The sequence below is a fragment of the Mucilaginibacter galii genome (genome assembly GCF_014635825.1).
GTDB lineage: Bacteria > Bacteroidota > Bacteroidia > Sphingobacteriales > Sphingobacteriaceae > Mucilaginibacter > Mucilaginibacter galii.
This window is the reverse complement of record NZ_BMDO01000015.1, coordinates 57,672-105,312: the sequence shown is the minus strand read 5'-3', so window position 1 is coordinate 105,312 and position 47,641 is coordinate 57,672. Positions and strand designations below refer to the sequence as shown.

The following is a 47,641-nucleotide window of genomic DNA, read 5'->3' as shown; positions in this document are numbered from 1 at the left end:
ATCAATAACCACTTTTAATAACTAACTTTGAAAACGCTTTTACAGCTCTCGCTGCTATCGTTCGCCAGCTAATCGCCTGGTCACTTTGCCACGGAATTAGGTGGTCAACATCCCCGGAATATCAAAAGAGTAATCTGTAAGATCAATTTGAGGCTTTTGCCCATTGTAGCCGGGGCGGAAAAATTTAGAAATATCAATAATTGATGGATAGTTAGATATGGACGGAAATCCAGAATTCCCGATAGTCAAATTAGGGTACTCTTTAAAAGAATCTGGCAAAAAAGAATTTTTAACTACTGGCTGAATAAGGGGCAATATTTTTTTCACCAGCTTCGAAAGCTCTTTAAAAAATTCAGGATCTCGATACATACTCAAATATAAAAATGAAACACTATTTTTACTATATATAACTAACATAATGGGCTATGAGCGGGCAATCAACTTAGCATACGATGAGGTTGCTGATGAAATATTGAATGCGGAAAATATTTTTCGTTCTGCAAAGGATTCATTTGAAATAAGGAGGCAATACCATACCGGAGAAATTAAGCTAAGTTGTGTTGAATGCAGACAAACTTTAGGGGTCTCAACAAGCAAATATGACCGGCTTTTCTTTAAGCATCATCCTAATGCTGATTACTGTATCTTGAAAGATGAGAGTCTCACTCCTTATGAGATGTTTCAGCTCGATGAACTTCATAAGTTTAGGGAAAGTGATCGACACAAGTTTTTAAAAAGCAAGATCGCTCAATTATTAAAAGATGAAGACGGCGTCGATCCAGCAAGCGTCATTGCTGACAAGAAATTTTTCTTTTCTGGCAAGGAAAAAAGACGACCTGATGTGTATGCTATTTTCAGAAACCGACAACTCGTCTTTGAGATACAGCTATCCAACCTTCCATTAAAGTACATCTTAGACCGATATAATTTTTATAAGGATAAAGGCATGTATCTAATATGGATCTTGGACGACTTTGATGTACAATCCCAGACGCAAATGGTTAGGGATGTTAAATACCTCAATTCATACCACAACTTCTTCAATCTTGATGAAAATGCAAAAGCGTTTGGGTTAAGTTGTACCTATAAAAAACCAGTTATTAATTCAAAGGAACAGATTGTGACACCTTGGATAAAGGAAACCGTGAGGCTACAATGCTTGCGTTTCGACCCCGAAACAGTACAAGCTTACTACTTTGATTTTGAGCTGGAAAAGCGTTTACAGGAACAACGCCTCAGGGAGATTATCGCTGAGCGAAAGGCATCAGAGGAAAAGCAGCGAGAACTTGAACTTCAACAAGAAAGCGAGTTCAAAGCCAATCACATTATAAAAGAGATAGCTCGTTACAAACGTTTGGGATGGTCATATCATGATTTTGATGAAAAGTTTGATGATATGGATGAATATGATCTTGATAACTTAAATCGGCTATTGGGGTTCAATGAGAAGTGTAAAGATGGTAAGCCACTTTTTAACTATTACTTCGCGACGCTAAAAAAGGGAGAACACAATTTCGGAAGCTTTTTAATGAATGAAAAAAGGATTGAAGTAAATGTTGATCTGATTGATAATGGAGGAAATACAATATTTCATGACCTGATAAGAAATGACAATCTTATCTACAAATACGGGCTTATAAAAGGGCTACTAAAACGTGGATATCAACTTCAGCCCGAAGATTTTAAGCTTTATAATGAAAGAGGTAGAAATACTCCTTTGGAAACTGAAGCTGAATTACTACTCTTTGAATTTGCTTGTAAAGTAAAGCAGCCTTATCTTATTGACACATTATATTACCATGACAGGGTGTTTTTTACTATTGCCAGTGCGAAGGAAGGCAAAATGATCAATTTCCGTTTAAAGGGTTTCAAAAATTTAGCCATAAATGCAATATCGAACTATCAAAAACACTGGGTTTATCTTGAACTCGCTTTTAAGCATTACGGGGTGTGGAACGAGATCATAAATAACGACACTAAGGATACCTTTAAAAAAAAATTAGCAAATTTTTATGGAAGCATGCCCGTTCAAGATCATAGTATTGACAAGGCAGTAAAAATCTTATTTCCTGAACTTTTTAGGTGAATGCAAAAGTTTGCTTTCCCAATTGATTATCCGAATAAATCTCTAATCACACTCAAATCTTAAGCAAATCAAAATTTATCACAAAGCTTTGTGATAAAACTTTGAAGATGAATTTATTGCAATGAATGGAAAGAGATAATTAGCTGAAAATGTGTAATGAAATTGTTTTTCGAGAAAAGGCTTTGTATCTACCTAGATCAATTCGCTGTCAGTAATTTAGTCGACGGAGCAGAATACTGGTGTGACTTAAAGGAAGTGATACTTGACGGCGTGAGCCGAGGGAGAATAATATGTCCTATACCATTCGAACACTTGCTTGAAACCTCTGCCCGAACTCCTGACAAAGCGCTCGCTAATCATGATTTCATGAAGGTAGTATCAGATGGGTATTTTTTTAAAACGGAAGCTTTAATCACTGCTCAACTTCTTATTTCCAAAATAAGAAAGAATAACCTTACTTTCAATACATTTTTAACAAATAAGATAAAGAAAACATTTTCGTACATAGACTCTATTCAGGTATTTAAAGAACGTAGCGAACAGTTTAAGTTAATGGTAGATGAAGGAACGGCCGGATCGAATTCTTTTAAAGAGCTACTTCGTGAGCAAAAGCTCGACGAAAAACAATACCAGGCGATGCTTAATGCACACATATCATTATCTACTTATGAACTTCGTGGCAGGCTGAAGGAGTTGATCGAAAAAAAAGGCATTGTTATCAGGGGGTGTTAACTTTCAGTCAAAGACTGTAGCGCATTGGGTTGATTATTTGCTAGATGCAATGATGAAGATCAACAAGATGAAGATTGATGAAGCAAAAGCTGTCCTTGCACACCTTGACAGGCATGGCTATGACGAAATATCTACTTTGAATGTTCGGTCTACATTGACCGCATATAGTGCAGTTATGCAGAAAAAAGAGACCGTTAATGATCAAATTGATATTATGCGGATTAGTAAAGGTATCCAGATTTCAGATATAATGTTCTTAGACAAAGAACGAAAATTTGAGTTAAATAGAACTAAACTTGCGGATAAATATCAAGTAAAGCTATTTTCTGGGACTAAAAAAGACGTTATAGATTGTGTAACCTTTCTCGCTGATTTCGTTGGAAAAGGAGCATAATGGTTTTATAAATTGTTGCTATTGAATGGTGAAATTCAATGGAAATATGTGTTAAACTTGCGAATACTTTCAGTGAAAAAATGCATAAGCTTTGTTATGAAATTCCAAAGTGGTATATTTACATATACCAAGTTTTAAACTTAAGCTACCTAAAATTGATGTTATGAATTCTACAGATATCGAAGTTACACTTAAAAATGAGAAATATCTGGTTACCGTTAAAAACCTGCGTTCCAGAAATTTTAGCAAAAACTTGCCTTTCCTGATCTTATCAGAGCAATTGCCGGAAGGACAGGTTTATCGTGAATTTCCAGACGGTCGTATAGAACTTCAGGAAGTGTCAGCGAGGGGGGCCAAATACCAATCTAAGGTTATCCAAGTTCTCAAGGCTAATGAGGCTGACCGTGTTCGCGAAGAATATGGATTACTCTAAACCAACGCTATTAGTTATTTCTGGTCCTAACGGTGCTGGTAAATCAACTCATATCCAATCCATGCTTCCTGAGGTATTCACTGGTATTAGGTCTTTCGACCGTGATCAAGCGAGATCTGAATTCGAGGCAGAGTTAAACGCTGAGCAGTTTCCAAAGGCATCTATTGCAAGGCGAGCGACAGAAATGATGGAGGCTAAACTCGTTGCAGAAATGAAACGAGCCATTGCAAAAAAAGAGCATTTCGTTTTGGAGACCCCTTTATCGCATGGGGATTATTGGAGGTATTTGGACTTGTTTGAAAATAACGGATACAATATCCAATTAAATTATTTATGCTTAGATAAGGTCAGTGATTGCGTGGCACGCGTAGGACAACGGGTTTTGGAAGGCGGACATTATGTTGCGCCCGATACGATAAAAGGAGTCTACGAGAAAAATCTGGCTCATATTAATGATTATCGGAGAACTTTCAAGATAATTGAGTTATACGACGGCATGAAGATACCAACTCTTCTGGCACATTTGGAAGATGATCAAGTTGATATAGCAACAGATGAGGCTCTGAAAAAGAAGTGGCTAAAAAATGGTCTACCCGACATCGCTTCAAAAATTACAGTTTTCAAAAATTCGCAAAAGCCTACGGTTAAGAAATCTCCTCGGAAGCGTTTGGGTATTTAGATCAATACATAAGATTCCTACTTCTTTTGATATCTGACGTAAATATTTAAGATCTAAGATTTTTGCATTAGCTTTTAAGCAAGAATTTCTTCCATTTGCTGACGATTACCAACTGTTTGTCAGTATAGCTAATAGTCATTATTATAGGTCTCCTCTCGTCCGAAAGCGGAGTATGGAGTGCGCGTATGAGCAAGAAATCATTTTCCAAGGGTACGTTAATCAATGCTTAAGAGTTAAAAATTGTTACTTTAGGCAAGAAATGCTATCTTTATATAGTACAAAAACAGCATAATTTTAGGGTGAAATATTGCCCGTTAGTTAGCGCTCGGTGAGTAAGGTATTATGTCAGCATAACTATACTGATGGTCAGTAGTTTACGCGAAAAATAAATCATTTTCGTGTCTCCTCCGGCTCCACCTAAAGCAGTATCAAAAAGCACTAAAACCCCTCATACGCTACGCATGGGGGTTTTTTGTTTTAGTTTGGTGCCGTTTGCTGACGGTTGATTGCCCATTTTTGCTTCTATTAACGTCGAGGTTAATCGTTCGAGTCCTGAATGCAGAAAATTTAACCTTCTGTCTACTTATTGGGTTGCATTGATAAAGAACTGTAACAAAGTTGTTTTACTGTTATTTAATCGTTTTAAAAGATTAGGTTTACTATTCACCTCAATCTTAAATCAAATTATCATGCCAACCCCATTTAGTGATCTTACTGGAAGCCCTTATGATAACGCCGCCTTAGGCGCCAATTTAGCTAAACAAACGGTCGACTTCGTTATATCAATTAGCGCTGGTGTTATTACAGCCAAACCGACTGTAGGCTCCGGGTTAAGTGTATATACCGGGACGGACGCTTTTACAGTTATTCAGTCAGCTATAACCGCCTTATCGGTAGGAAAAGGGGGAAGTATTTTTATTAGCAATGGGCAATACTTTTTAACTAATGAATTAACCATCACAGGATGGGATACGAGCCGACCGACCAGCAGCCAACTGGTTATTCAAGGTAATGGTAGTTCAACTGTAATCATTCAAAATACGAGCGGCAAGAATGGCATTGTGGTTAAGAATCAAGTTTCCATCGTTTTTAGAGACTTTTCCATGTATACCGGCTCCGGCGCCAAATCAGGCATACTATTAGATGATTCCGGCTCCGTATCAGAAGTTTCTGTATGGGGTGGAACTATTGATAATATCTTTATTCAATCGAATTCAACATCTCAGCCAGCATTTTACGCTAAAAACTTTTTCGACCTGGAGGTACCCCATCTTACAGCACTAAATGATAGCAATCATGGTATAATTTTAGAGAATACCAGTTTAACGGTAAATTATGGCAATAGCAATTTTGGTTTCGTTAGAACGACTGCTAAATTAACAACTCCTTACGCTGGTCTGTATATTAAAAGCTCGAATTCTAACGGAAGCAAATCGATTAACTTATGTACTTTCCAAAACTACGAATGTAGTATAGCTTATCGCGGTATTTGGTCTACATCAATGTGGCAAATGACCTTCGTACTTGTAGATATAGAGGGCTTACCCCAACCGATATACCTAGATGGGTCTACAACGCTAGGATTCAGTCGCTGGAATAATTTTCTGAGCGGTTATTTACTTCCTCAGGGGGCAGGCGCCGTAGGTATAACAACCACTCTTTATACAGGGGGCAACAAATTTTCATTGTACGTTGAGGATGATAATGCCATTCCACCATTTATTGATGGTCAGATGTATGCACCAGTGAACAGCTTTGACATTACTTGCGGGGGCTTAGGTGTTCCTGATATTACAATTGCAACGCCTTTGACTACACCTGTTTTAATTAAAACTACACCAGGCACAGTCATCAATAATTTACCTTCTGGCACTACGGTGGCTACAAAACCACCAGGCGACAGTACAGCATCGCCTGCAAGCACTAATTTTGTAACCTCAGCAATTTCTGTAAGTGTTACAAAGCGTATAGCTTCCTGGGAGGCGCAGGGAAACAACACTGCAATAAACCAATTAGGTCTTGGATTAAATATCCAGGGTACAGCTACATTACGAAATGTAGCGCTTACTAATTCGTATACCCGGTTACGGAGACTTGGATTTATAGGTGGATCAGGGGTTAATTCACCAGGAGGGCTAATAGGCAACGGGCAATTTAATCAAGTAGAAGGATTTTCGGTCAGACTGGTTTTCTCCATACAACAATACAACTCAGGGCATAGCTATGTTGCCGGCATAGGTAATTCGTATACCTCATCAGTACAGCCATCCACTTTGGTCCAAAGTCTAAAAATGTACGCCGATGTAGGTGATACCAACTTTAAAATTATGGGAGCTGGCAATACATTAGGAGCTGCAATTAACCTGGGAGCAAATTTTCCAAGCAATACCTCTGCTACTGACGTGTATGATGTAACGTTTACTTTACTAGCCGGCGGCACAACTGCTACTTATCTTGTTAAAAGGATAGGCACAGCCTTTATCGCATCCGGAAATATTGTAACCGTTCCTAACTCCTTTAATCTACTTGCCACTTGGTGCGTAGCCAGTAATCATGCTTCAGGAATCTCAACTTCATTAGATATTGCAAGAGTATCCGTGACAACCGATAACTAAATACTAATTTTGAGTTAGCCTTTCTTTTTCCTGTATTTAAAATACTTTAAGTAACCTTTTAATTGTTCCTAATATTACTAAATCAGCTGTAATTGTTCACAACAAACATTGATGGAAATCTTATGATTAATTACTATTTTTATTCAAAGATTTAGAGTCAAAATGTTTTCATTGTGTGATTCATAAAGTGTTTAAAAATAGTTTTATATAATTTACAAATAATGAATACGTTGTGAACTGAGTTCATAACCGTTACAAAGGCTTATAATTTGGTAAAGGTTGACGCTGTTTTTAATATATCTCGCTATAAAACTTGTTCCTTTCGATAAGAAACGCTATATTAAACATACATATATAGCGTAATCTAAGGGTTAACTAATGGCCATTAGTTAGCATTCTTCAAGTAGGCATTAGGGCAACATACTAATAGTCAGCATTTTACGGAAATTTAATTCTATTTTTCGTTTCTCCTCCTGCTCCAATAAGGCAGTATAAAAAAGGACTAAAATGCCTCATACGCAACGTATGAGGCATTTTAGTCCTTTTAGTTTGGTGTCGTTTGCTCACCATTTAGTACTCATTTTAGTGAGCATTTCGATTTAACGTAGAATGCAGAGCACCTATTTGTGTGGTCATTTTTCATAATACAGGTTAAAGTTCAATGAATTGACATCGTCAAAGTGTACCGGATCCGGGTAACTAGTTTTTGATTTCCCACTTCTCAATTGCTTTATACAGCGTGCTATAGGCGGGGCAGCTTTTTTATAATTTCCAGATATCCATATCAATTGGTTGAGTTATTATACCTGTTTCGGTATAGATGCAAAAGGTGTTCTATTTCTGCACGGCTAACGGCGTATGACGTTAACTTTAAATCTTCGTTACCTTTTGGAAGATGATAAAATAAAAAATCTGATTGTGCGCTGGGATCAATTGAACGCTGAACAATTCTTTCGTTATGAATATCAGACCAGGCGCTAAATCCTTTGTAAACCGTCTAAATACCTTCTTCGATAATAATAAGTGTTGGCATTCGGATGAACCTATCACGTATAAAAGTGAACATCGTATGTAATAAAGTTGCGATCACTACACCAGCTAAAATTTGAGCCCAAAAACGTACGTCTACGGGTGCGTACAGCATAACAAGTATGCCTAAAAAACACGTGATAATTGGAGAATAAGGTTAAAAATATAGCCTAGGAAATGCCAATAATGGTTTCGGCTGGCAAACGGGCGTTGTCGGCAAAACTAACAGGGCTATGGAATTTTTGTTGTAGCTGCGCCCATTCCAGTCGCTCCGCCCTGTTTGTAATTAATATTCTACCGATGATCAGGTTTCCCTCAAAGTAAAGTGGCTTAAGTCAGGCTATTTTACGTAATTCTTGCACATCGCTGCAATGGGCAAATGCCCGTAGCTTCCATTTTGTAAGTCTTTGGCTCCAAAACCAAAATGGCAGGACAATCCCCATTAGAAATAAAACCAGGCTGGCTAAACCAAGGATAAGCAGCGGCTGCGCTGATTCATTCGTATAATTACGAACTACCAGATGAAGTAAAGCTAAAGGTGCAATTAAGGCTAACAGTCGGCCCCACATGAGCAGTCTTGGCAATAAGGTGTCTTTACGCCCCTGTTTGATCGTCTCCTTTAAGCAGCTGTTTTTATTTACGAAATAAAGCCGACATAGTTTTTATATTTCCTGTACAAACATTTTTACCTCATAAGTGACAACATTAAGAAAATGCCGTTTTGGCCGTTAGTTTATTCATCCTGCTATACGGTATAAATTCTTTATAGAAAACCGCCGAGAGTGAAGTATGAAATGAGCGAATTTGGCAAAACACTGATTGCGGTATTGAAAGCGTTGCATGACTGGGAGACCCAGATGGAATAACCGGCCGCCAGTTGTGTCTGGGAGCCGTTTATTCGTTAATTACGATGGTTCATCGTAATCTAAACTATTAGGTGTTCTGCTTAAAAATAAGGACGTATGATGTAATTACGGTGGATTTAGCTATGTGTTACTTTGCTTTTTTCTTCGTTTATCTCCATCATAACGTCAGCAAAGAGTCTGGTCGATTTGATTCTGTCTTCAGGGGCGTAGGTTGCCGATGCCAAGATCAACTCATTCACTTGCGTTTGTGTAATAAAATTCTTCACCAGCGTTTTAACAGTTTCTTTATTGCCTACAAAAGAATATTTGAGCATTTGCTGCACGGCAGGATGCTTCAATATGTCTTTCAAATCATCCGTCATCTCAGTGGCTGGCTGTAAGGCTTGCGTTTTGCCGGTCAGTACGCCTACAAACATCCTGATCATGGTAGTGAACAATCTCTCGGCTTCTTCATCGGTATCGGCAACAAATACATTTACACCTGCTATAATATAAGGTGTTTCGAGAAACTCAGAAGTCTGAAACTCTTCCCGGTAAATATCCAGCGCCTGCAGTAAATGGGTAGATGCAAAATGACTGGCGAAGGCATAAGGTAAGCCCTTAGCTGCTGCCAGATGAGCACTATCGGTACTGGACCCCAAGATATACAACGGTACACCAGTGCCTTCGGCAATGGCTGCCCTTACTTTCGAATTGCTGTTGGCTCCCGAAAAGTAGTGTTGGATTTTGGCAATTTCTTGAGGGAAAGATTGTGCTGCCCGCATGAAATCTGACCTGATGGCCTGTGCGGTGTCTGTGTCCGTTCCGGGCGCTCTGCCTAAACCCAGGTCAATACGTCCCGGATATAAGTGTGCCAGTGTGCCAAACTGTTCTGCAACTACTAAAGGCGAGTGATTGGGCAACATAATACCACCCGACCCAAGCCTAATGGTATGAGTGTTTTCTGCTACATAGCCAATAAGCAACGGTGGAACGTTGCTGCCTATATAGGGAGAGTTATGGTGCTCAGCAAACCAATAGCGTGTATAGCCCAGCGCCTCGGCTTCTTTGGCCAAGGCCAATGAATTATTAAGCGTTTGTTTGATGGTGCTGCCCTGCGAAACAAGCGCCAGGTCTAACATCGAATAAGCAATTTCTTCTTTTTTCATAGTGTGTTGGCCAATGTTTGCCGTAAAGGAAACTGTGTTCTTATTCTACCTATATAACGGCTAAAGCCTCGGGTGCAAATTTACGTCGGATTGCCTTACTTGATGGTGCGATTAAACCAGCGTAAAGTAATATTTAAATCAAAGGATTGCAATGAAAGCTGTCTATCTATTTTAAAGTAAATTACTCTCTCAATGTAGTTCTGCCAGAGTTATAAAAGCGTATAATTTTAATTACCAGTGTATTTCAACCAAGTATAAAAACCGTTTACAAGTTCATGTAATCTAAAAGTCCTGATCAGTTTGTCTGCAAACTAAGGTTGTCATTTTCCGTTTTAAATTCATGGCTAAATCTGATAAGGAATTTCCTGGCTTCGTTAGGGTACGCGGCGCACGCGAGCATAACCTTAAAAATGTGAGCCTGGATATCCCTCGCAATGCATTGGTGGTATTTACGGGCATTTCGGGCTCAGGGAAATCTTCGCTGGCTTTCGGTACCTTATACGCGGAGGCGCAACGCCGTTACTTGGAATCTGTTTCGCCCTATGCCCGGCGTTTGTTCAATCAAATGGCTATTCCGGAAGTAGATGAGATTGAAGGCCTGCCACCTGCAGTTGCCTTGCAACAACAGCGCGGAGCGGTAAGCACCCGCTCATCTGTGGGCAGCGTAACCACCTTATCTAATTTACTGCGCATGCTTTATTCCCGTGCCGGTGATTATCCTAAGGGACAAGGCATCATCTACGCTGAATCTTTTTCGCCCAATACGCCTGAAGGTGCATGTACCGAATGCCATGGCTTAGGCCGCGTTTACGAGATTACGGAAAAAACGATGGTGCCTGATGATAAGCTTACTATCCGTGAAAAAGCGATCGCTGCCTGGCCCTCGGCCTGGCAGGGGCAAAACCAGCGGGATATTCTGACCACCATGGGTATCGATATTGATACGCCCTGGAAAAATCTCCCTAAAAAAGACCGGGACTGGATTCTGTTTACCGAGGAACAGCCGGTAGTACCGGTTTACTCCGGCTACACGCACGAAGAAATTCAGCGGTTTATCAAAAATAAACGCCAGCCCGATTATATGGGAACGTTTACCGGTGCCCGCCGCTACGTGCGGCATACCTTTGCCAACTCGCAAAGCGCACTGATGAAAAAACGGGTAAGTCAGTATATGCTCAGCAGTGAATGCCCGCTTTGCCATGGCAAACGGCTTAGGCAGGAATCACTATCAGTTAAGTTCGCTAATTTTGATATTGCTGAACTATCAAGGCTATCGCTGGAAAAGTTGGCAGCGATATTTGCGCCGTACGCAAATGGCGAGGCTGCTTCTTTTAAAAAAATGATAGCTGCGCATCCGGAAAAGGTAGTGGTTGCCAGACGGATCGCTGAAGATTTTGTGGCTCGTTTACAGGTAATGCTTGACCTTGGGTTGGGTTACCTGACTATCGAAAGAAGTACGCCCACGTTATCTCCGGGCGAATTGCAGCGATTACGTTTAGCTACACAGGTGCGTTCTAATCTGTTCGGGGTTGTTTATGTATTGGATGAGCCGTCGGCAGGTTTGCATCCCGCTGATACCGAAGCGCTCTTACGCGCTTTGGATAAGCTGAAGGCTTCCGGCAACTCATTGTTCGTGGTGGAGCATGAAATAGATGTGATCCGCCATGCAGACTGGATTGTAGATGTTGGCCCGGCAGCCGGTGAAAAAGGCGGGCATATTTTATACAGCGGCTTACCAGAAGGCTTGCGCGATGTAAAAGAATCGCTGACCCGTCATTACATATATGAGGATGCGGTTAAACGTATCAGCGATCCGCGTATTCCAAAAGACTGGTTAAAACTGGAAGATATCAGCCGGAACAATCTTTCTAATTTGAATGCAGCCTTTCCATTAGGTGTGTTAACAAGCGTAACCGGTGTTTCAGGTTCAGGTAAAAGCAGTTTGGTCAGTCAGGTATTGGTGGAACTGGTAGCAGAACAGTTAGGGCTACAGGTTGACATCACCGCTGATACTGAAGAGGATCCGCTGGAACAATCCGAAGTGCAGACGCTTGGTGGTAAGATCACCGGCGGCATGAAGGGGATCAAAAGATTAGTAGTGGTTGATCAAAAACCCATAGGCCGCACGCCGCGCTCCAATCTGGCCACTTATACGGGCTTGTTCGATCATGTACGTAAATTATTTGCCGCAACACCGGCGGCTAAAGCCCATAAATTTGACGCTGGTCGCTTTTCATTCAATGTTGCCAAAGGACGCTGCCCGCACTGCGAAGGTGAAGGAATGGTGATGGTAGAACTACTGTTCCTGCCGAGTGTTTACACACCTTGCCCAACCTGCGGCGGCACCCGTTATAACCCTAAAACATTAGAGGTGCAATACAAAGACAAGAACATTGCGGAAGTGCTGGGACTTACCGTTGATGAAGCAGCTGGCTTTTTCGATGAAGAAGCCGTTATTAGCCGCGCGCTGGAAGTGGTATGTGAAGTTGGCTTAGGTTATCTTCGATTGGGACAACCGGCTACAGAGTTAAGCGGCGGTGAGGCACAGCGCATCAAACTCGCCACCGAACTGCAACGTGCCCAGCATGGCCAGACCTTATATATATTGGACGAACCTACCACCGGCCTGCATCCGTCTGATGTGGAGCGTTTACTCCTGCAATTGAACCGTTTGGTTGATGCCGGAAATACAGTAATCCTGGTAGAGCATGATATGGATGTTATCGCTGCCAGCGATTGGGTAATAGACATCGGCCCTGGTGCTGGTGATACCGGCGGTAATATTGTTGCAGAGGGTAGACCGTCAGATATGGTTAAAAATAAAAAGAGCCGCACGGCGCCTTATTTGGCTAAACACTTATGAAAGCATGTACTCCTTTTGATCTTATTTTTCCATTTTTCACGCAATAAATTAAGTTACGGAATCAGATGCTCTTTCCTGGGCCTGGCTACTTAAAAATTGCGTCACTTAGGTAAGTTCCAAAGTCTAATAATTCGTTGGATACTTGTTACGGCCGGTGATTCAAAACACCCCGCTTCATTCACTTGCATCTAAAATCTCTATTACTTTCCACCGTGGAAAACATTGACCTAAAACCTAGTTAATGTGAGAATGTGCTGTGTTAGGAACCCAAATTCTACCCACTTATCTGTGCATTAAATTCTTCTAAGTTGTTTTCAAGCATGAATATCAACATCCTCCTGTCATAAGAAAAAAAAATGCATGTCGATTTTACTCATAATGAAGTTCACTGCATTATAAGTAAAAAGCACTGTTTAACGTTCGGAATGGCTGTAATATACAATACGGAAACATGCAGATAAGCCATTACACCAAAACACTTGTCTGGGGCACCATATACTTTCCGCATGCAAGCTGATAACAGCTGTCACAAACGCGCTTGGATCATAAAATAACTTTTATATAACACGTATCATAGGTATGATGCATTATGTAGTTGTAGGACTGTACGATTCTGTAAGCTCTTTATTAGAAATTTACCTTTGCGATAAAATGCTCTACGTAGTCCTTTTGCCTTAAGGCATTCTCCTTCCCTATTCGCTTGACGAATAAAATGATGTAGAGTTAGTATTTGTCAAATATTGGCTTGTCTCTTGGCGTCCATAAACATGCTTTTTGCCCACAGGCTTTTAACGCATTATTGGCCCAGGTGTTACAGGTGTAAAAAAGATTATATCGTCTTTTGGCCTCATAAAATGCATCATGATCGTCATAATTGGCGTTGGTCTTGATATTAATCACACGGCCGTTTGTATCTGTTTCCAGGCTGTTTTCGATATACTCTATCAGTCTTAAATACTGTTTGCTGCTAATCTGAATCTTTTTACAAGACGGACTTTCTTGCAAGCTGTTATGAAATGTTGCATGTATGGCCGAACTGCTTAAACCAAAGGCAGCCTTAAAAGCAACGCTGAATTTTAGCTGTGCCCAGGTAGGCGTATTTAAATAAAAACCCTTGTCGCCCCAGCCAAAGGCTACCCATCTCGCATTGATATCGGGATTGACAACGTTGTTGAAACTGATTTCATTACTCCAATCTTTATGTGCTGTTTTTATAGGCACCACAATGTCTGTATGCACACCATTTGTGAGTATATAGATTGTAACATTTCTATTTAATTCGGTTTCTGCTGGCACGCTGATGGTGGGTATAGTAAAGGCAGCAATTAAATAAACAGCCACAAACCCCAAAAGGCTTAGCGCAGTGTACAGTATAATTTTAAATAGCTTTTTCAAATGTTTGATTTATTGGTTTAAACTTAATACACTTTTGAAGCCAAGGTAACCCGGCATTTGATAAACATGTATTAAAAAGTGCAAAGCTTGCGGCTGTTAGGCGGGCATGGAACTGATCAGGTCAACTTTGTGCACGCAAAACTTTTGAAAGTTTTCTCTATGATTTGAAGATCATATATTATCGTTGGCAGCTATTTTATTTACGACACCGACTATGTTTATTTAAATACTTGATTCATTAGTACTAAATGTATAGATGTTAGCCCATGTATCAACGCTATACTTCCAAGCGGCTAATCTTATGACTTGCCCACTGTAGCTTTCCCACAATGGACATAATTCGAACCATATCTTAAATAATCTGAAAGTGTTAGAAGCCTATAAAGAACGTAACCTTAGTCCACAACTTTGCTTGGCTATTCCCGTTAATTTTTAACGTCAATCAACATCTCATATTTTAGCAAAAAAAAAGCGTTGATTAACTAAACTGCAATGTATTTACTTGATGTACACTACATTTCACTGCTTGATCAGTAAATTGGAGGCGTTATGAGAAACGCCTACAATCATGGTGGGAGAATCCATGGGCATAGACAAGTAGCTTAGAAAGCAAACAAGCCATTCCGTTGCCATTTTGACTATAACATATGTTTGGTTATTAAAAAATCCATCAATTCTCTAACAAAACTAAATTGCACTCGCGCTCAATACTCCCCAGCTTAATTACCCATTTTTGGTTTAAATAGTTGGAGCAAACGCCATTAAGTTACCGGTTGGAGCGACCAAAAAAAACAGAAAGCATTGGAAAAATGCTAATGATGATGAGAGCCAGACCCGCGTACCGGGCTATTTTCTCCATGAACTGTATCGTATAAGGATTACCATAAGATTTTAACTCTTCAATACCAGTTGCGTTAAGCCCTGTTGAACTGTGGTTTGTCGATCTGAAATCTGAGCGCAAAACCGCTATAATGGATAGAACTGCTCAAATAATGCTCATGGTTTACTTTTTTATGGAGAATTTTAGAGGAGAATTATTGGGTTGACCAAATTATTGTGCTCAACCTTCATTGTCAATTGATCTAATATTAACTTTTATAACACTTATTTATTTAGCAGAACGATGGTCTTTAAACAGCCGATAAATCGAATAGATGCCAGGAACCATCGGCAATATCGCGGTCCACATCCCCGCGAAGTAGTACTTACCAGTAGCAGCGTAATAATAGTTTGGCATATTCAGTATCTGCGTATCCTTAATTGTTCTGCTGATCGCTTGCAGGTTTGTCGGGTCTAATTCTGGCCGTAGCAGCGGAAAGATAAAATGGGTAAACTCGGCTACGCCCGGTCCTATGAAGATGAACCAGGCAACAAACCCGGCGATTGGGATGCGATAATAGAGCCCCAGCGTGGTGAGTGTGTAAATAGTCGGACCTATCAGCGCAAAGACCAGCAAAAAGCTTTGTTCACTCCAGGGTATATTAAAGAGCCTGCTCATGGCCGGCCCGAATCCGGTCAGGTATTCCTCCGCAATATGAATTTGCAAACCTGCAACGGTCAATATAAACAGTGGTAAGATTACAGACGGATTAGCAGGCTTCCGGAGATAGGTAATACACCAGCAAACCAGGGCAATGAGGGCTGATCCCCCCACAATAATGACTGGTGGCAGTCCAATCTTGACATATCCGGCTAACGGCGCTGCCAGGCAAAAGATGACTGCGGTTGCAAGACTTATTTTTTGATTTATATTTAACGTTTGCATCGATGTGGATTTTAGCTGCCAAACCTACCAGATGAAGCGTTCTTATCTTTTTACATAAGTTAAAAAATCACTTCCTTGCCCTGATCCTGCTTAGGGAAACCTGGGTAATGCCAAGATAGCTGGCTAGATCCCCCAGAGTGATCCGTTGCAGCAAAGCCTGGTTGTTCGTAACAAAGCGGGCATAGCGCTCGGCAGGGTTATCTTCGAGCATCTCGGTGATCCTTTGCATCATATGAGTCGCCGCTTTTGCTAGCAACTTACTAAAAAATGTTTCCATACAATGGTGCCGTTGACAAAGGGTTTGTAAGTCATCGTAGGAAAGTGTCGTATAAGAGGTATCCTCTAATGCCACTACTGCGTAGCCAGATGGCTGTTGGTTTCCAAAACTATCCACTACGGTAAAAAGGTTGCTTTCCGTAAAAAACCGCATGATAAACTCTTTGTCTTCTTTAAAGAAAAACGTCTTGGCAAGTCCCTGGTTGATGAAGAACAAATACTTGCAAGTATTACCGTCCTGCAGCAGGTAATGCCCTTTGGCTATATGCTTTGTCGTCAATTTGGTTCGCAGATCGACTTTGGCGCTTTCAGTTAACCCCGTCAAGCGGTTACAGTGTACGATGAAATTTTCCATAATAATGCTTAGACAATATTACAACCTGTCTTTTTAACAATCCTAAAGATCAGCAAAACAACGCAGTAATTTTTGGGATATATATTAATACATTTATAAGCTAATTTATCAGCCCTTGAATTCAGAAGTTCAATCAACAGCACAGAATGCTAAACGTCCTGTGATAAGTAAACTATTGCTTATCTTTGGTCTCGCCATATTACTCTGCGGCGAAGCGTATTTTGCTTACCGCCTGCATATCCTTTCTGCCCAGCAGGAAGAGATCAAAAAAGATTATGCTGCCGCTAACAATATTACCCTTGGCTTATTTTCTGTGGAGGAATGGCATGATGAAATAGCCGGTATTTTAAACCATCAGGTTCGGCATTTCAGTTTAACAACCAAACAAAAGGCCCAACTGCAGAAGGAAGTAGAACAAATCATTCTGGCACTGATCAACAAAGCCGAAGCTTTGGTTGAAAAGCCGCAGAAATCGATTGGCGGGAAAATCAAAAGATTTGCTGTAAAAACCTTTGTTAAAACAGACAAAATCAAGGCAGAGGTGCCTGCGTTTGCACGGATGGTTATTGCCAAGGTAGATAACCCCGCAAATAAAAATCAAATCAGCAAAATGGCCATGGGAAAGGTTGCTGCGTTGGAACGCACGCCATACCTGGACAGCACCATCAAAGCCAATCATGCGATCACCGGCAGCCTGTATAAGAAATATCAGGTTACTGACCGCGATGAATTAAATAAGCGTCTTAACCGGTCTCTGGACCAGATACGTACGACGATGTATACTTTTTCATCGGTTATGCTGGGCATCGTCCTGGCTGTGCTGCTCTTATGGTGGCTGCTCCGGAAGAACACCGCATTACATGCAACATTATTCATTATGTCGCTGCTTTTTGCCTTTATCCTGCTAGGCGTTGGCCTTACCGCATCCATGATCGAGGTGGATGCCCGCATCAAATCGCTCGACTTCATGCTGCTGGGTGAGCATGTCGTGTTTAAAGATCAGGTGCTGTTCTTTCAAAGCAAAAGTATCCTGGATGTTGTACATGTGCTGATCAGCCAGCCCAAAGTGGATTCAATTCTGGTGGGTGTATTAATCATGGTCTTCAGCATCCTCTTTCCGATCATGAAGCTATCGTCTACCGGTATACATCTGCTGGGCAGGCGTAAACTGGCTGAAAATAAATTCATCAAATACTTTGCGTTTCAGTCTGGCAAATGGAGTATGGCCGATGTGATTGTGATCGCCATCCTGATGGCCTATATCGGCCTTAATGGCTTGCTGGAAAGCCAGTTAGCGGCGCTGAAGATCAACAGCGATCCCCTGACCATTGTCTCGACGAATAATACGGCGCTGCAACCGGGTTACATCATTTTTATCTGCTTCGTATTATACAGCCTTATCTTATCTACCATTCTAAAATTCATTACACCACATGATGCGCATCAGCCGGTTAGTGCCGATGCTGATTCAACGGTAGATCCTTCCGTAATTGCTGCAGATCCAACAACATTGTCAGAGTCCACGTTTCGTGGAAGCAATATTATCGTGATCATTGCGCTGAGTATCGTTCTTTGTATTGAAGGATTTTGCGGCTACCACCTCAGCTTGTTTTCCCGTCAGCAAGAGCAGTTGAAACAAGACTATAGCACGATCAATAATATTACGTTCGGCATATTTTCCATTGACCAGTGGCGTGAAAAGATCATGGATGTAGTGAACGGCAGGGTCGATAACTTCAAAGTGAGCAGCCAGCAGAAAAAGGCGATGCAGGTACAGGTGGAAAAACAGTTGCACGGACTGGTTGCCAAAACTGCGAAAGAGATTAACAGGCCCCAAAAAACGTTTGCTGGCAAGCTGAAAAAGTTTGCCTTTAATCAAGTTATTGATGTTCGTGAAATCCAGGCGCAGGTACCCTCGTTCGCCAGAACGATCATTACGAAGGTAAACAGCCCGGCCAGTACCAAACGGCTCAAAAACATTGCGACCAGTAAACTGGGACAGCTGGAGCGCCAAACCTATGACAGCACCGGGGAGGCGCACATCATCATGGTTAAAGCCATGTACAAAAAATACCAGGTAAAGAACATAACCGAACTCAACAGTAAACTTAGCCGTCAGTTGGTAGACATTCGTACCGCCAGTTACCATTATGCCTATATCATGTTTGGCTGCGTAGTGCTCGTGACTATTTTGTGGTGGTTGCTTCGTCGTAAAGCACACTTGCAAAACACGCTGTTTGTACTGTCACTGCTCATTGCTTTTGTGCTCTTGGGGGTTGGGGTAACATCCTCCATTATTGAAGTTGACGCGCGCATGGGCAATATGAGCTTTATGCTGCTGGGAGAAAAGTTAGGCTTCGAGAACCAGGTGCTTTTTTATCAGAATAAGAGTTTGCTGGAAGTGATCCAGGTACTGGTGGCGCAGCCTAAACCGGACGCTATACTGGTGGGTGTTTTGCTATTTGTTTTTGTGATCGTATTGCCCATCTTGATCCTGATCGCCGCGGGTCTGCATGTGTTGGGCAATGAGCATTTGGCAGAAAACAAAATAGTGAAATACCTGGCTTTTGAATCAGGCAAATGGAATATGGCTGATGTGATGGTAGTGGGTATTGGCATGACATATATAGGATTGAACGGCATACTGAAAAGTCAGCTCGGGGGTTTGAACATTCATAATGATATGCTGACTACAGTTACCACCAATAATTCATCCTTGCAGCCTGGTTTTTTAGTTTTTGCAGCTTACGTACTCTATGAAATTGTTTTGGTCAGGATGCTGAAGCAGATCACTGCCCGGTCTTCAATTCAACATTAGCAGTAACTAAATGGCAGGACGACCGAATTGCTGTTACGACTAAAGTTATAAGGATTCCTGAACAACGATTGCAGTTTTTTAACATTTTAGAAGCCGTCTGCCGATGAAGTGACTTGCTTCGACAACGGGTGATTGTAGGTCAATCGGCTCTCAAATACAAATTGATTGACGGTCTTTTTTTCCATTACTTGACAAAGGCTCCATGAACTATTTGTTTCACGGATTCCATCGTTTAAAGTTTTGAATCTGCGAAGCCAACTATACTTGTTGCATTTTTAGGATCAAATGCCTCTTCATTACCGTTTCTGTAAATGATTAATTGCAATTCAGTAAGGCATCATGGCAGACGATTAGTTATTTGGAATAGAGTCGAAAAAATAGTAAATTTTGGTTTAGCCACTTATGTAGTTGGTACGCCAAACGAATAATAAATATTTTATTTGATCACTTAACTACTCCCAAATCCACATTTTTGATTAATGCTTCTTTTTCACTTGTTTACTTCCATACCTAATTTACAGGCAATGTAAAGTAAAAACAAGTGTCCTGCTCATCCTTCAATGGCTCAATACTAATCCTGCCACTGTGCCTCATGATGATCTCTGAGTACAAAAAACAGTCCTATTCTGAAACCTTCTACATCCATTGGGGCCGATGCCTCCCTTTAAAATTTTTGAAATGCTTTGGCATGTTAATCCTAATTGAGACCAATCTTGTGATCTATAATTTTGAGCTTTACATTCGATTACGTTTCGTCTAAGTCAATCTGGATATTTTGGTTTTCCGGTGAACATTTGAGTGCATTGTTCATTAAATCCGTCAACACCTGGGCAATTCGGTACCGGTCCGCATGTATAGTGAAAGCTCTAGCAGGGCAGTATACACATAGTTGATAATCTGAAATGATAAGTGTCGGGGTTAACTGATATACGATACTATATTCGAGTTAGTTACACAGTTTTCCGCATACCCTTGGCTCCTTAAAACCGAATTATACGATTCGTTTTTTCTTGTAAATTACAAGTTTTTTAATAATCAAATGCCGCTTCAAATAAAAATAAAGCCGCTGCATAAATAAGTAGGCAGCGGCTCTAAGGTGTGTAATTAATGTAGCAACATTTAACTATCGGCCAGCGCTTCAGCTTCTACCCTACCAGGGTATACCTTTAACGCTTCCTGTAAGCAGTTCATGGCACTTTTCAAATCATTACTATTGAGCACGTAAGCCATACGTACTTCGTTTTGACCTGCTCCTGGTGTGCTATAAAAACCCGTTGCGGGGGCCATCATTACGGTGGCGTTATGGTAGCTAAAGCTTTCGAGCATCCATTGACAAAAACGGTCGGCGTTATCTATAGGGAATTTGGCCACCACATAAAAGGCACCGCCCGGGTTAGGGCAAAATACGCCATCCATTTGGTTAAGGGCATTTACCAGCACATCACGGCGGTGGGTATATTCCTTATTTACCGTTTCAAAGTAGGCATCGGGTGTGTCTACCGCGGCCTCTCCTGCTATCTGCTCCACCAAACCCGGACTAAGGCGGGCTTGTGCAAACTTTAATGCAGCCTTTAACACTTCTTTGTTCTTGGTAATTAAACAACCTAAACGGGCACCGCAAGCGCTGTAACGTTTACTTACCGTATCCATCACAATTACATTTTCTTCCAAACCGTCGAGGTGCATAGGCGATATAAAATCGCGCCCATCATAGCAAAACTCCCGGTAAGCTTCATCCGAAAACAGGTACAAATCATATTTCAATACCAGTTCTTTTAAAGCCTGCATTTCTTTCTGAGAATACAGATAACCCGTAGGGTTGTTAGGATTGCAGATAATGATAGCCTTCGTACGGTCGGTAATCAATTTTTCAAACTCGCTAATGGCCGGCAAAGCAAAACCATTATCGATATACGACAAGATAGGTTTTACCACAATATCGCTCTGGCAGGCAAAACCATTGTAATTGGCGTAAAATGGTTCAGGAATAATTACCTCATCACCCGGGTTTAAGCAGGTCATCATCGCTATGGTAATAGCTTCTGAGCCGCCAGTGGTTACAATAATATTTTCGGGTGCGATGTTGTAATCAAGCTTATTGTAATACTCGGTCAGCTTTTTCCGGTATGATAATGTCCCTTCAGACGCTGTGTAGGCCCAAACTTTAAAGTCTATATTTTTTACCGCATTCAGCATGCCTTCAGGCGTCTCAATATCGGGCTGACCAATATTTAAGTGATATACTTTTTTACCTTCCGATTTTGCTTTTTCGGCAAAAGGCGTGAGTTTACGTATGGGCGAGGCCGGCATGTGCTGCCCTTTGTTAGAGATGATTGGCATTTGACAAAATTACAAAAAAGGCAGTAAACAAATAGGGACGCAAAATTTGCGTCCCTATGAAAGTATCTTTAATTGTTGGGTAATTATCGGCTACTGGCTACTGTTTCAACCACTTCACCTAAAATAATAAGGTTTTTAACCGGCGTTTTTGCATTTGAGGTAACCACAATAGTTTTGCTGAAAGGCGAAGCTACCGCGGCATTATAAGTAATAGAGATCTTTCCCTTAGCACCTTTCATTACCGGGGTCTTGGTATAATCGGCAATGGTACAGCCGCAAGTTGGTCTAACTTCGCTTAAAATAAGCGGCTCTGTACCAACATTAGTGTATTCAAATACAGTAGTTACCGGCTTGCCTTTGGTTATCTTGCCAAAATCATGCTTTTCTTCGTTAAATTTAAACTCAGGTTTTTGACTGTCCTGTGCAGATGCGGTAATAGTAAATCCTAAAATTACGGCGCAAAGTATGATTAGTTTTTTCATATGTATTGCTGTTTGACACAAATATAATTTAATAGTTTAACTTACAACAAAAATGATGCATAGTTTTAAAGTTACATTAGGTAAATGTTTTTGCAGATGAAATCAATGCATAATTTTTTATTTTTACAACCTAAATAACAGTCTATGCCCGAAAGCACACTACCGGCTACCGGCAGTTTTATGGATAACGAGTTAAGCTTTAACGATTTCAGGAAAATTGTTATAAACGATTACCGCATTGGCTTTGAAAGCAGGCAAGCCAGCTTACTGGGCCGCCGTGAGGTACTTACCGGTAAAGCTAAATTCGGCATTTTTGGCGATGGTAAAGAGGTTGCCCAGCTCGCTATGGCCAAAGCTTTTAAAAAAGGCGACTGGCGCGCAGGCTATTACCGCGACCAAACCTTCATGTTTGCCACAGGCATGAGCACGCTTAAAGAATTTTTTGCGCAGCTTTATGCACACCCTGATATTGAAAAAGATCCGGCATCGGCAGGCAGGCAAATGAATTGCCACTATGCCACCCGCTTTGCTAACCCCGATGGTACCTGGGTAAACCAAGCCGAAACCATGAACTGCTCGGCCGATATATCGACCACCGGCGGACACATGCCCCGCTTACTGGGTTTGGCGTATGCCTCTAAACTGTACCGCCAAAATAAGGAACTGGAAGAAATGAAACAGTTTTCTGTTAACGGTAACGAGGTAGCATTTGGTACCATAGGCAATGGCTCCACCTCCGAAGGTATCTTTTTAGAGACTTTTAACGCTGCCGGTGTACTGCAGGTGCCCATGGCTATATCTGTTTGGGACGACGCCTATGCTATTTCAGTCCCAGCCAGTTTACAAACCACGAAAGAAGACATTTCTGAAGCCTTAAAAGGCTTTCAGCGTGAAGATGGTACCAATGGTTACGAAATATTTAAGGTTCGCGGCTGGGACTACCCTGCTCTTTGCGAAACCTACAACATAGCTATCGACCTTTGCCGCACACAGCACGTTCCGGTGTTGATACACGTAATTGAGATTACACAGCCGCAAGGCCACTCCACCTCCGGCTCACATGAACGCTATAAACCAGCCGACCGCTTAGCCTGGGAAACTGAGCACGATTGCCTGGTGCAAATGCGCAAGTGGATGTTAGATTCGGCTGTTATCTCTGAAGCGGAATTAGATGAGTTGGAAGAAACTGCGAAAAAGCATGTGCGCAACAGCCAGCGCGAAGCATGGAACGAACTTTCGGCCGAAATTAAAGCTGAAATGGAAGAAGCAGCCGCTTTGATAGAGCAAATGGCCAATCATTCTTTAAATAAAGAATTGCCTGCTGTTGCTTCTGCTCTGCGTGCTACGGTTGATCCGGGCCGGCGCGAGATTGTAAGCGCTGTACGTAAGGCGCTGCGCTTAACTAATAAAGAAACTACTGCCGAGCGTAAGAACCTGCTGGAGTGGTTGGCTCATGAAAATGAACTGAACCGCGAACGTTTTAACTCTAAGCTATTCAGCGACACGCCTTTATCTCCATTGCATGTTCCGGTTGTTGCCGCTACGTATGATAGCGATGCCAAATTACTTGACGGGCGCGAGATACTGAATGCCTGTTTTGATTTAGCCTTTGAACGCGATGAACGCATTGTTGCATTTGGTGAGGACGTAGGCGCCATTGGCGATGTAAACCAAGGCTTTGCGGGCTTGCAAGCCAAATACGGCAATTTGCGGATCACTGATACCGGAATACGTGAGAATACCATTATTGGCCAGGGCATGGGTTTGGCTATGCGTGGATTGAAACCTATTGCCGAAATACAATACTTAGATTACTGGATTTGGGCCATTACCGTGTTGAGCGATGATTTGGCCAGCTTAAGCTACCGCACACGAGGCGGACAAAAAGCGCCTCTAATTGTGCGTACGCGTGGTCACCGTTTAGAGGGTATATGGCACTCAGGTTCTCCTATGGCCTCTTTACTGGCTAATTTGCGCGGCCTACATATTTGCGTTCCTCGTAATATGACGCAAGCTGCCGGCATGTACAACACGCTTCTTCAAGGCGATGAACCCGCCATTGTGATAGAAAGCCTGAACGGTTACCGGTTGAAAGAAAAAATGCCATCTAACATAGGCGATTTTACCGTTCCGTTGGGTAAAGCTGAGGTAATGCTTCAAGGTACTGATGTTACCGTAATTAGCTACGGTTCAACCCTGCGTATTGTGCAGGAAGCAGCAGAGGAACTGGCCACCATGGGTATTAATATAGAGATTGTAGACCCACAAACCCTCTTCCCATTCGATAGTGATAGGGAGTGCGTAAAATCACTTCAAAAGACCAATAAGCTGCTTATAGTTGATGAGGATGTGCCGGGCGGTGGTTCGGCCTACATATTACAAAACATATTGGAAGATCAGGGTGGTTATAGCCACCTGGATGCAGCTCCGCAAACGTTGTGCGCAAAGGCTCACCGTCCGCCTTATGGTTCTGATGGCGATTATTTCACCAAGCCATCAATAGATGATATAATTGAAGCGGTTTATGCCATGATGAATGAGAGTAGTCCGGCTAAATTCCCGGCCATATATTAAGGTCGAAAGCAAGCGAAATGTACTGCTTTAAATATTTAAGAAGTTAGGTTATTCCGCATCTTATTTACAAAAAACTTCATATTTCTTCAAAAAAACAGAGTGGTCCAAAAACCATGTGGATCACTCTATTTTACACTTGCTGTTTCAATTTTTTACGGTGTACCCAACTTTCGGGGTGTCATTTTTAAAGCCTATCTTTACATCATTTATAACATGTATAGGCTGCTAATTATTTTTCTTTTCTGCACCTTAAATGGCTTTGCACAATATCCGTATGAAAAGCATCCGGTTATTAAGTACAAGCGTGCCGCTATCAGGCTAGATCAAAATAATTCCCAAACATATTTCAAAGCATACGCCTACGCCAAGAAATACATGTTCAAGTTTATAGCACCTGCCGCTCCGGATGGATGTAATCTTTTTCTGTATCTCGACGGTAAGCTAATCAAACGCATGGCTGTAGATGACCAGTTTGACTGGCCGCTGAGGGATGGATTACTGTACATTGGCGATATTAATGGCGATGGTTTAAAAGACTTTAAAATAGCTTACCCTAACAATGGCAGCGGCCTGGCCGGCTCGCTCATTAAAAAGATCTACCTGTTTAATTTAGGAAAGAATAAGTTTCAGAAAATATCTTTCGTAGATTTTGCATGGGATTATGAGCGTGATTTTAATGGCGACGGCAAATTTGAGCTATTTGGCCAAAGCTACCTCTCCTACCAAAATCATGCCTATTGGGTCTACGATCTGTACAGCTATCAGAAAGGCAAATTGGTTAATGTGAGTAAAACTTATAATTACCCTATAATGATCCAGTTTTTGGGGTCGAAGGAAAATTATAAGATCACTAATAAAGTGCCCCGTAACCAAATGAAACAGTTTAGCAGGCCACTACCAACAAACTACAATCAGGAAGATCTGAATAACTAACAAGTGATCTTCGTAAGCGCCTCTGCCCCTGCGTTGACCTTTAATTTCTTTTTGCGTTAAGGATTGAAGTGGATACCTGCCCGTGATTAAGGCCTGCAGGCGTATGAGCGGAAAGCCTGGCCCGGAGGGAAACGCCCTGTTGAAGTTAGCGGTTATAGAATTCAGTTGTTTACTGCCTTAACAACTCAACAGCCTAATAACTTCATATTATCTCCTTAACTTAACAACAAACCCTTACTTTTGCCGCAAAACAAAAATCAATCATTACAATGGATAGTACCACTTTTACCACCATAGCCGAAAACATTAAAACCCGCCGTACCATTAAACCGGGTATGATGAACGGCCAAAAAATCCCTAACAGCCATGTTGCCGCTTTATTAGAACTGGCCGACTGGGCCCCTACTCACGCCTTTACAGAGCCTTGGCGCTTTGTAGTTTATGAAAACCCTACTACTTTCTGTCAGCAACATGCCGAATTATACAAGCAGGCTGCCGAAGCTGCGGGCAACTTTAACCCAACTACTTACAATAATCTGGCTAACATGGGCGCTAATGTATCGCACGTTGTTATTGCCATTATGCACCGCAGCGAGTTGTCTAAATTACCAGTGGTAGAAGAAGTGGCTGCTGCATCTTGCGCTATACAAAACCTGTTGTTAGGTGCTACGGCCTTAAATATAGGCTCGTTCTGGAGCACCGGTGGTGCTACCCTGAAACCTGTTATGAAAGAGTTTTTAGGCTTGGGACAGGAAGACCAGGTACTGGGCCTTTTATACCTGGGTTACAGCGATGTACACCCTGAAGGCGTGCGTAAAACACCTTTGGAAGAAAAAATTAAATGGGTAGCCTAAGCTAACTTTAAACAAAACCTTTTCGTATAACTGCGGGTTAATATATGAGAATAATTTGACGCAGTATGGCAGCGTTAGGGTTATATTTGTATACTATCACAACAATTATAACCTTAACTTAAGCCTGTTGACTTTTAAATTGTACCATGATTAAAACTATCACCGGACATATGAAAAGAAGACTTTGGTTAGCCATTACCCTGCTAATTATTTTATCGTTTGCTATTATCAGTTCAAGATCGGCTACGGTTAAAAAGGCAGGTGCTATTGTAAAAAAGGAATCAAAAACCAATACGGTAAATAGTGCTTTTGCCGGATACGTATCTGATATTTATCAAACTGCTGGTTTAAAAACATCAGGTTTAGATTATGATGTTTTTCAGAAAGCGATTACCGGATACTACAATCTTAAACAAAACAATAAGATTGCCGCCAACAGCAGCGTAGTTACCGTAGTTGATTTTAATAAAGCCAGCACCGTTAAACGCATGTGGATTGTTGACCTGCTTAAAAAGCAGTTGTTGCTGAACACCTGGGTTGCCCACGGACAAGGAAGCGGTGACGATTTAGCGACCCAGTTTTCTGATAAAACCGACTCGCATCAAAGTAGCTTAGGTTTTTACGTAACCGACGATGTTTATTATGGCAAGCATGGCCGCTCGTTACGTTTAGATGGCATGGACGCAGGCTTTAACAGCAATGCACGTTCGCGTGCGGTGGTATTGCACGCTGCAGCTTATGTGTGTGAGAACACCATTAAACAACTGGGACGCTTAGGACGCAGCTTTGGTTGCCCTGCGGTATCGCCGGAGGTGTCTAATCAAATTATTGATTTGATCAAAGGCCACAACATGCTGTTTGTAAACGCCAATGTAAGCGGCTATAACTCTAAATATTTAAACGATAGTTTGCTATCGCAATTTACAGCTCCCGCCGATAGTTCGGTTCAGCTTTCCAAAGCAGGGATTTAAGATAACATCATAAGAAGTAAAAAGCCCTTGTAAGTTCTACAAGAGCTTTCTACTTTTATAATTGCTGATGCGCTATTTGTTCTTCACAAACTCAATGGCCTTAAAGTTTAGTCCGCCCTCGTCTACATTTACTTGCAATTTGTTCAAACCTTTACGAAGCTTTATGTTTTTGAACTCTAAATAGCTCCAATCTTTTGTCGTAATTGCTTTGCCTGGGTAATGAACAGTCTCCAAGTTCAAAGAAACTTTACCCTTTCCAACTTCTGATGCTACTTTTAGTTTGACGGTATAAACACCCGCTTGCTTCACGTTGAAAGTATATTTAAGCCACTCGCCATCCTCCATACTATAAATGTGGTAGCCGTCATTGTCTGCCTCAATATCTACGCCGTCGTTACGATATACATGGCCACGGTTTCCCTGGGTTTTTACGCCGGGCGTATATTGGTAGCTTGAGGTGTCTTTATCGTAATAAGCCTTGCGCTGGCTGCCCAAATCATAATCTACCGCATTAATGGTGGCTTTACCGATTACGGTGACGCTTTTGAATGGCACGGTTACATCCGTTTTTACCTGCCTAAACATAGCATCGGTTACATCGCGGTGGTAAATATTATTCTCCAGTTTAATATTCTCTAAAAACTCATCCAGCGTGGCAATGGCCTCACTCTGGCTTGGTTTAGGAGCCTTGCCATACCAGTAATCAATTAATTTTTGGTACGATGGTGTAAGCTTAATTTCAAGCGGATTATTGATACCGATCTTCTTTTCCTGCCACCAGCTCCAGCCAATGTTTTGCCCTTCCACCAGCTTAATAGCTTCGGTAAACCAGGTGTTGGAGTTCTCGCCAGATTCACCCATCCAAAGCGGCACATTATTATCGCGGCTCATGTTCAGAAAGTTTTGAATAGAACCCAGGTTGTTGAAGTTGCCATACTTGTGAAAGCTCAGCACCATATTATTGTCCCACAGGGGGAACACTCCCCGGTAATTATTACCGAATCCATTGCCCTCAATAATGATAATGTGGTTTTTATCTACCTCGCGTATAGCCTTGGTAATATCTACCATCAACTGGCGCAGCGGGGCGTTCCTGGTTTCTTCGGTGCCCTTTCTATCGGTAGCTTTTTCAAAGCCCCAGTTAGGTTCGTTAATAATATCATAGCCGCCTATGTAAGGCTCATTAGCGTAACGCTGTGCCAACTTTTTCCACAACGCTATCATCTTTTGCTGGTTGGCAGGGCTATCCCAAAGCGAAGGTTTTGATGCGTCACGGTCAGATATGGCCAGGTCGTTACCTTGTCCGCCGGGGGCTGCGTGCAGGTCGAGTATGAGGTACATATGGTTAGCCTTACACCATTTCAGCAAACTATCGGTCATAGCAAACCCTTTTTCCAGCCAGGTATTTTGTCCGGCTACGGGCTCCTGTTCAACTGGCAGGGTGTACAAGGCGTAATGCATGGGTAGCCTGATGGAGTTAAACCCCCAGGAAGCCATCGAATCGATATCAATTTTACGGGTATGATTAGTGAGCCATTTATCGTAGAACCTATTGGCGTACTCTGCCCCTGCCACATCGGCTATACGGGCTTTGATGCGGTATTGCTGACCTGTGTTGCCCAACTTAAACATATAACCTTCCTGCAGCATCCAGCCGCCTAAACCCATACCGCGTAGAATTACTTTGTTGCCCTTGCCATCAGTTATTAACCTGCCTTTAGCCTTTAAGAACGTTTGGCTTTGTGCCGGGAGCACCATGGTGAGGATGCTAAAACAAGCAGTCACAAACGTACGACCAAGTGCCGACTTGTTCATATGAAAAACAGGGAAGTGAGGAAGCATTTTTGAGGTTATTTTAATGGTGATGTGTGCTGCCAAAAATATTGAATTAGCGTTCAATAAAATAAGAAAAATGCACATTTAAACAGTATATGAACCGCTTAAATATATATATACGCTTTATGAACATTAACAAAAATGTGCGTATAGAACGCATACGCAGCATTTTCAACTAATTAACCTCCATTGCAAATTTCTTTGATACGCTTTAACCGCAAGACCATAAATATTTAAGAAAAACGGTCATATTGACACTAAAAAACTATTCGCGCTTATTATCAAAAGCTTACATTTTACTCAAGATTTTCTTGCCTTAACAGCCTCATGGTTAGCTTATATTTACATTAACCAATTACACCAGGCACCACTTATAATGAAAAGAAAATTAACGGGCATGCTCATGCTCCTCTTGTTTGCGCAAGTTAGTTTTGCGAAATCTTATTTAATACATAATGAGCAGGAGTTTAAAGCCGCAAATGATAACGCACGTCCGGGTGATGTGATCAGGATTGCTAACGGCACGTACGCGCCATGGGCCGTAACGCTATCGGCCAGCGGTACCAAAACACAGCCCGTAACGTTAACTGCCGAAACCGTGGGCAAGGTGATCTTCACCGGCGACGTTAAACAAACGCTTATCAAAGTCACCGGTAACTATGCCGTTATAAACGGTATTAATTTTACCGGTTGCAAGCTGTTGAAAGAAGATGGCAAGACCGGGTTGCTTATAAACCTCGATAATACGCAATACTCGAAGATCACGAATTGCTATTTTGAAAAAAACCGCGGAACGGTGCAGTTTATGGGTTTGGTTATTGTATCGGGCACGGGGCAGCATAACCAAATAGCCCACTGTACCTTTAACGGTAATATTGACGAACTGGATATACAGGTTAAAATTACCAAAACGGCCGATTGTCCGCTTTATACGCTCATTAACAACAACGTCTTCCAAAACAAAGAAAAGGTTAGCTGGAAGGTATTTAACGGCGGCGAATGTGTGCAGGTGGGCCAGGACCCGGTATTGTTAGGTACCAGGAGCCCCAAAACCACTGTGCGCAATAACCAGTTTACCCGCTGCAACGGCGAGGGCGAAGTGATCAGCAACAAGAGCAGCGATAACAAATACATCAAAAACGTATTTGAAAATTGCGATGGCGAACTGGTAATGCGCGGCGGCCATGATTGCCTGATAGACAGCAATACCATTAAAGGCGGCGACAGCGGCATACGCATTAACGGCACCGGCCACACCGTAACCAACAATACCATTAGCGATGTTAAAACTGCCATTCGCCTTATGTACGGTATGGCGAAGGGTAAAAACGAAGTAGGCTTTTACATTGCACCTAACGGCTGCCTTATTCAAAACAACACCATTAGCAATGCCACCACAGGCATACTTGTTGGCGATAATAAGAATCAGGATTGGACCGGAAAATTTGACACCACGCGTTATCCATCGAGGGTAATGCAGGATGTGCCCCCAACCAATAATAAGTTTGATAACAACAAGTTTACCGGCGTTACCAATAGCATAGTGTACCAATAACTATGTTAAAGCATAATTTCGGGCTTTAAACGGCTCCTTATTGCAGTATTTAATATATTTGAATACAATTAAAAAAACCACCAGTTAACTGCATGCGGCCACTTCGTTTTAAAATGAATGGCGACGGTATACCCCGGTAACTGCTATTTATTGCTTTATATATATGGATAGAATGCTACCTGCTATGCATTTCTCTTATTCTAAAAAATGGCTGTTGGCTACTTTACTGAGCCTGCTTTTTGCCTTGCCGCTATTTGCCCAAAAAGCTATAGTGATTGATAGCAGTCTTAAACAGTATAAGTTTACCCTGAACGAGATTGAATGCCTGGAAGATACCAGCAACCGGCTTACGTTTGCCGACGTTAGGCTACCGCTAAACAACCGGCAATTTAAGGCCAATAATTTATTTTTTCCCAATAACCAAAATCGTACTTCTACCTACTGGTACCGCATTAGGGTTAGGCTCCATAAATCTACCGTAGATAAAGCTGCACTTTTTGAGTTCTTCGACCAAACCACCGATGAGGTTACCGCCTACATTCCCGATGAGCAGGGCTTATATACAGCCAGTAAATCAGGAGCTAAAATTGATTTCAATTCGCGCTTGTACCAGCACAAAAATTTCGAATTCCTGATCAAGAACCCCAGTGAAGGCGAGTATACCTATTACTTCAAGCTAAAATCGCACAATCTGGTTAACGTAATTATAGTATACCGTACGCTCGATTACTTTATTCATTATGCACTGAACGAGTACCTCACCTTTGGCTTGTTCTATGGCATGATTCTCATTTTTTGCTTCCATAACCTGCTCATGTTCATGGCGGTTAAAAAGCGGCAATATCTCTACTATGTGTTCTATATTTTGAGTGTGGCCATATACGAAATGAGTGTAGACGGCATTGCCTTTCAGTACCTCTGGCCTAAAACACCCATACTTAACGATTATGCTTATGGTACGGCCCTGTACCTGCTCAGCGTATTTGCCCTCATATTTACCGAAGAATTGTTACAGGCAAAAAAACGGGCCGGGCGCTTTTATAAGCTTATAAATTACACCGTTCTACTAAGAACGCTATACTTCTTATACTGCCTGTTATTTGATAAAAGCCTGTTTGCCTACAAGTTTGTAGAGATCATTCCATTATCTATTGCGTTTGCGGCGGGGCTACACATTTACAGGGGTGGCTTTAAGCCTGCAAGGTTTTTTGTACTGGCTTATGCTATTTTATTTACGGGCTTCATGATCAAGGCCTTAACTGCCCTGGGCTACGGCCGTATGTTGCCGGCCTTTGTGAGCTATTATAGTGTGGGCTTTTGTTTTGTGATAGAAATGGTACTGCTTTCATTTGCCATTGGCGACCAGGTGCGCATTCTACGTAAAGAAAAAGACGAAGCTCAGGAGGAAACCATTAAGCAAATGCAGATTAACAGCGAGCTTAAAGATTCTATAAACCGCGAACTGGAGCACCAGGTACAGGTGCGTACGAAGGAAGTGGTAGAAAAATCGCAGGAAATACTTGAGCAGTCCAAGACTATTGAGGAGCAAAGCGAGCAGCTCATTAGCATCAACCATTTATTGGAAGAGCAAGCTTCGGAAATTACCCGCATGAATGTATTGCTGGAGAAAGATAACATACAGCTCAAAACCAATATTGATAAGGTAACCGATGCCCGCGTGCTCTCGGCCGAACTAAACTTTGAAGAGTTCAGCGCCAAGTACCCCGACCAGGAAAGCTGTTACAAATTTCTTTCCGAACTCAAATGGAAGAACTGTTACCAGTGTACGCGTTGCAGCCATACCTCCTACTGTGCTGGTCGTGTACCGTACAGCCGCCGTTGCACCAAGTGCAGTTACGAAGAATCGGCCTTGCACAATACCATATTTGAGAATAATCGTATTCCCATTAACAAGGCGTTTTACCTGGTTTATTTGATCTATAGCAGCAAGGGCACTATCTCGTCGCACCAACTGTCAGATAAGCTGGGCATCAGGCAAAGTACCTGCTGGGCTTATGCCACGCGCATAAAGAAGGCTATGCAGGAGCAAAAACGGTCGCGCAAAAAAGACATTCCACAAGGATGGAGCACACTGGTTATATAGCAGAAGCTTAGTGCTCATGTCAATTAAACGCAAATATTAACTTTTAATTGAGTTGAGGGACCGTTATGCCTTACTTTTGCAGCGCTTACCAAAAGCGTTGCAGGTATGAGTGATCAGGCTATACATTTTCCATTTCCCAAACATTATTTGCGCATTGCCGTGGGTGCGGTATTCTTTTTACCGGGCTTAATTTTTGCCAGCTGGGCGTCGCGCATTGCCACCATACAGCAAACCCTTAATTTGAGCGATGCAAGTTTAGGCGCCATCTTGTTCTCTATACCGGTGGGGTTAATTTTGTCGCTGCCGGTAGCGGGCTGGCTGGTTTCGCATATTGGCAGCCGTAAGCTGGTTTTAGCGGGTTTGGTGATGTATGCGTTGGCTTTGATTGGCCTGGGGGCATCGCCCAACGTACCGTTGTTGGTTGCCTGCATGGTGCTGTATGGCTTTGCCAGTAACAGCGTAAACATTGCTGTAAACACACAAGCCGTTGCTGCCGAAAAGCTTTATGGAAAGCCTATTATGGGTTCTTTCCATGGGCTATGGAGTTTGGCCGGTTTTGCCGGGGCGGGCATTGGCACCATAATGATAGGCCAGGGCGTGGTACCAGTGCAGCACTTTGCGGTAATTGCTTTAGTGGTAATTATATTCCTATTCGTTTTTCAACGCTATTTGCTTGACGATAGTGCCAAAACCGAAACCGGCCCGGCCTTTGTGCTACCCGACAGACCGCTCATCAAATTAGGTATCATTGCTTTCTGCTCCCTCATTTGCGAGGGCGCCATGTTTGATTGGAGCGTAATCTATTTTAAAAAGATCATTAACGCGAGCGGTGCCTGGATGGGTGCCGGTTACACCTGCTTTATGTGTACCATGGCCCTGGGCCGCTTTGCCGCCGACTGGTTTGCCGCCCGTTTTGGCCTTAAACAAACCCTGCAATTGAGCGGCTTATTAACTGCATCGGGTTTACTGGTAGCCGTGATATTTCCACATTTGTATACCGCCATGCTGGGCTTCTTGCTGGTTGGCTTTGGTGTATCGTCGGTAGTACCTATGGTTTACAGTGTTGCCGGCAAGTCTAAAACCATGTCGCCGGGTATGGCGCTGGCAGCGGTGTCTACCATTGGCTTTGTGGGCTTTTTGGTTGGGCCACCGGTTATCGGCTTTATTGCCGGGGCATTTAGCTTGCGTATAAGCTTTATGCTGATTGCGGTAATGGGTTTATGTGTTACGGGGATTTCCAGTAAGGTTAAGTTATAAGAAGCATTAACATTTTTTTGATCGTTCAAAGCGACGTAACAACCTAACGCCGCTTATTAAACGCGTGCGATTGCCACGCTATCGCTCGCAATGACATAGTTTAAGATGAGTAAGATTTTAGTTAATTGACCTTAATATTCGGTTCCATCTGATCTTATGCAGTAGGTTGCCTTCGGAATCGGTGCTAAAAAAGGTGATCATAGCTTTACCGATGATGTGGTCTTCGGGTACGTAGCCCCAAAAGCGTGCATCAAGTGAATTATGGCGGTTATCGCCCATCATCCAGTAGTAATTCATTTTAAAAGTGTAAGCATTGCTTTCTTTTCCATTGATGAAAACCTTACCGCCCTTTTGCTCTACCTTATTGTTCTCGTACAACTCAATGGCGCGGCGATACAAGGTCATGGTTGAATCGTTAAGTGCTATGGTTATTCCGCGTTTAGGCATTACCAGCGGACCAAAATTATCGGCGTTCCATTTAAAGCGTTCGTCATGCGGAAACACAGCAGGGTCGTACTGTCCTGCTGCTTCAATAACAGGAACTATGCTTTTGATGTTAGAGTAACCTTTAAGTGTAGCTAATGATGCCTGCGGGATGATCATAACCCAGGTAGCCACATCGGTTTGCTGTAACGGTTCAATATGCAAATCGGTAAAAACACGTGGGTTAATGGTGCTGCCATCGGTAGTTACAGTGTAGGAGGTTTGCTGCTTTTCGGCATTAGGCGCCGGTTTTCCATTAATATAAACCTGGGCATTTTTAATTTCAAGCCTATCGCCGGGGGTGGCCTGGCAGCGTTTAATTAAATTGGTGCGTACGTCAACCGGCCGGTTATAAGCTGGGTCGGCTTCTTCGGGTTTGTTAAATACTACGATGTCGCCTTTTTTCACTTCGGAAACGCCCGGTAAGCGATAATAAGGAAGCTTAATGCCATCCCAATAAGTTTTAATACTATCCGACGTTATGGTAGATTCTAAAAACGGAACGGCCACCGGCGTGAAAGGCATCCGCGGACCGTAACTGATCTTGCTTACAAACAAGTAATCGCCTGTAAGCAAGGTACCCTCCATAGAGCCTGAAGGTATCGCATACGCCGAAAACAATAATCCTCTTACAATGGTAGAAACCACTACCGCAAACACGATAGCATTAAGCCATTCGCGGGCTGCTGATTTCTTAGCTTTATCGGTTTCTTTGGGGCTGCGTTTAAAGTTCCACTTCATGTTCATAGGTATATATACCTATGACGCCGCGCCGATGTATTTGTTACAACCCGTAGGTTACTTTTTAGCAGTATTAAGATCACGATCTGTTGGGTTCACAATATATTCATGATGCTCGCCTGCATGCCGCAAGATAAATTTCAACCTTTCGGGCGACTCCGTAATGTCTAACGTTAAGGTGGCAATTACATCGGGCAGGTTTTCCATAATGGTACTTACGTTGCTTCCCGAAGGCAGATCAATCAGTATATCGTCCTCAAGCGGTGTAATTTTCCAGTCTTTGATATTTGCATTAGTTAAAACGTCGATCCATTTTTGCTGATAGGCATTCATAGTAATTTAGCTGTTTGTTTTAAATTAAAGGCTATTTTGGTCATAAAGGTTTTATTTAAGAATGAAAAACTGTAGGTTTATTCAAATCACAACAAGCTTTACAAGTATGCTATATATAAGATATGCAATTAATACTATTCAGAGGCAGACCGGCAACCGGTAAAACAACCCTGTCAAACCTGCTCTCAGCTGAGATTAACGTGCCTATTATCAGGAAAGATGATATTTATGATCAGGTTATTCAATTATCCGTAAGCCATGAGTTGCGAAACAAAATAACATTCAATATTATCTACAGTATTCTTCGTAGTAATATACACAATGCATCCACTCTCATCATAGATTGCCCTTTTCAATATGATGAAGATATTAAAGTGTTAAGAGAGTGGTGCAAAATTCATTGTGTACAACTTAAAACGATACTTGTAACCTGCAGTGATGAAAACATTTGGGCAGAAAGATTTAATGAGCGTGCCAAAAATCCGGCACCTAATCAACTTATTACCAACTTTGAAGCATTCAGGGACCGTTACCAGTTGATGCACATCAAGCCGGATGATGGGGAACTTTTAGTAGATACGATCGATCCACCTGCTAAAAATCTTCCTAAGATCCTCCTTTTTGTGAATTGACATCATAAAAAACGGGCTGGTTATATTATGACCAGCCCGTTTTACAAAGAATGTTAAAACAGCTTACTTAGCCGAAAACTTGTAAATAGTTGTGGTTTTATACGTTTGGCCCGGCTTTAATTCTGTAGAAGGAAACTCGGGCTTATTAGGTGAATCAGGGTAATGCTGGGTCTCTAACGCAAAGGCAGTACGGTTATCGTCTTTTTTATCGCCTTTAAATTTGAACGCGCCTTTCATGAAGTTACCGCTGTAAAACTGGATGCCCGGCTCCTCGGTAAAAATCTCCATTACAATACCGCTCACATCGCCTTGTACGGTGGCTATCGGTGTTTGCAGGGTGTGTTTGTTCAGCACAAAGTTGTGGTCGTAACCCTGTCCGCTTTTTAACTGCTCATCACCTTCGTTAATGCGTGAGCCAATGGTAGTAGCCTTACGGAAATCGAACGGTGTGCCTTGTACAGTCGCAATTTTACCGGTCGGGATAAGCGTTTTATCTACCGGTGTAAAACCATTGGCATCTATTTGTAGCGTGTGTTTTAAAATAGAACCTGCACCGCAACCATTAAGGTTAAAGTAAGCGTGGTTAGTTAAGTTTACCACGGTAGCCTTATCAGTAGTGGCGTTATAAGCTATCTCAATGGCATTATCGTCGGTCAGTTTATAAGTAACCGTAGTTTTCAATGTACCAGGGAAGCCTTGCTCGCCATCGGCAGAAACGTAAGACAACTCCAAAGTATGATCATCTATTTGTTTGGCATCCCAAACTTTAACATCAAAACCTTCTTTACCGCCGTGCAGCGTATTGTCATGATCGTTGGCAGGCAGCTTGTACTCTTTACCTTCTAAAGTAAATTTAGCTTTGCCTATGCGGTTACCGTAGCGGCCAATTAAGGCGCCATAGTAATTGCCTTTAGCATCTTCGTAGTCGCTTACGCTGCCCGGGCCAGCAACCACATCTACCATGGTGCCTTTTTTATCGGGTACCAGCATACTTACCATCCTACCGCCGTAATTAGTAATAGCGGCCTGTGTGCCTTTGCTGTTTTTAAGCACGTAAAGTTTGGTGGCTTTACCGTCAATAGTTTTTTCGAAGCCCGAGGCTACCGGTAGTTGCCCTACCGTGGTACTATCTGTCATTTTAGTAGATTGTTGTTTGGTGGATTGATCGCAGGCAGAGAACGACAATAAGCCGGCTGCCAGCATTGCTGCATAAAAGGTTTTACTTTTCATAAGTTTATAACAGGTTAATGGGTTCTATTGTTGGTTAAACAAGCATATAATTGGGCTCTAAAATGTGTAAAAAAATCAGCATTGTCAATAATTGTTTAATTAACACTTATTAGGGCTTACTATCGCGGTTGTAGCGCAACGAATGGCTCGGACCGTATACCGCTAACGGGGTTAATTTTTGCTGAAACATAGCACTCCCCTCTGTATAAAACTGTTTAAAATTATGAGCACTTACCTGCCCGGTATAGGGTGCATAATAATGTTCAGGCCCATGATTACGCCATATAAGCAGGTAGGACAGCGTGTTAAACTGTGATAATAAAGGCGCCAGTACGTCTGTCCACCAATTGGCATTAGGGATGCCCTGGTAGCCGGTTTCGCCTATACAAGCCAGTTTATGGTGCTCTTTGGCCACTTGCTGCAATATTTGCAACTGGCGGTTCATGGTCTTTTTATAAACCTGCACATCATTGAAGCAATAAGCGTCAAAACCAATAAAATCGGCATAATCATCGCCGGGGTAACGTTCTAACAAATCCGTATCAGCGTCGTATTCGGCAGCAGAATATACCACCAGCAAATTGTGCAGCTTTTTAGTATTGCGTAAATAATTGATGGTAAAGTGCCATAACTCAATAAAATCTTTCGAATTACTGTTGCCATAGCCCCACCAAAACCAATCGCCGTTAGGCTCATGAAATGGCCTGAATAATATTGGAATGGGCTCTCCCCCACTGCCTTTTAATGTACTTAAGTAGCGTGCGGCCCGGTCTAACCAGGTTAGGTACTTTTGATGATACTCACCACCGGGAAGGATCTGGTACGATACAACGGCAGCGGTATCCCACGAAGTTTTGCCGTTAACCGGGTTGTTCATGTGCCAGCAAAAGGTATTGATGCCACCGCGTTCGTAAGCCTCGCGTACCAGCCGTGCCTGTGTGGTAAAAGGGATGCGGTTAATGTCAAAAGTGCTGTCGAGTTCAATGCCCGACAAGTCCCAACCGTATACCGCCGGGTAACTGCCGGTCACACTTTTGATGTCCGAACTGTCTTTAAACTTCCAGTTCACACCATAAGCTGTATCGTCATGATGACCAAACAGCACACCCGCCCCTTGCAGGCGCTGCATACTGCCTAACAACCAGCGCGTTTCTGTAGTGGCCAAACTATCTGAAGGTGCCGTGTATTGCGCCTTTAGCAGGCAAGGAACCAGCAACAGCAGCATTAAAAAGGTATAGCGCGGAAACGTTAACATTGCATCAAATATGCTTAACTAAATAGTTTTTACAAAGCGTTTACAAAGTTTGGGCATAAGTTTTGATGATAGTAGCGGTTAGTTCAAAATATGCTGTAATTTTACCGGCTCATAAATGGATACGCAAAACAGTACATCGGAGCCCGAAGCTAAATCTGGCCCAACATTATTAAGTCGTATTAGAGACTTCTTTATTGATGTTTTTGATGTCTTTAGCTTCATTGGCCGCTTTTTTAAAGAAGCGTTTGCACCCCCGTACGAGTTAAGGGAACTTATTAAGCAAACCTGGGAAGTGGGTGTACGCTCGCTCCTGCTTATTACCGTAACTGGTTTTATTGTAGGTTTGATCTTCACTAAGCAATCGCGCCCCTCTTTAGTGCAATTTGGCGCTACCTCCTGGATTCCCTCGCTGGTGTCTATTGCCATTATGCGTGCACTGGCTCCGTTAGTTACAGCGCTGATCAGTGCCGGCCGCGTAGGTTCAAGTATTGGTGCCGAAATTGGCTCTATGCGGGTAACTGAACAAATTGATGCCATGGAGGTATCGGGCACCCACCCTTTTAAATACCTGGTTTGTGTGCGTACGCTGGCCACCACCATAAGTTTGCCCATACTGGCTATTTATAACGGTTTAATTGCCATGCTTGGCGGTTACTTAAACGTGGCCGTTAACGAGGGCACCAGTTTTAGTACTTATATACAGCAGTTTTTTCAGCCGCTGAGCTTTATTGATTTTGAAGCATCCATCATCAAGTCTATCGTGTTCGGCTTTACCATCGGCATTGTAGGCAGTTACAAAGGTTGGAACTCATCGAGCGGAACAGCGGGCGTGGGTAAAGCGGCTAACTCGGCTGTGGTAACCGCCATGTTCCTGGTATTTATTGAGGAAGTAATTATAGTGCAAATGACCGGCTGGTTCCGTTAATACATCATGGATATGGAAGACCACAAATCAGCTATAGATTATAACGACAAGGTAATTAGCATTAAAGGGTTGAAAAAATCTTTTGGCGATTATCACGTGCTCCGCGGTATTGACCTCGATCTTTATAAAAAAGAGAACCTGGTGGTGCTTGGCCGTTCGGGTACAGGTAAATCGGTGCTCATCAAAATTATATCAGGCTTATTAAAGGCCGACGAAGGGCAAGTGGATGTTTTAGGTACAGATGTAACCAGCATTACTCCCCGCGACTTAATGGAATTACGCCGCCGAATAGGCTTCTCGTTCCAGAACAGTGCATTATACGATAGTATGACCGTACGTAAAAATCTGGAATTCCCTTTAGTACGTAATCAAAAGAACCTGCGCCGTAAGGAAATTGACGAAATGGTAGAGCGTGTGCTGGAAGCCGTTGGCCTGAAGCAAACCATCAATCAAATGCCGTCTGAACTATCGGGCGGGCAGCGCAAGCGTATAGGCATTGCCCGAACTTTAATATTAAGGCCCGAAATTATGCTGTACGATGAGCCTACGGCAGGTTTGGACCCTATTACCTCTATGGAGATCAACAATTTAATTAACCGCGTTCAGGAGCGCTTCAATACTTCATCCATCATTATTACGCACGATTTAACCTGTGCCAAAGCTACCGGCGACCGCGTGGCCATGCTTTTAGACGGGCAGTTTCAGCGTCAGGGTACTTTTGACGAAGTTTTTGCAAGTAACGATGAACGGGTAAAACAATTTTACGATTATAACTTTATCAACTAATCATGAGTTCTAAAGAAAATAAATATGCTTTTTGGGTAGGTCTGTTTATAGCCATTGGGTTGGTTATATTCATTGTGGGCATATTTACCCTGGGTAACCAGCAAAAAAGCTTTAGCAATGGTTTGCACCTGCAAGCCCGTTTTGATAACGTATCGGGTTTAATTAAAGGTAACAACGTTTGGTTTTCGGGCGTTAAGGTGGGTACCATTAAGAAGATCACTTTTACCGGCATTAACCAGGTAGATGTTGAATTTAATGTAGACCAAGCCATTCAAAAGTTCATTCACGCCGATGCCGTGGCTGCTATAAGTTCTGAAGGCTTTATAGGGAATAAAATTATCACTATTGATGGTGGCACACCTTCGGCACGTTTAGTGCAAAATGGCGATGTTTTAAATTCAAAAGGCATGTTGTCTACAGACGACATTATGAAAACTTTTCAAAAGAATAACGAAAATTTGTTAGCCATCACCAGCGATTTTAAAGCATTGAGCAAGAATATGGTAGAAGGTAAAGGTTTAGCCGGAACCCTGCTTGCCGATACTGCTTTGGCTATGCGTTTCAGATCGGTAGTTGCCAATTTACAAAGCACCACCAGCCGTACTGCCGTAATGGCCGATGAACTGAGCCGTTTTGGTTACAAAATGAATACCAAGGGAGGACTTGCCGATAAGATGCTGACCGATACTGCCTTATTTACCAAGCTTCAGCAATCGGCCAATCAATTGCAGGAAGCTACTGCCAAAGCCAGCACCCTCACCGATAATCTGAACCGTGCCAGTAATAAGCTGAACACGACAGATAATGCTATTGGTGTGTTACTCAACGACCAGCCAACCGCTGCTCAAATGAAAAACACATTGAACCAATTGCACGAAAGTTCTGTGAAGTTAAACGATGACCTGGAAGCGGTACAGCATAACTTCTTATTGCGTGGCTTCTTCAAAGACCGCGAAAAAGCAAAAAAGAAAGCTCAACAATAATTTAAAACTATTCAATAAAATTCTTTCCACTTAACGATAATTTCAAACATAGAACTTAAAAAAGTTCAGTTTTGTAGTTGTGAGGTAACTTAAAATTTTAATTTACGTATAACGAAACTTATACTTTAAATTAAAGAAAAAATCTACCTCTGTCATGACCATTGATTTCACCGGCAAAACTGTATTAATTACAGGCGGCTCGCGCGGCATAGGAAAAGCCTGCGCTTTGTTATTTGCCTCACTGAACGCTAACGTAATTATTACTTACAACACCGACCAAGACACTGCCGAACGCACGTTGACCGAGTTAGGTCATAGCGGCAATCATGGCCTTTACCAGTTAAATCAAAGTCAGCCAAAAAACGTTGAACGTTTTTTTAACAAAGTATTACAGCACTACCCCCAAATTGATGTACTGGTAAATAACGCCGGTGTATACATTGAACATAAAATAAACGAAGTTACTTACGAAGACTGGCTGCAAAGCTGGGAAGATACCATAGCCACCAACCTGAACGGTGTTGCCAACTTATGCTTTTTTGCATCACGCCACATGATCCATAACGGCGAAGGTAAAATCATCAATATCTCTTCGAGGGGCGCTTTCAGAGGCGAGCCCGATCATCCGGCCTATGCAGCCAGTAAGGCGGGTTTAAATGCCATGAGCCAGTCTTTAGCGGTTACCTTAGCGCCACACGAGGTTAGCGTACACGTAATAGCTCCCGGCTTCGTAGAAACCGATATGACTTCCGAACTGCTAAGCAGCGAGGCAGGCGAAGCCATTAAAAAACAAAGCCCGTACAACCGTGTAGCCACTGCCGAAGAAGTAGCCAGGCTGGCTGCCATGTATGCCTCGCCGGGGATGGAATTTACCACCGCCGGAATTATAGACCTGAACGGTGCCTCTTACCTTAGAACTTAATAAATCGTGTTATCGGGTACCAGGTTTACGCCATCGTGAGCGTTAACTACCCCGTTAGCAAACGAATCGCCGTTAACATACAGGCTTTCGCCGTCAATAACAATCCGGTGTCCGCCTACGCTAAAGTCACCTTTGATCTTGAATACCACACTCACTTGTTGCGCTTCAATTTCATTAAATATATGGCTGGAAAGCGCACTAAATTCGTGCTCATCTAACTGTAAAACGTCTAAAACCGGGTGCTCTTGACCGGTCCTGAAAATTTGCACCCGTTTATCATCGGCCACAACTTTGATCGCACTCCCTGCACTTGGCTCATTAGAAGTGACCACTATTCTCTCATCGTTCGACGCCGCAACATCTGCATCTATACTCAAAATGCTGTTTGCAGCATTGTTATGAGACGCATAGAAAGATAGGATTTTGAGAAATGGTATTTTAGTTTCTGCGTCGGCGTAGCTTACCGTACGCTCTGGACTTATATAAATGCTGGTACCAAAAACAAATGCATATTTCATACGATTGATTGTTAAATGATATAATTAACTAAGCTTAGTAAGCGTAAAAAGTTTCAGTTACTTAAACTTTCCTGTTACATACCCAGGCTCTTGCGAAAAATCGCTATTTTCAATCGCTTATATACTCGTATGAAAAAACAGTTGCTTTTACTGCTCTGCTGTCTTCCGGCAATTTGCTTTGCCCAAAAGTTTACTTCTGCCGAAATTGCCCGCTATAAAACGCAGGCTAAACAGGTCACGGTTATACGCGATAACTGGGGCGTACCCCATATTTATGGTAAAACCGACGCCAACGTAGTTTTTGGCTTAATGTACACTCAATGTGAAGAAAACTTTAAAGGCATTGAACGCAACTACTTATACCAATTGGGCAAGCAGGCCGAGGTAGACGGCGAAAGTAACTTGTATACCGATGTGCAACTCCAGTTGATTGCCGACAGCGCCGAAGCCATTAAAGAATATAAGCAAAGCCCGCTGTGGTTTAAAAAGCTCATGGATTCTTTTGCTGATGGTGTAAACTACTATTTGTACATGCACCCGCAAACCAAACCACAGGTGCTTACGCACTTTGAGCCCTGGTATGCACTCATGTTTACCGATGGCAGCGTTGCAGCCACCATTACCGGCGGCATTACCCTGAACGAAACCCGTAGCTTTTATTCAGAAGCGTTTGATGCCAAATATGGCTTTCAACCCACGCCTATAAATCCTGAAGGAGAATTGAACAACTTACACGAACGCGTTTTCGACAAAGAAATTGGCTCAAACGGCTTTGCTATCTCGCCTAAAAAGTCGGCTACGGGGCATGCCATGCTATATATTAATCCGCATGTACCGTTTTATTTCCGGTCGGAGGTTCAACTGGTGAGCGAGGAAGGCTTGAACGCGTACGGTGCAGTTACCTGGGGGCAATTTTTTATTTACCAAGGCTTTAACGCCCACTGCGGATGGATGCACACCAGCAGCAATGCCGATGTAGCCGATGCCTATGCCGAGAAAGTAATACGGAAAGACCGCAAATGGTACTATGAATATAACGGGCAGTTAAAACCCTTAACCGAACGCAAATTGGTACTTAACTGCAAAAAGGGTGATAAGATAGAACAGGTAACCATTAACGGCTATTACACGCACCACGGGCCTGTGCTGGGTAGTCGCGGTGGTAAATGGCTGGCTTTGAAGGCCAACAATCGCTCGTACAATGCACTTGTGGAGTCATGGTTAATTACTAAAGCCAACACCTACGGGCAGTATACCAAAGCCATGGACATGCTGCAAAATGCCACCAATAACACCGTATATGCCGATGATAAGGGCAATACTGCCTTTTGGTATGGCAACTTTATGCCCAAACGCAACGCTAAGCTGGACTGGACACAACCTGTAAATGGCACAACTCCAGCCACAGAATGGCAGGGGCTACATCCTCTAAATGAGATAGTCCAAGTGCATAATCCTGCCAGCGGCTTTATCCAAAATTGCAACGCCACACCGTTTGCCTCAGCTGGCATAAGCAACCCCGACCCTAAAAAGTATCCGGCTTACATGGCTCCTGATGGTCAGAATTACCGGGGTATAAATGCCATAAAACTATTGGATAACCCGGAAAAATTAACGCTTGAAGGGATGATCGCAAAAGGCTATGACCGCTATTTGACTGCATTTGATGTTATACTGCCGCCGCTATTCAAGGCCTACGAGCAAGTTCCGGATTCTTTAACTAAGAACATTTTAAACGCTCCAATACAAACACTTAAACAATGGGACAGGCGTTCAGCTATCAATTCGGTAGCTACCACATTGGCTGTTGAATATGGAACACGCCTGTTTGGTGCCCTACCCCGCCCCGCTTCCACAGAAGAAGGCACCTATCAAACCGAAAGAGTGGCCAAGCTTATGCAAACCATTACCCCGGCGCAGCAAATAGCCTTGTTACAGCAATCTCTGGCAGACCTGAATACCCGCTACGGTACCTGGAACACAGCCTGGGGCAATATAAACCGGTACCAGCGCCCTGCTGATGGCGTGAGCTATGACGATAACCAGCCAAGCCTGCCGGCCGCTTCGGTAGCGTCTACTTTTGGGCAGTTGCCTTCGTTTGTAAGCAGACCCATGAACAGCACGAAGAAGCGTTACGGCTACTCGGGCAACAGTTTTATGGCGGCGGTAGAGTTTGGCCCAAGGGTAAGAGCCAAATCGCTCATCACCGGCGGACAATCATTCGACCCATCCTCCAAAAACTTTACCGACCAGGCGCAAATGTATCTCGACGGAAAGTTTAAAGACATATTATTTTATAAAGAAGATGTGCTGAAGCATGTGCAGATGACCTATCATCCGGGCGATGAAAAGTAGATTATAGTTTAGGTATTTACAAAAAACCTCATGTTTATTAATAAAGGCTCAGCGGTTACTAAATTAAAAGAATACTATCTTAAATGTAGTAACTTTTACCCGTCATTGCGAGGTGCGAAGCAATCTTTGCACGATAGTAACCGTTGGCATATCTACGTATGGATTGCTTCGTACCAATGACGCATTGTTTACAGTTATGACGCAACCTCTTTACCCAGCCTGCTATGCTTATAGCCATAACTAAAGTAAATCACTAAACCTATCACCAGCCATATTAAGAAACGCAGCCAGTTGGTGTAACCCAACTCGGTCATTAAGTAAAAGCAGCTGAGCAGGCCCAGTACCGGGATCAATGATAAATTTTTGACTACGGCAAGTACGGTGAGAATTGCCGATAATATAATGAAAAGAGCGATAGGAAATTGTTCGTGGCTATTTTCGGCCGCGAACATAGCAATCATCGGTTTCCAGAAAAAGGCCATGCCGCCCACAAAAATAACAGGGACAACATACTTTGCATTGATGTAAGGAATATGGAACTTGCCTTTAACCGCTTCGGTTTTAGGTAGCAGTAGCACGCCACCGCAAACCAATACAAAGGCAAACAGCGTACCAATACTGGTCAAATCAGTTACCTCGGTAAGATTCATGAACAAGGCTGGTATAGCCACCACAAAGCCGGTGACGATAGTAGCGAACGAAGGCGTTTGATATTTAGGGTGAATGCGAGAAAACGCCTTTGGCAACAAACCATCGCGGCTCATGCTCATCCATATACGGGGCTGCCCCATCTGGAAAATGAGCAATACGCTGGCCGTGGCAATTACCGCACTTATGGAGATCACATAGCTAATTTTAGTTAAACCCACCTTGGCAAATACAAAGGCCAGTGGGTCGCCTACCTGCAAGTCTTTATAACTTACCATACCTGTTAGTACTAAGGCAATGAGGATATAAAGTACAGTACAAATAATCAGTGAATAGATCATCCCTTTAGGCAAATCGCGCTGCGGGTTCTCACATTCTTCGGCCGTGGTGCTAATGGCATCGAAACCTATATAGGCAAAAAACACGCCCGATACGCCCTTCATCACCCCGCTAAAGCCGTTAGGCATAAAAGGGTGCCAGTTGGCGGGTGTTACGTAGAAAAAACCTAAAGCAATTACCGCTATAACAACACCAACTTTGAGCATTACCATAGCGTTGGTTACCTTTTTGGTTTCGCGTATACCAATGTATACCAGGTAAGTAATTAAAGCTACAATAATAAGTGCGGGCAGGTTAGCTATGAGCTTTACACCGCCAATACCGGGTGCAGAGCTCCAGGCCAGTGCTTCGGCTTTCATGCGCTCGGTAATGTCGGCCATATGGCCTGATGCGGTTAGCTGCTGAATGGCTTCGTGCCCTTTAAAGGCCGAAAAGTAATCCATAGTTAAATACCGCGGCATGTGAATGTGAAAACCCTCGAGCAGGTTAATGAAATACTCGCTCCATGATATGGCTACGGCTATGTTACCAATGGCATATTCCATCAGCAAATCCCAGCCTATGATCCAGGCAATCAACTCACCAAAAGAGGCATAGGCATAAGTGTAAGCGCTGCCCGCTACCGGGATTCGTGAGGCAAATTCGGCATAACACAAGGCCGAAAAACCGCAGGTGATAGCCGTAATCACGAATAATATGGTTACGCCCGGTCCGCCGTTAAACGATGCCGTACCAATGGTAGAAAATATGCCTGCTCCTATTACGGCGGCAATACCCATAAGGGTGAGGTCTTTTACTTTGAGTTCTTTTTTGAGGTGACTGCCCGAGTGTTCGCTGTCACTAAAACCGCTTTGTACGTCGGCTAATATTTTGTCAAGAGATTTTCGGCGAAATATACTTTTCGACATGGAGTAAATTAAACGTTAGCAATCCAAACATAACCATTTTTTACGTGATTAGATATATTCTGCTTAATTTGTAACATGAATACCCGACTCTTAGATGTTTTGCATCACGTACGCCTGTTTTTTGTCCCATATTTAATCATACTTATCACCTGCCTCATCTTAAAAATAAGCTACACACGCGAAGCCATTTATTTTGCAGTTAATGCCAAGCATTCCGATTTTG

The 47,641-nt window shown here is 42.6% G+C and carries 37 protein-coding genes (1 of these 37 running past the window's edge); 23 read left to right on the top strand and 14 right to left on the bottom strand.

The window, feature by feature from the left end; all coding sequences use genetic code 11:
* Window positions 1-96: 96 nt before the first annotated feature.
* On the bottom strand, window positions 97-417 hold the full coding sequence (locus IEV61_RS19760) for a hypothetical protein (protein WP_188418789.1): 321 nt from the start codon (window positions 415-417) through the stop codon (window positions 97-99).
* A gap of 1 nt (window position 418) precedes the next feature.
* Between IEV61_RS19760 and IEV61_RS19755 the strand changes: the two genes are divergently transcribed.
* The 7 genes from IEV61_RS19755 (at window position 419) to IEV61_RS20805 (ending at window position 8,834) form a co-directional block, all read left to right on the top strand.
* Complete coding sequence (locus IEV61_RS19755) at window positions 419-2,086, top strand: DUF6035 family protein (RefSeq protein WP_188418788.1); 1,668 nt, start codon at window positions 419-421, stop codon at window positions 2,084-2,086.
* Between the two features lie 156 nt (window positions 2,087-2,242).
* Entirely contained in the window at window positions 2,243-2,818 is a 576-nt protein-coding gene (locus tag IEV61_RS19750; protein ID WP_188418787.1) for a hypothetical protein, read from the top strand.
* 49 nt (window positions 2,819-2,867) lie between these two features.
* A complete protein-coding gene (locus IEV61_RS19745) occupies window positions 2,868-3,212 on the top strand; it encodes a hypothetical protein (RefSeq protein ID WP_188418786.1) in 345 nt (114 codons plus the stop codon).
* A 163-nt stretch (window positions 3,213-3,375) separates the two neighbouring features.
* Window positions 3,376-3,645 carry a hypothetical protein gene (locus IEV61_RS19740; protein ID WP_188418785.1) on the top strand — a complete coding sequence of 90 codons (270 nt, stop codon included), beginning with the start codon at window positions 3,376-3,378 and terminating at the stop codon, window positions 3,643-3,645.
* Window positions 3,632-4,324 carry a zeta toxin family protein gene (locus tag IEV61_RS19735; RefSeq protein WP_188418784.1) on the top strand — a complete coding sequence of 231 codons (693 nt, stop codon included), beginning with the start codon at window positions 3,632-3,634 and terminating at the stop codon, window positions 4,322-4,324. The genes IEV61_RS19740 and IEV61_RS19735 overlap by 14 nt, the downstream gene beginning before the upstream one ends.
* Before the next feature lie 689 nt (window positions 4,325-5,013).
* The gene (locus IEV61_RS19730) at window positions 5,014-6,939 is read left to right on the top strand and encodes a hypothetical protein (RefSeq protein ID WP_188418783.1); all 1,926 of its coding nucleotides are present in this window, start codon (window positions 5,014-5,016) and stop codon (window positions 6,937-6,939) included.
* A 1,787-nt stretch (window positions 6,940-8,726) separates the two neighbouring features.
* The gene (locus IEV61_RS20805) at window positions 8,727-8,834 is read left to right on the top strand and encodes a winged helix-turn-helix transcriptional regulator (RefSeq protein WP_373867857.1); all 108 of its coding nucleotides are present in this window, start codon (window positions 8,727-8,729) and stop codon (window positions 8,832-8,834) included.
* A gap of 116 nt (window positions 8,835-8,950) precedes the next feature.
* Here the strand turns inward: IEV61_RS20805 and IEV61_RS19720 are convergent, their stop codons facing one another.
* Window positions 8,951-9,982, bottom strand: coding sequence for an LLM class flavin-dependent oxidoreductase (locus IEV61_RS19720; RefSeq protein WP_188418782.1), 1,032 nt, complete (start codon window positions 9,980-9,982; stop codon window positions 8,951-8,953).
* A 340-nt stretch (window positions 9,983-10,322) separates the two neighbouring features.
* Here IEV61_RS19720 and uvrA point away from each other — a divergent pair, with 340 nt between their 5' ends.
* Entirely contained in the window at window positions 10,323-12,845 is a 2,523-nt protein-coding gene (gene uvrA / locus IEV61_RS19715; protein ID WP_188418781.1) for an excinuclease ABC subunit UvrA, read from the top strand.
* A 723-nt stretch (window positions 12,846-13,568) separates the two neighbouring features.
* Here the strand turns inward: uvrA and IEV61_RS19710 are convergent.
* From IEV61_RS19710 to IEV61_RS19700, 3 genes are all read right to left on the bottom strand, one after another.
* Window positions 13,569-14,240 (bottom strand): TIGR02117 family protein, encoded by a 672-nt coding sequence (locus tag IEV61_RS19710; RefSeq protein ID WP_188418780.1) that lies wholly within the window; start codon window positions 14,238-14,240, stop codon window positions 13,569-13,571.
* 1,108 nt (window positions 14,241-15,348) lie between these two features.
* Complete coding sequence (locus tag IEV61_RS19705) at window positions 15,349-16,005, bottom strand: hypothetical protein (RefSeq protein ID WP_188418779.1); 657 nt, start codon at window positions 16,003-16,005, stop codon at window positions 15,349-15,351.
* A gap of 67 nt (window positions 16,006-16,072) precedes the next feature.
* Complete coding sequence (locus IEV61_RS19700) at window positions 16,073-16,636, bottom strand: Crp/Fnr family transcriptional regulator (protein WP_188418778.1); 564 nt, start codon at window positions 16,634-16,636, stop codon at window positions 16,073-16,075.
* A gap of 160 nt (window positions 16,637-16,796) precedes the next feature.
* On the opposite strand from IEV61_RS19700, the gene IEV61_RS20640 reads away from it, so the two are divergent.
* Window positions 16,797-19,454 (top strand): paraquat-inducible protein A, encoded by a 2,658-nt coding sequence (locus tag IEV61_RS20640; RefSeq protein WP_229747224.1) that lies wholly within the window; start codon window positions 16,797-16,799, stop codon window positions 19,452-19,454.
* Between the two features lie 1,119 nt (window positions 19,455-20,573).
* Here the strand turns inward: IEV61_RS20640 and IEV61_RS19685 are convergent.
* The gene (locus tag IEV61_RS19685; RefSeq protein WP_188418777.1) at window positions 20,574-21,794 is read right to left on the bottom strand and encodes a pyridoxal phosphate-dependent aminotransferase; all 1,221 of its coding nucleotides are present in this window, start codon (window positions 21,792-21,794) and stop codon (window positions 20,574-20,576) included.
* An 83-nt stretch (window positions 21,795-21,877) separates the two neighbouring features.
* On the bottom strand, window positions 21,878-22,276 hold the full coding sequence (locus tag IEV61_RS19680) for a DUF1573 domain-containing protein (RefSeq protein ID WP_188418776.1): 399 nt from the start codon (window positions 22,274-22,276) through the stop codon (window positions 21,878-21,880).
* Window positions 22,277-22,420: 144 nt separating this feature from the next.
* On the opposite strand from IEV61_RS19680, the gene IEV61_RS19675 reads away from it, so the two are divergent.
* The 4 genes from IEV61_RS19675 (at window position 22,421) to IEV61_RS19660 (ending at window position 27,608) form a co-directional block, all read left to right on the top strand.
* Window positions 22,421-24,850 (top strand): alpha-ketoacid dehydrogenase subunit alpha/beta, encoded by a 2,430-nt coding sequence (locus IEV61_RS19675; protein ID WP_188418775.1) that lies wholly within the window; start codon window positions 22,421-22,423, stop codon window positions 24,848-24,850.
* 213 nt (window positions 24,851-25,063) lie between these two features.
* Window positions 25,064-25,783 carry a VCBS repeat-containing protein gene (locus tag IEV61_RS19670; protein WP_188418774.1) on the top strand — a complete coding sequence of 240 codons (720 nt, stop codon included), beginning with the start codon at window positions 25,064-25,066 and terminating at the stop codon, window positions 25,781-25,783.
* A gap of 269 nt (window positions 25,784-26,052) precedes the next feature.
* A complete protein-coding gene (locus IEV61_RS19665; protein WP_188418773.1) occupies window positions 26,053-26,637 on the top strand; it encodes a nitroreductase family protein in 585 nt (194 codons plus the stop codon).
* Window positions 26,638-26,807: 170 nt separating this feature from the next.
* Window positions 26,808-27,608, top strand: a complete 801-nt coding sequence (locus IEV61_RS19660) for a murein L,D-transpeptidase catalytic domain family protein (protein WP_188418772.1) — start codon at window positions 26,808-26,810, stop codon at window positions 27,606-27,608.
* A 72-nt stretch (window positions 27,609-27,680) separates the two neighbouring features.
* Here IEV61_RS19660 and IEV61_RS19655 read toward each other — a convergent pair whose 3' ends face one another.
* Window positions 27,681-29,423 (bottom strand): cellulase family glycosylhydrolase, encoded by a 1,743-nt coding sequence (locus tag IEV61_RS19655; protein WP_229747223.1) that lies wholly within the window; start codon window positions 29,421-29,423, stop codon window positions 27,681-27,683.
* Window positions 29,424-29,820: 397 nt separating this feature from the next.
* Between IEV61_RS19655 and IEV61_RS19650 the strand changes: the two genes are divergently transcribed.
* The 3 genes from IEV61_RS19650 to IEV61_RS19640 all read left to right on the top strand — a co-directional run bounded on the left by IEV61_RS19650 (window position 29,821) and on the right by IEV61_RS19640 (window position 34,360).
* Window positions 29,821-30,999 (top strand): chondroitinase-B domain-containing protein, encoded by a 1,179-nt coding sequence (locus IEV61_RS19650; protein ID WP_188418771.1) that lies wholly within the window; start codon window positions 29,821-29,823, stop codon window positions 30,997-30,999.
* 163 nt (window positions 31,000-31,162) lie between these two features.
* Entirely contained in the window at window positions 31,163-33,103 is a 1,941-nt protein-coding gene (locus IEV61_RS19645) for a 7TM diverse intracellular signaling domain-containing protein (RefSeq protein WP_229747222.1), read from the top strand.
* Between the two features lie 105 nt (window positions 33,104-33,208).
* Entirely contained in the window at window positions 33,209-34,360 is a 1,152-nt protein-coding gene (locus tag IEV61_RS19640) for an MFS transporter (protein ID WP_188418770.1), read from the top strand.
* 117 nt (window positions 34,361-34,477) lie between these two features.
* On the opposite strand, the gene lepB is transcribed toward IEV61_RS19640, so the two are convergent.
* Both lepB and IEV61_RS19630 read right to left on the bottom strand, forming a co-directional pair.
* Window positions 34,478-35,584: a signal peptidase I gene (gene lepB, locus IEV61_RS19635; protein WP_229747221.1), complete on the bottom strand. Its 1,107-nt coding sequence runs from the start codon at window positions 35,582-35,584 to the stop codon at window positions 34,478-34,480.
* Window positions 35,585-35,641: 57 nt separating this feature from the next.
* Complete coding sequence (locus tag IEV61_RS19630; protein WP_188418768.1) at window positions 35,642-35,917, bottom strand: hypothetical protein; 276 nt, start codon at window positions 35,915-35,917, stop codon at window positions 35,642-35,644.
* Window positions 35,918-36,039: 122 nt separating this feature from the next.
* On the opposite strand from IEV61_RS19630, the gene IEV61_RS19625 reads away from it, so the two are divergent.
* Window positions 36,040-36,549, top strand: a complete 510-nt coding sequence (locus tag IEV61_RS19625) for a P-loop nucleotide/nucleoside kinase family protein (RefSeq protein ID WP_188418767.1) — start codon at window positions 36,040-36,042, stop codon at window positions 36,547-36,549.
* 63 nt (window positions 36,550-36,612) lie between these two features.
* Here the strand turns inward: IEV61_RS19625 and IEV61_RS19620 are convergent, their stop codons facing one another.
* Both IEV61_RS19620 and IEV61_RS19615 read right to left on the bottom strand, forming a co-directional pair.
* Complete coding sequence (locus IEV61_RS19620; protein ID WP_188418766.1) at window positions 36,613-37,779, bottom strand: aldose epimerase family protein; 1,167 nt, start codon at window positions 37,777-37,779, stop codon at window positions 36,613-36,615.
* Between the two features lie 109 nt (window positions 37,780-37,888).
* The gene (locus tag IEV61_RS19615) at window positions 37,889-39,034 is read right to left on the bottom strand and encodes a glycoside hydrolase family 26 protein (RefSeq protein WP_188418765.1); all 1,146 of its coding nucleotides are present in this window, start codon (window positions 39,032-39,034) and stop codon (window positions 37,889-37,891) included.
* Between the two features lie 115 nt (window positions 39,035-39,149).
* Here IEV61_RS19615 and IEV61_RS19610 point away from each other — a divergent pair, with 115 nt between their 5' ends.
* The 4 genes from IEV61_RS19610 to IEV61_RS19595 all read left to right on the top strand — a co-directional run bounded on the left by IEV61_RS19610 (window position 39,150) and on the right by IEV61_RS19595 (window position 42,650).
* Window positions 39,150-39,959: an MlaE family ABC transporter permease gene (locus IEV61_RS19610; protein ID WP_188418764.1), complete on the top strand. Its 810-nt coding sequence runs from the start codon at window positions 39,150-39,152 to the stop codon at window positions 39,957-39,959.
* Window positions 39,960-39,971: 12 nt separating this feature from the next.
* Window positions 39,972-40,745 carry an ABC transporter ATP-binding protein gene (locus tag IEV61_RS19605; protein WP_188418763.1) on the top strand — a complete coding sequence of 258 codons (774 nt, stop codon included), beginning with the start codon at window positions 39,972-39,974 and terminating at the stop codon, window positions 40,743-40,745.
* Window positions 40,746-40,747: 2 nt separating this feature from the next.
* On the top strand, window positions 40,748-41,728 hold the full coding sequence (locus IEV61_RS19600; protein WP_188418762.1) for an MlaD family protein: 981 nt from the start codon (window positions 40,748-40,750) through the stop codon (window positions 41,726-41,728).
* Window positions 41,729-41,882: 154 nt separating this feature from the next.
* Window positions 41,883-42,650, top strand: a complete 768-nt coding sequence (locus IEV61_RS19595; protein ID WP_229747220.1) for an SDR family NAD(P)-dependent oxidoreductase — start codon at window positions 41,883-41,885, stop codon at window positions 42,648-42,650.
* On the opposite strand, the gene IEV61_RS19590 is transcribed toward IEV61_RS19595, so the two are convergent.
* On the bottom strand, window positions 42,647-43,168 hold the full coding sequence (locus IEV61_RS19590; RefSeq protein WP_188418761.1) for a hypothetical protein: 522 nt from the start codon (window positions 43,166-43,168) through the stop codon (window positions 42,647-42,649). The two genes, IEV61_RS19595 and IEV61_RS19590, sit on opposite strands and share 4 nt — an antisense overlap.
* A gap of 129 nt (window positions 43,169-43,297) precedes the next feature.
* Here IEV61_RS19590 and IEV61_RS19585 point away from each other — a divergent pair, with 129 nt between their 5' ends.
* On the top strand, window positions 43,298-45,523 hold the full coding sequence (locus IEV61_RS19585; RefSeq protein ID WP_188418760.1) for a penicillin acylase family protein: 2,226 nt from the start codon (window positions 43,298-43,300) through the stop codon (window positions 45,521-45,523).
* Window positions 45,524-45,717: 194 nt separating this feature from the next.
* On the opposite strand, the gene IEV61_RS19580 is transcribed toward IEV61_RS19585, so the two are convergent.
* On the bottom strand, window positions 45,718-47,418 hold the full coding sequence (locus IEV61_RS19580) for an amino acid permease (RefSeq protein WP_188418759.1): 1,701 nt from the start codon (window positions 47,416-47,418) through the stop codon (window positions 45,718-45,720).
* Between the two features lie 75 nt (window positions 47,419-47,493).
* Between IEV61_RS19580 and IEV61_RS19575 the strand changes: the two genes are divergently transcribed.
* Window positions 47,494-47,641: the 5' portion of a phosphatase PAP2 family protein gene (locus IEV61_RS19575; protein WP_188418758.1), read on the top strand. The gene runs 512 nt beyond the window's last position; only the first 148 of its 660 coding nucleotides appear in the window; the start codon lies at window positions 47,494-47,496; the stop codon falls past the right edge of the window.

Coding starts and splice junctions, on each gene's coding strand:
- IEV61_RS19720 (WP_188418782.1), bottom strand. CDS start 9,982: ATGAAAAAAGAAGAAATTGCTTATTCGATGTTAGACCTGGCGCTTGTT.
- IEV61_RS19645 (WP_229747222.1), top strand. CDS start 31,163: ATGGATAGAATGCTACCTGCTATGCATTTCTCTTATTCTAAAAAATGG.
- IEV61_RS19705 (WP_188418779.1), bottom strand. CDS start 16,005: ATGCAAACGTTAAATATAAATCAAAAAATAAGTCTTGCAACCGCAGTC.
- lepB (WP_229747221.1), bottom strand. CDS start 35,584: ATGAAGTGGAACTTTAAACGCAGCCCCAAAGAAACCGATAAAGCTAAG.
- IEV61_RS19610 (WP_188418764.1), top strand. CDS start 39,150: ATGGATACGCAAAACAGTACATCGGAGCCCGAAGCTAAATCTGGCCCA.
- IEV61_RS19615 (WP_188418765.1), bottom strand. CDS start 39,034: ATGTTAACGTTTCCGCGCTATACCTTTTTAATGCTGCTGTTGCTGGTT.
- IEV61_RS19660 (WP_188418772.1), top strand. CDS start 26,808: ATGAAAAGAAGACTTTGGTTAGCCATTACCCTGCTAATTATTTTATCG.
- IEV61_RS19655 (WP_229747223.1), bottom strand. CDS start 29,423: ATGAACAAGTCGGCACTTGGTCGTACGTTTGTGACTGCTTGTTTTAGC.
- IEV61_RS19630 (WP_188418768.1), bottom strand. CDS start 35,917: ATGAATGCCTATCAGCAAAAATGGATCGACGTTTTAACTAATGCAAAT.
- IEV61_RS19605 (WP_188418763.1), top strand. CDS start 39,972: ATGGAAGACCACAAATCAGCTATAGATTATAACGACAAGGTAATTAGC.
- IEV61_RS19585 (WP_188418760.1), top strand. CDS start 43,298: ATGAAAAAACAGTTGCTTTTACTGCTCTGCTGTCTTCCGGCAATTTGC.
- IEV61_RS19730 (WP_188418783.1), top strand. CDS start 5,014: ATGCCAACCCCATTTAGTGATCTTACTGGAAGCCCTTATGATAACGCC.
- IEV61_RS19670 (WP_188418774.1), top strand. CDS start 25,064: ATGTATAGGCTGCTAATTATTTTTCTTTTCTGCACCTTAAATGGCTTT.
- IEV61_RS19665 (WP_188418773.1), top strand. CDS start 26,053: ATGGATAGTACCACTTTTACCACCATAGCCGAAAACATTAAAACCCGC.
- IEV61_RS19685 (WP_188418777.1), bottom strand. CDS start 21,794: ATGCCAATCATCTCTAACAAAGGGCAGCACATGCCGGCCTCGCCCATA.
- IEV61_RS19620 (WP_188418766.1), bottom strand. CDS start 37,779: ATGAAAAGTAAAACCTTTTATGCAGCAATGCTGGCAGCCGGCTTATTG.
- IEV61_RS19700 (WP_188418778.1), bottom strand. CDS start 16,636: ATGGAAAATTTCATCGTACACTGTAACCGCTTGACGGGGTTAACTGAA.
- IEV61_RS19625 (WP_188418767.1), top strand. CDS start 36,040: ATGCAATTAATACTATTCAGAGGCAGACCGGCAACCGGTAAAACAACC.
- IEV61_RS19675 (WP_188418775.1), top strand. CDS start 22,421: ATGCCCGAAAGCACACTACCGGCTACCGGCAGTTTTATGGATAACGAG.
- IEV61_RS19680 (WP_188418776.1), bottom strand. CDS start 22,276: ATGAAAAAACTAATCATACTTTGCGCCGTAATTTTAGGATTTACTATT.
- uvrA (WP_188418781.1), top strand. CDS start 10,323: ATGGCTAAATCTGATAAGGAATTTCCTGGCTTCGTTAGGGTACGCGGC.
- IEV61_RS19735 (WP_188418784.1), top strand. CDS start 3,632: ATGGATTACTCTAAACCAACGCTATTAGTTATTTCTGGTCCTAACGGT.
- IEV61_RS19740 (WP_188418785.1), top strand. CDS start 3,376: ATGAATTCTACAGATATCGAAGTTACACTTAAAAATGAGAAATATCTG.
- IEV61_RS19750 (WP_188418787.1), top strand. CDS start 2,243: ATGAAATTGTTTTTCGAGAAAAGGCTTTGTATCTACCTAGATCAATTC.
- IEV61_RS19580 (WP_188418759.1), bottom strand. CDS start 47,418: ATGTCGAAAAGTATATTTCGCCGAAAATCTCTTGACAAAATATTAGCC.
- IEV61_RS19600 (WP_188418762.1), top strand. CDS start 40,748: ATGAGTTCTAAAGAAAATAAATATGCTTTTTGGGTAGGTCTGTTTATA.
- IEV61_RS19650 (WP_188418771.1), top strand. CDS start 29,821: ATGAAAAGAAAATTAACGGGCATGCTCATGCTCCTCTTGTTTGCGCAA.
- IEV61_RS19755 (WP_188418788.1), top strand. CDS start 419: ATGGGCTATGAGCGGGCAATCAACTTAGCATACGATGAGGTTGCTGAT.
- IEV61_RS19745 (WP_188418786.1), top strand. CDS start 2,868: ATGATGAAGATCAACAAGATGAAGATTGATGAAGCAAAAGCTGTCCTT.
- IEV61_RS19590 (WP_188418761.1), bottom strand. CDS start 43,168: ATGAAATATGCATTTGTTTTTGGTACCAGCATTTATATAAGTCCAGAG.
- IEV61_RS19595 (WP_229747220.1), top strand. CDS start 41,883: ATGACCATTGATTTCACCGGCAAAACTGTATTAATTACAGGCGGCTCG.
- IEV61_RS19760 (WP_188418789.1), bottom strand. CDS start 417: ATGTTAGTTATATATAGTAAAAATAGTGTTTCATTTTTATATTTGAGT.
- IEV61_RS19640 (WP_188418770.1), top strand. CDS start 33,209: ATGAGTGATCAGGCTATACATTTTCCATTTCCCAAACATTATTTGCGC.